This window comes from Nocardioides sp. NPDC006303 (assembly GCF_040613175.1).
Lineage (GTDB): Bacteria > Actinomycetota > Actinomycetes > Propionibacteriales > Nocardioidaceae > Nocardioides.
The window spans coordinates 56,638-111,285 of the sequence record NZ_JBEXRR010000015.1 but is presented as its reverse complement, the minus strand read 5'-3'; the positions used below and the strand labels follow the sequence as shown (position 1 = coordinate 111,285).

The 54,648-nt window shown below is 69.7% G+C and carries 58 protein-coding genes and 1 pseudogene (2 of these 59 cut by a window edge); 23 read left to right on the top strand and 36 right to left on the bottom strand.

Translation table 11 applies throughout. From position 1 onward, the window contains the following. The 3 genes in view from ABZY89_RS14000 to ABZY89_RS13990 are tightly spaced (each overlapping or abutting the next) and all read left to right on the top strand, a layout consistent with a single transcriptional unit that may run on beyond the window. Window positions 1-316: the 3' portion of an ABC transporter ATP-binding protein gene (locus ABZY89_RS14000; RefSeq protein ID WP_355228020.1), read on the top strand. Its footprint begins 518 nt before the window's first position; 316 of the gene's 834 nt are visible here — the last part of the coding sequence; the start codon falls outside the window, past its left edge; its stop codon occupies window positions 314-316. Further along, window positions 316-1,335, top strand: a complete 1,020-nt coding sequence (locus ABZY89_RS13995) for a metal ABC transporter permease (RefSeq protein WP_355018169.1) — start codon at window positions 316-318, stop codon at window positions 1,333-1,335. Before ABZY89_RS14000 ends, ABZY89_RS13995 begins: the two co-directional genes overlap by 1 nt. Then, the gene (locus ABZY89_RS13990) at window positions 1,322-1,744 is read left to right on the top strand and encodes a Fur family transcriptional regulator (RefSeq protein ID WP_355228018.1); all 423 of its coding nucleotides are present in this window, start codon (window positions 1,322-1,324) and stop codon (window positions 1,742-1,744) included. The genes ABZY89_RS13995 and ABZY89_RS13990 overlap by 14 nt, the downstream gene beginning before the upstream one ends. Here ABZY89_RS13990 and ABZY89_RS13985 read toward each other — a convergent pair. The 3 genes and pseudogenes from ABZY89_RS13985 to recO form a co-directional block, all read right to left on the bottom strand. Further along, complete coding sequence (locus ABZY89_RS13985) at window positions 1,741-2,535, bottom strand: isoprenyl transferase (protein WP_355228016.1); 795 nt, start codon at window positions 2,533-2,535, stop codon at window positions 1,741-1,743. The genes ABZY89_RS13990 and ABZY89_RS13985 overlap by 4 nt on opposite strands. 139 nt (window positions 2,536-2,674) lie before the next feature. Next, window positions 2,675-3,484 (bottom strand): annotated as a pseudogene (locus ABZY89_RS13980) (YibE/F family protein); the annotation flags it as partial. Window positions 3,485-3,826: 342 nt separating this feature from the next. Next, window positions 3,827-4,555, bottom strand: a complete 729-nt coding sequence (recO, locus tag ABZY89_RS13975) for a DNA repair protein RecO (RefSeq protein ID WP_355018167.1) — start codon at window positions 4,553-4,555, stop codon at window positions 3,827-3,829. Window positions 4,556-4,678: 123 nt separating this feature from the next. Here recO and ABZY89_RS13970 point away from each other — a divergent pair, with 123 nt between their 5' ends. Together ABZY89_RS13970 and ABZY89_RS13965 are read left to right on the top strand one after the other, a co-directional pair. Then, a complete protein-coding gene (locus tag ABZY89_RS13970; RefSeq protein WP_355228014.1) occupies window positions 4,679-5,503 on the top strand; it encodes an ion transporter in 825 nt (274 codons plus the stop codon). 78 nt (window positions 5,504-5,581) lie between these two features. Continuing rightward, window positions 5,582-7,297, top strand: a complete 1,716-nt coding sequence (locus ABZY89_RS13965) for a protein kinase (protein ID WP_355228012.1) — start codon at window positions 5,582-5,584, stop codon at window positions 7,295-7,297. A 6-nt stretch (window positions 7,298-7,303) separates the two neighbouring features. Here ABZY89_RS13965 and ABZY89_RS13960 read toward each other — a convergent pair whose 3' ends face one another. Further along, window positions 7,304-8,680, bottom strand: a complete 1,377-nt coding sequence (locus tag ABZY89_RS13960; RefSeq protein ID WP_355228008.1) for a PLP-dependent aminotransferase family protein — start codon at window positions 8,678-8,680, stop codon at window positions 7,304-7,306. A gap of 67 nt (window positions 8,681-8,747) precedes the next feature. On the opposite strand from ABZY89_RS13960, the gene ABZY89_RS13955 reads away from it, so the two are divergent. Further along, window positions 8,748-9,710, top strand: coding sequence for a DMT family transporter (locus tag ABZY89_RS13955; RefSeq protein WP_355228006.1), 963 nt, complete (start codon window positions 8,748-8,750; stop codon window positions 9,708-9,710). On the opposite strand, the gene leuA is transcribed toward ABZY89_RS13955, so the two are convergent. After that, on the bottom strand, window positions 9,691-11,451 hold the full coding sequence (gene leuA, locus ABZY89_RS13950; RefSeq protein ID WP_355228004.1) for a 2-isopropylmalate synthase: 1,761 nt from the start codon (window positions 11,449-11,451) through the stop codon (window positions 9,691-9,693). The two genes, ABZY89_RS13955 and leuA, sit on opposite strands and share 20 nt — an antisense overlap. A 212-nt stretch (window positions 11,452-11,663) precedes the next feature. On the opposite strand from leuA, the gene ABZY89_RS13945 reads away from it, so the two are divergent. Genes ABZY89_RS13945 through ABZY89_RS13930 form a run of 4 tightly spaced genes read left to right on the top strand, consistent with a single transcriptional unit; the run spans window position 11,664 to window position 14,290 of the window. Next, window positions 11,664-12,062 (top strand): pyridoxamine 5'-phosphate oxidase family protein, encoded by a 399-nt coding sequence (locus ABZY89_RS13945; protein ID WP_355018161.1) that lies wholly within the window; start codon window positions 11,664-11,666, stop codon window positions 12,060-12,062. Then, window positions 12,062-12,562 carry a flavodoxin family protein gene (locus ABZY89_RS13940; RefSeq protein WP_355228002.1) on the top strand — a complete coding sequence of 167 codons (501 nt, stop codon included), beginning with the start codon at window positions 12,062-12,064 and terminating at the stop codon, window positions 12,560-12,562. The genes ABZY89_RS13945 and ABZY89_RS13940 overlap by 1 nt, the downstream gene beginning before the upstream one ends. 46 nt (window positions 12,563-12,608) lie before the next feature. Then, window positions 12,609-13,442 carry a septum formation family protein gene (locus ABZY89_RS13935; RefSeq protein ID WP_355228000.1) on the top strand — a complete coding sequence of 278 codons (834 nt, stop codon included), beginning with the start codon at window positions 12,609-12,611 and terminating at the stop codon, window positions 13,440-13,442. Window positions 13,443-13,444: 2 nt separating this feature from the next. Next, window positions 13,445-14,290 carry a septum formation family protein gene (locus ABZY89_RS13930; RefSeq protein WP_355227998.1) on the top strand — a complete coding sequence of 282 codons (846 nt, stop codon included), beginning with the start codon at window positions 13,445-13,447 and terminating at the stop codon, window positions 14,288-14,290. A gap of 109 nt (window positions 14,291-14,399) precedes the next feature. Here the strand turns inward: ABZY89_RS13930 and era are convergent, their stop codons facing one another. The 3 genes from era to ABZY89_RS13915 are packed head-to-tail and all read right to left on the bottom strand — an operon-like array spanning window position 14,400 to window position 16,953. Then, window positions 14,400-15,326 carry a GTPase Era gene (era, locus tag ABZY89_RS13925; RefSeq protein ID WP_355227996.1) on the bottom strand — a complete coding sequence of 309 codons (927 nt, stop codon included), beginning with the start codon at window positions 15,324-15,326 and terminating at the stop codon, window positions 14,400-14,402. Further along, window positions 15,323-16,102, bottom strand: coding sequence for a siderophore-interacting protein (locus ABZY89_RS13920; protein WP_355227994.1), 780 nt, complete (start codon window positions 16,100-16,102; stop codon window positions 15,323-15,325). Before ABZY89_RS13920 ends, era begins: the two co-directional genes overlap by 4 nt. A gap of 50 nt (window positions 16,103-16,152) precedes the next feature. After that, complete coding sequence (locus ABZY89_RS13915; protein WP_355227992.1) at window positions 16,153-16,953, bottom strand: helix-turn-helix transcriptional regulator; 801 nt, start codon at window positions 16,951-16,953, stop codon at window positions 16,153-16,155. A gap of 86 nt (window positions 16,954-17,039) precedes the next feature. On the opposite strand from ABZY89_RS13915, the gene ABZY89_RS13910 reads away from it, so the two are divergent. Continuing rightward, entirely contained in the window at window positions 17,040-17,447 is a 408-nt protein-coding gene (locus ABZY89_RS13910) for a nuclear transport factor 2 family protein (RefSeq protein WP_355227990.1), read from the top strand. A 1-nt stretch (window position 17,448) separates the two neighbouring features. Next, window positions 17,449-18,069 (top strand): hypothetical protein, encoded by a 621-nt coding sequence (locus ABZY89_RS13905; RefSeq protein WP_355227988.1) that lies wholly within the window; start codon window positions 17,449-17,451, stop codon window positions 18,067-18,069. Here the strand turns inward: ABZY89_RS13905 and ABZY89_RS13900 are convergent, their stop codons facing one another. The 4 genes from ABZY89_RS13900 to ABZY89_RS13885 all read right to left on the bottom strand — a co-directional run bounded on the left by ABZY89_RS13900 (window position 18,070) and on the right by ABZY89_RS13885 (window position 21,710). After that, the gene (locus tag ABZY89_RS13900; protein WP_355227987.1) at window positions 18,070-18,408 is read right to left on the bottom strand and encodes a VOC family protein; all 339 of its coding nucleotides are present in this window, start codon (window positions 18,406-18,408) and stop codon (window positions 18,070-18,072) included. Between the two features lies 1 nt (window position 18,409). Next, complete coding sequence (locus ABZY89_RS13895) at window positions 18,410-18,946, bottom strand: pyridoxamine 5'-phosphate oxidase family protein (protein WP_355227985.1); 537 nt, start codon at window positions 18,944-18,946, stop codon at window positions 18,410-18,412. 86 nt (window positions 18,947-19,032) lie between these two features. After that, the gene (locus ABZY89_RS13890) at window positions 19,033-20,337 is read right to left on the bottom strand and encodes a class I SAM-dependent methyltransferase (protein ID WP_355227983.1); all 1,305 of its coding nucleotides are present in this window, start codon (window positions 20,335-20,337) and stop codon (window positions 19,033-19,035) included. Next, on the bottom strand, window positions 20,334-21,710 hold the full coding sequence (locus tag ABZY89_RS13885) for an FAD-binding oxidoreductase (RefSeq protein ID WP_355227981.1): 1,377 nt from the start codon (window positions 21,708-21,710) through the stop codon (window positions 20,334-20,336). The genes ABZY89_RS13890 and ABZY89_RS13885 overlap by 4 nt, the downstream gene beginning before the upstream one ends. Before the next feature lie 149 nt (window positions 21,711-21,859). On the opposite strand from ABZY89_RS13885, the gene ABZY89_RS13880 reads away from it, so the two are divergent. Next, window positions 21,860-22,132, top strand: coding sequence for a hypothetical protein (locus ABZY89_RS13880; protein WP_355227979.1), 273 nt, complete (start codon window positions 21,860-21,862; stop codon window positions 22,130-22,132). Between the two features lie 15 nt (window positions 22,133-22,147). On the opposite strand, the gene ABZY89_RS13875 is transcribed toward ABZY89_RS13880, so the two are convergent. From ABZY89_RS13875 to hrcA, 9 genes are all read right to left on the bottom strand, one after another. Further along, complete coding sequence (locus ABZY89_RS13875; protein ID WP_355227977.1) at window positions 22,148-22,483, bottom strand: cytidine deaminase; 336 nt, start codon at window positions 22,481-22,483, stop codon at window positions 22,148-22,150. Beyond that, a complete protein-coding gene (locus ABZY89_RS13870; protein ID WP_355227976.1) occupies window positions 22,467-23,810 on the bottom strand; it encodes a hemolysin family protein in 1,344 nt (447 codons plus the stop codon). The genes ABZY89_RS13875 and ABZY89_RS13870 overlap by 17 nt, the downstream gene beginning before the upstream one ends. A 17-nt stretch (window positions 23,811-23,827) precedes the next feature. Further along, entirely contained in the window at window positions 23,828-24,292 is a 465-nt protein-coding gene (gene ybeY / locus ABZY89_RS13865; protein WP_355227974.1) for an rRNA maturation RNase YbeY, read from the bottom strand. Continuing rightward, window positions 24,289-25,230: a PhoH family protein gene (locus ABZY89_RS13860; RefSeq protein ID WP_355228050.1), complete on the bottom strand. Its 942-nt coding sequence runs from the start codon at window positions 25,228-25,230 to the stop codon at window positions 24,289-24,291. The genes ybeY and ABZY89_RS13860 overlap by 4 nt, the downstream gene beginning before the upstream one ends. Window positions 25,231-25,420: 190 nt before the next feature. Next, complete coding sequence (locus ABZY89_RS13855; protein WP_355227973.1) at window positions 25,421-26,473, bottom strand: winged helix DNA-binding domain-containing protein; 1,053 nt, start codon at window positions 26,471-26,473, stop codon at window positions 25,421-25,423. Between the two features lie 15 nt (window positions 26,474-26,488). Next, complete coding sequence (locus tag ABZY89_RS13850; RefSeq protein ID WP_355227971.1) at window positions 26,489-26,968, bottom strand: Gmad2 immunoglobulin-like domain-containing protein; 480 nt, start codon at window positions 26,966-26,968, stop codon at window positions 26,489-26,491. 203 nt (window positions 26,969-27,171) lie between these two features. Next, a complete protein-coding gene (locus ABZY89_RS13845; RefSeq protein WP_355227969.1) occupies window positions 27,172-27,915 on the bottom strand; it encodes a 16S rRNA (uracil(1498)-N(3))-methyltransferase in 744 nt (247 codons plus the stop codon). A gap of 15 nt (window positions 27,916-27,930) precedes the next feature. Next, window positions 27,931-29,124: a molecular chaperone DnaJ gene (gene dnaJ, locus ABZY89_RS13840; RefSeq protein ID WP_355227967.1), complete on the bottom strand. Its 1,194-nt coding sequence runs from the start codon at window positions 29,122-29,124 to the stop codon at window positions 27,931-27,933. 37 nt (window positions 29,125-29,161) lie between these two features. Then, window positions 29,162-30,211, bottom strand: coding sequence for a heat-inducible transcriptional repressor HrcA (gene hrcA, locus ABZY89_RS13835; protein ID WP_355227966.1), 1,050 nt, complete (start codon window positions 30,209-30,211; stop codon window positions 29,162-29,164). A 211-nt stretch (window positions 30,212-30,422) separates the two neighbouring features. Here hrcA and ABZY89_RS13830 point away from each other — a divergent pair, with 211 nt between their 5' ends. Then, complete coding sequence (locus ABZY89_RS13830) at window positions 30,423-30,695, top strand: hypothetical protein (RefSeq protein ID WP_350712901.1); 273 nt, start codon at window positions 30,423-30,425, stop codon at window positions 30,693-30,695. 19 nt (window positions 30,696-30,714) lie between these two features. After that, window positions 30,715-31,563: a DUF3097 domain-containing protein gene (locus tag ABZY89_RS13825; protein WP_355227965.1), complete on the top strand. Its 849-nt coding sequence runs from the start codon at window positions 30,715-30,717 to the stop codon at window positions 31,561-31,563. Window positions 31,564-31,570: 7 nt separating this feature from the next. Here ABZY89_RS13825 and ABZY89_RS13820 read toward each other — a convergent pair whose 3' ends face one another. Continuing rightward, window positions 31,571-31,765 carry a PspC domain-containing protein gene (locus tag ABZY89_RS13820; protein WP_355018139.1) on the bottom strand — a complete coding sequence of 65 codons (195 nt, stop codon included), beginning with the start codon at window positions 31,763-31,765 and terminating at the stop codon, window positions 31,571-31,573. Between the two features lie 89 nt (window positions 31,766-31,854). Continuing rightward, window positions 31,855-33,066: a radical SAM family heme chaperone HemW gene (hemW, locus tag ABZY89_RS13815; protein WP_355227963.1), complete on the bottom strand. Its 1,212-nt coding sequence runs from the start codon at window positions 33,064-33,066 to the stop codon at window positions 31,855-31,857. A gap of 95 nt (window positions 33,067-33,161) precedes the next feature. Between hemW and ABZY89_RS13810 the strand changes: the two genes are divergently transcribed. Next, window positions 33,162-34,373, top strand: coding sequence for an MFS transporter (locus ABZY89_RS13810; protein WP_355227961.1), 1,212 nt, complete (start codon window positions 33,162-33,164; stop codon window positions 34,371-34,373). A 92-nt stretch (window positions 34,374-34,465) separates the two neighbouring features. Further along, window positions 34,466-35,173, top strand: a complete 708-nt coding sequence (locus ABZY89_RS13805; protein ID WP_355227959.1) for a GNAT family N-acetyltransferase — start codon at window positions 34,466-34,468, stop codon at window positions 35,171-35,173. A gap of 140 nt (window positions 35,174-35,313) precedes the next feature. Here ABZY89_RS13805 and ABZY89_RS13800 read toward each other — a convergent pair whose 3' ends face one another. The 6 genes from ABZY89_RS13800 to ABZY89_RS13775 form a co-directional block, all read right to left on the bottom strand. After that, window positions 35,314-38,733, bottom strand: a complete 3,420-nt coding sequence (locus tag ABZY89_RS13800) for an error-prone DNA polymerase (protein WP_355227957.1) — start codon at window positions 38,731-38,733, stop codon at window positions 35,314-35,316. Window positions 38,734-38,745: 12 nt separating this feature from the next. Then, window positions 38,746-40,263, bottom strand: a complete 1,518-nt coding sequence (locus ABZY89_RS13795) for a DNA polymerase Y family protein (protein ID WP_355227956.1) — start codon at window positions 40,261-40,263, stop codon at window positions 38,746-38,748. After that, entirely contained in the window at window positions 40,260-40,949 is a 690-nt protein-coding gene (locus ABZY89_RS13790; protein WP_355227954.1) for a hypothetical protein, read from the bottom strand. Before ABZY89_RS13790 ends, ABZY89_RS13795 begins: the two co-directional genes overlap by 4 nt. Before the next feature lie 173 nt (window positions 40,950-41,122). Next, a complete protein-coding gene (locus ABZY89_RS13785) occupies window positions 41,123-42,886 on the bottom strand; it encodes a serine hydrolase domain-containing protein (RefSeq protein ID WP_355227952.1) in 1,764 nt (587 codons plus the stop codon). Beyond that, complete coding sequence (locus ABZY89_RS13780; RefSeq protein ID WP_355227950.1) at window positions 42,883-44,127, bottom strand: MFS transporter; 1,245 nt, start codon at window positions 44,125-44,127, stop codon at window positions 42,883-42,885. Before ABZY89_RS13780 ends, ABZY89_RS13785 begins: the two co-directional genes overlap by 4 nt. Beyond that, the gene (locus tag ABZY89_RS13775; protein WP_355227948.1) at window positions 44,124-44,636 is read right to left on the bottom strand and encodes a helix-turn-helix domain-containing protein; all 513 of its coding nucleotides are present in this window, start codon (window positions 44,634-44,636) and stop codon (window positions 44,124-44,126) included. Before ABZY89_RS13775 ends, ABZY89_RS13780 begins: the two co-directional genes overlap by 4 nt. Before the next feature lie 112 nt (window positions 44,637-44,748). Between ABZY89_RS13775 and ABZY89_RS13770 the strand changes: the two genes are divergently transcribed. Both ABZY89_RS13770 and ABZY89_RS13765 read left to right on the top strand, forming a co-directional pair. Continuing rightward, window positions 44,749-45,237, top strand: coding sequence for a sigma-70 family RNA polymerase sigma factor (locus tag ABZY89_RS13770; RefSeq protein ID WP_355227946.1), 489 nt, complete (start codon window positions 44,749-44,751; stop codon window positions 45,235-45,237). Then, on the top strand, window positions 45,234-46,325 hold the full coding sequence (locus ABZY89_RS13765; RefSeq protein ID WP_355227944.1) for a hypothetical protein: 1,092 nt from the start codon (window positions 45,234-45,236) through the stop codon (window positions 46,323-46,325). The genes ABZY89_RS13770 and ABZY89_RS13765 overlap by 4 nt, the downstream gene beginning before the upstream one ends. Here the strand turns inward: ABZY89_RS13765 and ABZY89_RS13760 are convergent. Beyond that, a complete protein-coding gene (locus tag ABZY89_RS13760; RefSeq protein ID WP_355227942.1) occupies window positions 46,322-46,969 on the bottom strand; it encodes an MOSC domain-containing protein in 648 nt (215 codons plus the stop codon). The genes ABZY89_RS13765 and ABZY89_RS13760 overlap by 4 nt on opposite strands. Window positions 46,970-47,072: 103 nt before the next feature. Here ABZY89_RS13760 and ABZY89_RS13755 point away from each other — a divergent pair, with 103 nt between their 5' ends. After that, the gene (locus tag ABZY89_RS13755; protein ID WP_355227940.1) at window positions 47,073-47,549 is read left to right on the top strand and encodes a SigE family RNA polymerase sigma factor; all 477 of its coding nucleotides are present in this window, start codon (window positions 47,073-47,075) and stop codon (window positions 47,547-47,549) included. After that, window positions 47,546-48,421, top strand: a complete 876-nt coding sequence (locus ABZY89_RS13750; protein WP_355227938.1) for a hypothetical protein — start codon at window positions 47,546-47,548, stop codon at window positions 48,419-48,421. Before ABZY89_RS13755 ends, ABZY89_RS13750 begins: the two co-directional genes overlap by 4 nt. Before the next feature lie 6 nt (window positions 48,422-48,427). On the opposite strand, the gene ABZY89_RS13745 is transcribed toward ABZY89_RS13750, so the two are convergent. Continuing rightward, entirely contained in the window at window positions 48,428-49,333 is a 906-nt protein-coding gene (locus tag ABZY89_RS13745) for an aminoglycoside phosphotransferase family protein (RefSeq protein ID WP_355227936.1), read from the bottom strand. A gap of 54 nt (window positions 49,334-49,387) precedes the next feature. Here ABZY89_RS13745 and ABZY89_RS13740 point away from each other — a divergent pair, with 54 nt between their 5' ends. Then, on the top strand, window positions 49,388-49,912 hold the full coding sequence (locus ABZY89_RS13740) for a cupin domain-containing protein (protein WP_355018123.1): 525 nt from the start codon (window positions 49,388-49,390) through the stop codon (window positions 49,910-49,912). Here the strand turns inward: ABZY89_RS13740 and ABZY89_RS13735 are convergent. Both ABZY89_RS13735 and ABZY89_RS13730 read right to left on the bottom strand, forming a co-directional pair. Continuing rightward, window positions 49,897-50,349 carry an NUDIX hydrolase gene (locus tag ABZY89_RS13735; protein WP_355227934.1) on the bottom strand — a complete coding sequence of 151 codons (453 nt, stop codon included), beginning with the start codon at window positions 50,347-50,349 and terminating at the stop codon, window positions 49,897-49,899. The genes ABZY89_RS13740 and ABZY89_RS13735 overlap by 16 nt on opposite strands. A 31-nt stretch (window positions 50,350-50,380) precedes the next feature. Then, window positions 50,381-50,857, bottom strand: coding sequence for a pyridoxamine 5'-phosphate oxidase family protein (locus ABZY89_RS13730; RefSeq protein ID WP_355227932.1), 477 nt, complete (start codon window positions 50,855-50,857; stop codon window positions 50,381-50,383). Window positions 50,858-50,937: 80 nt separating this feature from the next. Between ABZY89_RS13730 and ABZY89_RS13725 the strand changes: the two genes are divergently transcribed. After that, window positions 50,938-51,519, top strand: a complete 582-nt coding sequence (locus ABZY89_RS13725) for a hypothetical protein (RefSeq protein ID WP_355227930.1) — start codon at window positions 50,938-50,940, stop codon at window positions 51,517-51,519. Here the strand turns inward: ABZY89_RS13725 and ABZY89_RS13720 are convergent. From ABZY89_RS13720 to lepA, 3 genes are all read right to left on the bottom strand, one after another. After that, the gene (locus tag ABZY89_RS13720) at window positions 51,509-51,856 is read right to left on the bottom strand and encodes a hypothetical protein (protein ID WP_355227928.1); all 348 of its coding nucleotides are present in this window, start codon (window positions 51,854-51,856) and stop codon (window positions 51,509-51,511) included. The two genes, ABZY89_RS13725 and ABZY89_RS13720, sit on opposite strands and share 11 nt — an antisense overlap. Before the next feature lie 69 nt (window positions 51,857-51,925). Continuing rightward, window positions 51,926-53,227 (bottom strand): DUF222 domain-containing protein, encoded by a 1,302-nt coding sequence (locus ABZY89_RS13715; RefSeq protein WP_355227927.1) that lies wholly within the window; start codon window positions 53,225-53,227, stop codon window positions 51,926-51,928. A gap of 378 nt (window positions 53,228-53,605) precedes the next feature. Next, on the bottom strand, window positions 53,606-54,648 hold the 3' portion of the coding sequence (gene lepA, locus ABZY89_RS13710) for a translation elongation factor 4 (RefSeq protein ID WP_355227925.1). It continues 838 nt past the right edge of the window; 1,043 of the gene's 1,881 nt are visible here — the last part of the coding sequence; its start codon lies off the right edge, out of view; it ends in the stop codon at window positions 53,606-53,608.

Below are 54,648 nucleotides of genomic sequence, written 5' to 3'. Positions count from 1 at the left end.
GCTGCTCGACGAGCCCACCGCCGGCGTCGACCTGCCCAACCAGCACGCGCTGGCCGGGGCCCTCGGCCGGCTCAAGGAAGACGGCGCCACGATCGTGCTGGTCGCCCACGAGCTCGGGCCGCTGGCTCCGCTGGTCGACCGCGCCGTCGTCATGCGCGACGGGCGCAAGGCCTACGACGGCCCGCCCCTCTCCGACGCCGACGTCCACGCCCAGGGCTTCGACGCCGGTCACGTCCACTGCGACACTGGGCTCGATTCAGCTGGCTCGACCGCCGCGCCCAACGCCGCCGTCCCGACCCCACTCAAGGAGCTCTGATGACTCTTCTCGAGCTCTTCTCGGTGCCGTTCATGCAGCGGGCCCTGATCGCGGCGTTCCTCGTCGGGATCGCGGCGCCGGCGGTCGGCACCTACATCGTCCAACGGCGCCTGGCGCTGATGGGTGACGGCATCGGTCACGTCGCCGTAACCGGCGTCGCGATCGGCCTGTGGACCCAGACCTCGCCGACCTGGGCCGCGGTGGTCGTGGCCATCGCCGGCGCCGTGGTCATCGAGATCGTGCGCGAGCGCGGCCATGCCGAAGGCGACGTCGCCCTGGCGATGCTCTTCTACGGCGGGCTCGCCGGCGGCGTCTTCGTCACCGGGCTAGCCGGCACCGGCGCCTCCCGGCTCCAGGAGTTCCTCTTCGGCTCGATCCTGACGATCTCGGTCGACGACCTGCTGGTGACGATGGCCCTCGCGGTCGTGCTGATCGTGATCTGCGTCGGCCTCTCGCCGCAGCTGTTCGCGGTCTCCCAGGACGCCGACTACGCCAAGGTCGCCGGGCTGCCGGTGCGGTTCTACTCGATCCTCGTCGCCGTGCTCGCCGCCCTGAGCGTGGTGATCGCGATGCGTACCGTCGGGCTGCTGCTCGTCTCCGCCCTCATGGTCGTGCCGGTCGCGATCGTGCAGCAGCTGACCCGTTCGTTCCGGATGACGCTGCTCGGCGCGATGGGCGCCGGCCTGGTCGCCTCGGTCGGCGGCCTCGGGCTGGCGGCCGCGCTCTCCCGCACCGGCGCGAACGTCCAGCCCGGCCCCAGCATCGTGCTGGTCGCGCTGGCCGGGTTCTTCCTGGTCTGGCCGATCGGCGCCTGGCTACGCCGCCGGCGGGCCCTCGTGGCCCCGTTCCCGGAGACCGCGCCCGTGGAGAAGCCGGTCGACGAGGAACACCCGCACCACCACGGGGAGAAGTGCGGTCACGTAGCGGTCGAGCACGGCGACCACGTCGACTACATCCACGACGGCCACCGGCACGCGGCGCACGTCGGCGCGGAAGGAGAGCACTATGACGAACACTGATCCTTTGGCGACTGACCCTTTGGCGACTGAACCCTCCGGAGCCCTACGACCCACCAAGCAGCGACTCGCCGTGGCCGAGGCGCTACGGACGTACGACGGCTTCCACTCCGCCCAGGAGATCCACTCCCGCCTCGACGGCGCCGTCGGCCTGGCCACGGTCTACCGCACGCTGACCGCGCTGGCCGAGGCCGGCGCGGTCGACGCGATGCGCTCCGAGGACGGCGAGACGATCTACCGCCGCTGCTCCGACACCCACCACCATCACCTGGTCTGCCGTCAGTGCGGCCGCACCGTCGAGGTCGAGGGCCCTGCCGTCGAGCGCTGGACCAAGACCATGGCCGAGGACAACGGCTTCACCGACGTCTCCCACACCCTGGAGATCTTCGGCACCTGTACCGACTGCCGTTAGAGCTGGATCGGGTTCGGAAGCGCGCCGCCGTAGCGGCGGTCCCGGGAGGCGTACGTCTCGATGGCATGCCACAGGTGGCGGCGGTCGACGTCGGGCCACAGCACGTCGGTGAAGACGAACTCGGAGTAGGCCGCCTGCCAGAGCATGTAGTTGGACAGCCGCTGCTCACCGGAGGTGCGCCAGATGAGGTCGGCGTCCGGGAGGTCGGGGACGTAGAGGTAGCGCTCGAAGGTCTTCTCGGTGATCTTCTCCGGACGCAGCTTCCCGGCGCGTACGTCCTCCCCCATCCGCCGCACGGCGTCGGTGAGCTCGGCGCGACCGCCGTAGTTGACGCACATCGTCAGCGTGCAGACGGTGTTGTTCTTCGTCATCTCCTCGGCGATCTTGAGCTCGTTGATGACGGACTTCCACAGCCGCGGGGCGCGACCGGCCCAGCGGACCCGGACCCCGAGCTCGTTCATCTCGTCGCGCCGGCGGCGGATGACGTCGCGGTTGAAGCCCATCAGGAACTTCACCTCGTCGGGCGAGCGCGACCAATTCTCGGTGGAGAACGCGTAGGCCGAGATGGCCTTCACGCCGATCTCGATGGCTCCTTCGACGACGTCGAAGAGCGAGGACTCACCCTCTTCGTGGCCCTTGGTCCGGGGGAGGCCACGCTCCTTGGCCCATCGGCCGTTGCCGTCCATGATGATCGCCACGTGGTGCGGGACGAGGTCCTTGGGGACCGGGGGCGGGGTAGCCCCGGACGGGTGGGGTGTTGGGGTACGGACCGGCTTGCTCACGAGGTGCAACCCTAGTCGGGCGATAGCCAGGAGGCGGCTGCGGCCCGGGAGGCTGCGGCCTGGGCGGGACCATCGGGCGCCGGGGCGCGTCGTACTCCATCTCCTCGGGTCCCCTGGCCGGACCGGGGACGGTCAGCGCGCCGATGATCGTGGTGATCGGCATCGCCAGGACGACCCCGATGCCCGCGGCCATGGTGGCGACGATCTCGCCGGCCATCTGCTCGGTCGTCAGCAGCGAGAGGAAGGTGCGGTCGTAGAGCTGGATCACCAGCAGCAGGGTGAGCGCGCTGCCGACGTAGGCGAACACGATCGTGTAGATCGTCGAGGCGACGTGGTCGCGGCCGATCCGCATCGCGCCGCGGAAGACGTCCCAGCGTGAGGTGTCCGGGCCGGCGGCACGCAGCTCCCACACCGCGGAGGCCTGGGTGATGGTGACGTCGTTGAGCGCGCCGAGGCCGGCGATGATCACGGCGGCGACCAGCAGGGTCTGCAGGTCGAGCGCGGCGTCGAGCGAGGAGAGCGTCTGGCCGCTCTCCGAGCCCAGCCCGCTGAGCCGGCTCGCGCCGATCGCGAAGGTGCCGATCAGCGCGGTCACCGCGACCCCGGCCAGGGTGCCGGCGAGCGCCACCGACGTACGCACCGAGAACCCGTGGGTCGTGTAGAGCACCACGTAGAGGATCAGCACCGAGGAGACCAGCGCGACCCACGCCGCGGGCTCGCCGGAGAGCAGCGCGGGCAGCAGGAACAGCCACACCACAGCCCCCGCGAAGCCCAGGCCGAGCACTGCCATCAGCCCGCGCAGCCGCGCGACGGCGACGACACAGACCACGAAGAGGCCGACCAGCAGAAGCAGCGGCGGCCCGCGCTTGACGTCGAAGAAGGCGTACGTCGCCTCCCCCTCCTTCTCGGTGCGGGACAGCTCCACCTCGTCGCCGGTCTCCAGCCCTGAGCGGGCCATCGGGGTCGAGATCTCGACCGCGACCTCGGTGCCGGTGTCGGGTCCGCTGGTGAGCGTCGCGGCGGCGGTGTTGCAGCCCTTCGGCGTGCCGTCGGCACTGCACGGGTCGGCGACCGAGGTGACCTCGGCCGTCTCGAAGACCACGCCGTCGGCGACGAACTCCTGCGACCCCTGGAGCTTCTCGACGGCGGCGCGGTCTGGCCACCACAGGGCCACGCCGACCACGGTGATCACGGCTACGAGCACGAGCGAGACGGTCAGCACCAGCCGCGGCAGGGCCTCGACCTCCACCTCGGCGTCGTGCCCACCGTGGGAGTGGCCGTGGGAGTGGGCCATCTTTTCTCAGCTCTCGACGTATTCCAGCGAGCGCAGGTTGCGGTCCAGATGCCAGGAGAGGTACGCGGCGACCAACCCGCTCGCCTGCCTGCTGGTCCGGTCCTCGGCGCCGCCGACGGTATCCCAGTCACCTGAGAGCAGCGCACCGAGGTGACCGAGTGTCTCGGGCGAGGGCGTCGCTGAACCCGGCACCCGGCAGGTCGTGCACAGCGCGCCGCCCATGGACACGTTGAACCACCGGTGCGGACCCTCCAGCCCGCAGCGCGCGCAGGCCTCGAAGCTCGGCGCGTAGCCGGCGACGGCCAGCGAGCGGAGCAGGTAGGAGTCGAGGACGTGGCGGGGAAGCCGGTCGCCCTGGGCGAGCACCCGCAGCCCGCCGACGAGCAGCAGATACTGCTGCGGCGCCGGCTCGCCCTCCTCGTGGACCAGCCGGTCGGCGGTCTCGAGCATCGCGGTGCCGGCGGTGTAGCGGTCGTAGTCCAGTCCGATCCCGGCATGGAACAGGGTGAGCGTCTCGGCCTGGGTGATCGTGTCGAGGTTGCGCCCCTCGGCGAACTGCAGGTCGACGTGGGTGAACGGCTCCAGCCGCGAACCCCACCGCGAGGTGGTGCGCCGCACGCCCTTCGCCACCGCACGCACCCGTCCGTGGTGGCGGGTGAGCATGGTGATGATGCGATCGGCCTCACCCAGCTTGTGGGTGCGAAGCACGATGGCCTCGTCGCGGTAGAGGGGCACGACCCCATTCTGCCGTGCGGCACCGACAACCGCGGCAGCGACAGACCGACTGATGGCCCACATGACGGCAACGAGGCGTGTGGGTCGTCGCCTTTGGTGGATGCGTCTCCTATCGTGCCGGTCATGAGCTCAACAGGCATCGCGACCGTGCCGACCCGCCCCGCGCGCGACGACCGCGAGCCCGGCACCGCCGCCGGACCGCCGGTCACCGTCGTCGACTGGCTGATGCTGGTGCTTGCCATCTTCTCGGTCGCGGCGGCCGTGTGGGTGACGTTCTGGGACGTGTCGCAAGTCTGGTACGACCGGGTCGTCACCGCCGACTACGTCGTGTGCGCCATCTTCGCCATCGAGTTCGCATGGCGCTGGCGCCGCTCAGGGCTCGGCTGGAAGTTCCCGCTGATGTACTGGTACGAGCTGCTCGGCATGATCCCGCTCGGCATCGCTGCCAGCCCCGCCTTCCGCAGCCTCCGGCTGCTGCGGATCGTGCTCATTCTGCTCAGGCTGATGCGCGCCGCCGACCGTGCCTTCGGCGACCGGGTCTCGGCGTACGTCGTGGGGAGGTTCTCCGGCGCAATCGTCAACGCGATCCGCAAGCCGATCACGGTCGCGGTGCTCGACGAGGTGATCGCGGTGATCCAGACCGGCAACTACACCCGGCACATCTCCAGCGCGATCGAGGAGAACCGTGCCGAGATCGACACCCTCATCATCGACCTCATCCGTCAGGACCAGGCGGCCGGGAAGCTGAGGTACCTCCCCTTCCACGACGACGTCGTCCGGCTCGTGGCCGACACGGTGCTGCGCCTGGTCGATCAGGGTCTGGCCGACCCGCGGGTCCACGAGATCATCTCCGATGCCATCCGTGAGTCCGCCAAGGAGCTGCGGGAGAACATCGGCTCGGACCACCACTCCGCGGTCAAGCGGGATCAGGAGCGGTTCGGCAAGTAGGTCTCGATTTCTTTGCGAAACCCGCTGAAGTAGGTGTCACCGCAGTCCGCCGGGCCGGATTCAGGGCATGATTCCGCCATGAGCGCGACCTTCCCGACCAGTCTCGGGCGGCTACAACAGGTCCGCCACATCGGCGCCGGCGCTTTCGCCTCCGTGTGGCTCTACTACGACCCCGATCTCGACTCCCACGTCGCGGTCAAGGCGCTCTCCCCCGGCTGGGTGTCGAACTCGGAGATCCACAAGCGCTTCCTCCAGGAAGCGCGCCTGCTCCGCTCGGTCGACTCGCCCCATGTCGTCCGTGTCTACGACATCGGTCAGACGAGCACCGGCATCCCCTTCTTCGTGATGTCGTACGCCGACGGCGGCTCGGTCGCCGACCTGCTCAAGCGCTCTCCCGGCGGCCTGGACGTGCACGAGGTCGCCGACATCGTCGCGCAGGCCGCGGACGGACTCATGGCGTTGAAGGCTCGCGGGGTGATCCACCGCGACATCAAGCCCGCCAACCTGCTGCTCACCTCCGAGACCTCCGGCGGCACCGCCGGTGCTCGCCGGGTGATGATCGCCGACCTCGGCGTGGCCCGCTCGCTCGACTCGCTCAACGAGGTCACCCGCGACATCGGCACCCCGTCCTACATGGCGCCCGAGCAGCTCGACCCGTCACTGCCGATCGACCACCGCGCCGACGTACGGGCCCTGGGCGCGGTCGCCTGGGCCCTGCTCGCCGGCCGCTCCCCCGCCCCCGCTCTCGGGCTCACCTCCCGAGTGCCCGAGGCAGGTTCCGTACGTCCCCTCCCGGCCCCGATCAGCCAGGCCATCGCCCGGGCGCTGGAGCCCCGGGCCGAGGACCGCTGGCCGGACGCGCGCTCGTTCGCCGACGGGCTCCGCGCCGCGGTCAAGGGCACCCGCGTCACCCCCGGACCACAGCCTCGCTCCGCGACCCAGCCGCCCCCGCCCACCTCGCCGTGGCAGAAGTCGGCAGCCCCGCCCAGCGGGCCACCGAGCGGTCCACCCAGCGGCCCGCCGACCGGGTCGCCCTTCGAGCAGCCCACGACGGTGCCGACCAGCATCGCGACGCAGCACCCGCCGAAGCGGAAGCGCACCGGGCTCCTGGTCGGTGGCCTGGCCGCGGTGGTGGTCGTCGGGCTCGTCGCCGGGCTGATCTTCTTCGTGACCAACGGGGGAAGTGACGTACCCGAGGCCGGTGAGTGCCGCAATCTCGACTATGCCGCGGCCACCGAGTTCGTCGACGAGACGGAGCCGGTGGACTGCGCCGAGCCGCACACGCTCTACACCTTCCACGTCGCCACCGACGTGAAGACCTACAACGACAACGAGGCCGCCGGGGCCGCCTGCTTCACCCGCCTGGAGACCGGCCTCGGACTGCACCCGGAGACGCTGGCCCGCACCGCCTACATCGTGAGCTGGTACTGGCCCTCGGAGGCCACCTGGAACGACGGCGACCGTTACGTCCGGTGCGATGTCGGGGTGACGGTCCAGGGGGCACCGATGATCGACCTGCCCGAGGACCCGGTGCCCGACCCGTTCCCGACCGACCTGCGGGCCTGCATCGACAGCAAGATCGACAAGGTCGTCCGCTGCGGGACCACCCACGACTACATCGTCGTCGACACCTTCGAGATGACCGGCGACACCTACCCCGAGCAGAGCGAGACCAACGTCCAGGGGCTGGGCGGCTGTCCGACGGACGCGACGATGTTCAAGGCGCCGTTCAGGACCGCCTGGATGGCCGGCAGCCGCCTGGGCCTCTGCGCGAAGTACGACGTCGAGTCCTAGGAGTTCCTAGGAGATCAGTGGCGCCAGCCGCCTGACCGCCTCCCGGAGGCGGTCCGGAGTCGTCGCCGCGTAGCCGATCACCAGGCCCGGCGGACCCTCACCCTCGCGGTGCCGGCTCAGTGGGTGGACGGCGATGCCCGCCTCGAGCGCGGCCGTGGCGAGAGCCGCGTCGTCGACTCCTGCGGGCAGCGTCGCCAGGACGTGCAAGCCGGCCGCGACGCCTCCGACCCGAACGGCCGGCAGGTGCTCGGCGAGCGCCTCGAGCAGGGCGTCGCGGCGAGCCTTGTGTCGCTGCCGGACCAGTCTCAGGTGCCGCTCGAAGGCACCCGAGGTGAGCATCCGCGCCAAGGTGATCTGGGGTAGCGCCGGGCTGGCCAGGTCGAGCCAGTAGCGCGCCTCGACCAACTCCTCCTGCATGCCGGACGGGGCGACCAGCCAGCCGATCCGCATCGCGGGCGCGAGCGTCTTGGAGACGCTGCCGAGGTGGACGATCCGGTCGGGTGCGAGCACCTTCACGGCCGCGACCGGCGGTCGGTCGTAGCGGTGCTCGGCGTCGTAGTCGTCCTCGATCACCAGCCGGTGCGGCACCGCCCGGACCCACTCGACCAGCTCCCGGCGCCGCTGCGGGGACAGCACGACCCCGGTCGGGAACTGGTGCGCGGGCGTGACCACGACGGCATCGACACCGCTGGCCTCGAGCGCCGCGACGTCCAGGCCGTCGCCGTCCACCGGCACCGGGACCGTCGTCATCCCCCATCGCTGCAGGTGCACGCGGCCGCCGTACGATCCCGGCTCCTCGAATCCGACTCTGGTCCGGCCGCGCTCCTCCAGCCAGCGGGCCAGGAGCACGAGCCCCTGGGCGACGCCGTTGATCACCAGGATCTCGTCGGGCGAGACCGTGAGGCCGCGGGTGCGGCCGAGCCAGACCGCGAGCGCCTCCCGCAGCGCCGGCACGCCGCGCGGGTCACCGTAGCCGAGGTCGGCGCTGCCGATCTCGGCGAGCACCTCCCGCGACGCCTTCGCCCACGCGGCCCGCGGAAAGGCCGAGAGGTCGGGCACTCCCGGGGAGAGGTCCAGGTCGGGAGTCGGCAGCCGGGTGGCGGCACCGAGGCGGCGTACGGCTCCGGGGACCGCGCTCACCCGCGTGCCGCCGCCGCTACGCGCCGAGAGCAGGCCCTCGTCGGTGAGCCGCTGGTACGCCTCGACCACCACCCCGCGCGAGACGCCGAGCTGGGTGGCGAGGGGGCGCGATGCCGGCACCCGGGCCCCGACCGCGAGCCGGCCGTCGGCGACCGCGTCGCGCAGCGCACCGGTGAGCCAGGCTGCCAGCCCTCCTGGCGGCACTCCGGTCGGATCGAGCTGGAGGAAGTCCGCACCCGTCATTTGGTCCACTCTGCCACCTCTGGTTTGGATCTGTCTGCCAGACCAAGTTCGGGCGAACCTCGTAGACATGACCACCGAAGCCCTCCCACACCCCGATACCGCCGGCGGAGCAGCACCGAACCGCGGCACCCTGCTCGGCATCGTCTTCGCCGCGGCCGGGATGGCCTGCGTCGGCAGCAGCGTCGCCGTCTCGGCCGCGATCACCGACGCCCCGCTCTTCACCCTGCAGAGCGTCCGGTACGCCCTCGCCGCCCTCCTCCTGCTCGCCGTCGCGCGGGTCACCGGCTGGCGGGTGCCGCGGCCGCGCGGTCGCGAGTGGCTCTGGCTGGCCGGGGTGGCGACCGCCGGCCTGGTGCTCTTCAACGTCGGTGTCGTCCGGGGTGTCGCCCATGCCGAGCCGGCGGTGATCGGCGTCGCCGTCGCCGCCGTCCCGATGCTGCTGGCGGTCGTCCCGGCGGTCGCGACCCGCACCCTCCCGGCTCGCACGGTGATCATCGGGGCCATGGTCGTGACCGCGGGCGCCGTCGTGGTCGAGGGCTTCGGGCGGACCGATGCTGCGGGCGTCGGCTACGCGCTCTTGGTGCTGGTCTGCGAGGCGGGCTTCACGCTCCTGGCGGTGCCCGTCCTCCCCCGCCTGGGCGCCTTCGGGGTCTCGTTCCACTCGGTGTGGATGGCCACCGCCGGCATGGCCGTCATCGGTGTCGCCACCGAGGGACCGACCGCCGTCACCACGCTCGACACCGGCGATCTGCTCGCCGCGCTCCACCTGGCCGCGGTCGTCACCACGCTCGCGTTCCTGCTCTGGTTCACGGCCGTCAAGCGCCTCGGCTCCGGCCGCGCCGGCCTGCTGACCGGCGTCGTGCCCGTGTCCGCGGCCGCCCTCGGCGTACCGCTCAACGGAATCGTGCCCGGCCCGATGGTGTGGGTGGGCACAGCGGTGGTCGCACTGGGCCTGGTGATCGGGCTGCGCGGCACGCCGCTGCGGGGTCGCCCCCGCAGCGGCGCCGAGGTCAGCCGCGCGGGATCGTGACCGCCTGGGCGCGGTTGGCCGCGCAGACGACGGCCCGCAGGGAGGCGGTGACGATGTTCTCGTGGATGCCGATGCCCCACACGATCTCGCCGGCGATCTCACACTCGACGTACGCAGCCGCAGCCGCGTCGCCACCGGCGGAGAGTGCGTGCTCGGCGTAGTCGAGGACGCGGATCTCGGCGCCGGCCTCCTTCAGCGCGTCGACGAACGCGGCCACCGGGCCGTTGCCGACGCCCTTGTAGGTGCGCTCCTCGCCGCGTACCCGCAGGTCGACGACCTGCTCGTCGCCGCCCTCGGCGTCGGTCACCGAGGACCAGCTCTCCAGGGCGTACGGCTCCTCGCGCTCGAGGTACTCGGCGGAGAAGATCGACCAGATCTCCTCGGGGCTGACCTCGCCACCCTCGGAGTCGGTGTGCTGCTGGACCACGCGGCTGAACTCGATCTGCGCACGACGCGGCAGGTCCAGGGAGTGCTCGGTCTTGAGCAGGTAGGCCACGCCGCCCTTGCCGGACTGGCTGTTGACCCGGATGACGGCCTCGTAGGTGCGGCCGACGTCCTTGGGGTCGATGGGCAGGTAGGGCGCCTCCCACGGGATCTCGCTGGTCGGCTTGCCGGCCTCGGCGGCGATCCGGTCGAGGTCCTCCAGGCCCTTCTTGATGGCGTCCTGGTGGGAGCCGGAGAAGGCGGTGTAGACCAGGTCGCCCGCGTAGGGGTGGCGCGGGTGGACGTTGATGTTGGTGACGTACTCGACCGTACGGCGGATCTCGTCGATGCCGCCGCCGACGGTGAAGTCGATCTGCGGGTCGATGCCCTGGGAGAAGAGGTTCATGCCCAGGGTGACCAGGTCGACGTTGCCGGTGCGCTCACCGTGGCCGAACAGGCAGCCCTCGACGCGGTCGGCGCCGGCCATCAGGCCGAGCTCGGTGGCCGCGACGGCGGTGCCGCGGTCGTTGTGCGGGTGGAGGCTGATGGCGGAGTGCTCGCGGCGGGTCAGGCCCCGGCCGAAGTACTCGATCTGGTCGGCGTAGGTGTTCGGGGTCGACATCTCCACGGTGGCGGGCAGGTTGAGGATGATCTCCCGGCCGGCCTCCGGCTGCCACACGTCCGAGACCCGCTCACAGACCTCGAGTGCGTAGTCGGTGTCGGTCTGGGTGAAGATCTCCGGGCTGTACTGGTAGCCGAAGTCCTCGGTGCCGATCAGCTCGGGGACGTGCTCCTCGGCGTACTTCATCACCATCTCGGTGCCGCGCACCGCGATCCCGATGCACTCGGCCGGGGTCACGTTGAACACGACCCGGCGGAACAGCTCGGCGGTGGCGTTGTAGAGGTGGATCGTGGCGCGCGGGGCGCCGGCGATCGACTCGGCGGTGCGCGAGATGAGGTCCTCGCGGGCCTGGGTCAGAACCGAGATCTGTACGTCATCGGGGATCCGGTCGTCCTCGATCAGCTTGCGCACGAAGTCGAAGTCGGTCTGCGAGGCCGACGGGAAGCCGACCTCGATCTCCTTGTAGCCCATCGCGACCAGCAGCTCGAACATCCGCAGCTTGCGGGCCGGCGTCATCGGGTCGATCAGGGCCTGGTTGCCGTCACGCAGATCGGTGGAGAGCCAGCGCGGAGCCTTGGTGATCTTATTGGCCGGCCAGGTGCGGTCCGGTACGTCGACGGGCACGAACGCGCGATAGCGCTGGTGCGGCATCCCCGACGGCTTCTGCTGGTTGCTGGAGTTGCTCAGGTTGGTCATGCGGAATCCTCAACAGATGGAAGCGAGTGCCGGCGCACGTCGAACCTCCGCAGCGAGGGAGTCCGGCTTTCTCAGACCCCGCTGCGGCAGCTAAGGAGGAGGCTGCGCATCATGACTCGGTAACAATAACAGAACAGAACTGGCAGACTGGCCGGGCAGTCGATTGATCCTCAACACTGAGACAGAAGTGACGACGAAGGGGAGGAACGGGCGTGGCCCAACTGGCAGAGCTCACGGTCGAGGAGTCCTGGCGGCTTGCGGCGGACATCCAGGTGTCCCGGATCGGCTGGAACGGCCCGCGCGGCCCGGTGGTGCTACCGGTCAACCACGTCGTGCACGAGGAGGCGCTCTGGATCCGCACCTCGGCCCATTCCTCGATGGCCGAGCAGATCGACGAGAGCGCCGTCGCGCTGCTGGTCGACGACCTCGACCCCGACACCCATGTGGGCTGGTCGGCGCTGTTCAAGGGACGCGCGGAGATCCTCTACCGCGAGGACCAGATCCCCGACCTCGTCAAGAACCTCCACCCCTGGCCGGCCGGCCCTCGTCCGTTGTGGGTGCGGCTGCGCCCCAAGGAGGTCACCGGCCGCCGTCTGGGCGCTGACGGCTGATGCCTCGCCTGCTCGTCGTCCATCACTCCCCCACCCGGTCGCTGCAGCGCCTGACCGATGCGGTCGTCTCCGGCGCCAACGACCCCGAGATCGAGGGCGTCGAGGTCGTCGTACGTCCCGCTCTGGAGGCGACCGCCGAGGATGTCCTGGCCGCCGACGGCTACGTGCTCGGCACGAGCGCCAACTTCGGCTACATGTCGGGCGCCCTGAAGCACTTCTTCGACTCGATCTTCCTGGACGTGGGCGGCGCGCTCGACCCCTCCGGCGGAGCCGGGCCAGGAGACGGATCAGCGGCCGGTGCCACCGCCAAACGCCCCTATGGCTTCTATGTCCACGGCCGCTACGACACCACCGGCGCGATCCGCTCGGTGCAGTCCATCGTCGGCGCGCTCGGGTGGGCCCAGTCCTACGACATCCTCGACGTCCTGGGAGACGTCGAGGACACGCATGTCGAGGCGGCGTACGAGCTGGGAGCCACGCTGGCCGCGGTCCTCGACTGATTGTCCTTTCGGCCTGCTCATGGATTCGCAAGTAGAGTCGATCCCCGTGATCGGCCATACCCCCAGACGTACGACATCTCTGTCGCTCCTGATCGTGGTGCTCGCCGTCCTCGCGCTCAGCGGGTGCGGCGGTGATCGGGCTGCTGCCAAGGGCGAGGACCCGAAGCAGGTGGACTCGACCGCGCTGCCCGAGGTCGGCAAGTGCCGCAACCTCACCCACGAGGACGTCGCCGAGGCCTACAACTTCGACAAATACGTCGCCTGCGACGAGCCGCACAACGCCGAGACCTTCGGCGCCGGACCGCTCCCGGACGAGTTCAAGGACGCGGAGTACGGCGACGAGAAGGTCAACGAGTGGGCCTTCAGCCAGTGCCGCAAGCTGCTCGAGAAGTATGTCGGCACCAACCAGAGCCTGCTGATGCGCTCGATGCTCTCCCACGTCTACTTCGGCCCCTCGGAGAAGGCCTGGGACGAGGGCGCACGCTGGATCCGCTGCGACGTGGTCGGCGGCGGCCAGCAGGGCGCCGAGTACGTCGACCTGCCGACCACCACCCGCAACCTCCTCAAGGTCAAGAACATCGAGGACATCGAGGACCGTTGGATGGTGTGCGCGCAGGGCAAGGCGGTCACCTCCGCGAAGGTGCCCTGCTCCGAGCCGCACCAGATGCGGGCGGTGACGACCATCAAGCTGGGCGAGGACAAGACCAAGTTCCTCGGTGTCGCGGAGTCGAAGAAGAAGGCCTCGCAGTACTGCAAGGGCTCGGTCCAGGCCTGGTTGGGTTACCCGGAAAGCTTCGACTACGGGTACACATGGTTTGGAGAGAAGGAGTGGAACGCCGGCAACCGCTGGGCGGTCTGCTGGGCGGTGACCGAGGAGTGAGCATGCGAGACACGCTGAAGCGGAGCCCGAAGCGATCGGCGCCGCTGTGGGGGGCTCTCGTCGTCGTGGGGGCCATGGCCCTCGCCGGTTGCGGTGGCGGCGAGCCGAAGTCGGCTCCGTCGCCCTCGTCGGCGCCTCCCTCCGCCTCCGCATCCGCGGCGCCGTCCCCGAAGGAGGGGGCCTGCTACAACCTCACCTACGACGAGGCGCTGGCCCCGACCGCCGGCGGCACCGCGGTCACCTGCAAGGGCAAGCACACCACCCAGACGTACGCCGTCGGCCGGCTGAGGAACGTCGTCGACGGCCATCTCGTCGCCGTCGACTCGGAGCAGGTCGCGGCCCAGGTCGCCGAGGCGTGCCCCAACAAGGTCACCAAGTATCTCGGTGGCGACGCCGACGACCTGCGCCTCTCGATGCTGCGCCCGGTCTGGTTCACGCCGACGATCAAGGAGTCCGAGGCCGGCGCCAACTGGTTTCGCTGCGACGTCATCGGCATCGCCGGCCCCAAGGCCCTGATGACCCTCAAGGGCAACATGAAGGGCGTCCTGGGCGACTCCAAGACCGCCGAGCCGTTCCGGATGTGCGGCACGGCGTCGCCGAAGTCCGAATCCTTCAAGCGCGTCCCCTGCTCCCTCAAGCACAGCTGGCGGGCCCTGTCGGTCATCGACCTCGGCTCCGGGAAGTACCCCGGCGAGGCGAAGGTCAACAGCGCCGGCGCCGAGGACTGCAAGGCCGCTGCCGCCGAGGTCGCCGACGACCCGCTCAAGTACGAGTGGTCCTGGGAGTTCCCCAGCGCCGATCAGTGGCAGGGCGGGCAGACGTACGGGATCTGCTGGGCGCCGAGCTAGGGGCGGTTGGAATACCCGGTTAACCGGGTATTCCTGCACTTCTCGGGCATTGCAACACCTGAGAAGTGCAGGAAACACCGGAGCGCTGTGACCGGTGAGACGCCTGGGACTAGAACCCGAGCTTGCGCAGCTGCCGAGGGTCCCGCTGCCAGTCCTTGGCGATCTTGACGTGCAGGTCGAGGTAGACCGGCATGCCGAGCAGCTCCTTGATCTGCAGGCGCGCGCGCTGACCGACGTCCTTGAGCCGTGAGCCCTTGTGGCCGATCACGATGCCCTTCTGGGAGTCGCGCTCGACGTACAGGAAGGCGTGGATGTCCATCAGCGGCTTGTCCTCCGGGCGGTCCTCACGCAGCCGCATCTCCTCGACGACGACGGCGATGGAGTGCGGGAGCTCGTCGCGTACGCCTTCCAGGGCTGCCTCGCGGATGAGCTCGGCGATGATGATCTCCTCGGGAGAGTCGGTGAGCTCGCCGTCGGGGTAGAGCGGCGGCCCCTCGGGGAGGAGCTTGATCAGCAGGTCACCGAGGAGGTCGACCTGGTCGCCGCCGACGCTGGAGACCGGGACGATCTCGGCCCACTCGATGCCGAGCTCGACCCCGAGGGTCTGGATCGACATCAGGTGCTCGCCGATCTGCTCGGGGGTGGCGAGGTCGGTCTTGGTGGCGATCGCGACCCGCTTGATGCCCTTCTTGAGCTTGTTGGCGTTCTCCGCGATCCGGCGGTCACCGGGGCCGATCTTCTCGTTGCACGGGAAGCAGATCGCGACCACGTCGACCTCGGTCCAGGTGGCCTCGACCAGGTCGTTGAGCCGCTCGCCGAGGAGCGTACGAGGCCGGTGGATGCCCGGGGTGTCGACCAGGATCAGCTGGCCGTCGGGCCGGTGGACGATGCCCTTGACCACGGTGCGGGTGGTCTGCGGCTTGTCGGAGGTGATCGCCACCTTGGTGCCGACCAGCGCGTTGGTCAGGGTGGACTTGCCCGCGTTGGGGCGTCCGACGAACGACACGAAGCCGCTCCGGAAAGCTGGCTCGGTCACTGTTGCTCCTGTTGCTCGTCGTATCGCTGCCAGATCTGCTCATCGGTGAGCCCCTGGGCCTTGCCCTCACGCCACACCGGTCCGGGATCGACCGAGCGCGGCTGCCGCTTCTGGCCGCCACCGCGCCAGTAGCCCATCACGTCGTAGGCGTGGGAGTCGAGCTTCCGCTCGTGCATCAGATGCTTGCGGATCGCCCGCATCTGGCTCGACTCGCCGGCCATCCAGAAGTAGCCGTCGCCTTCGGGCCACTCGATCTTCTCCACAGCCGCAGCCAGGTCGGAGGCGGTCTCCGACGGCGGCGTTGACCAGGTGATCTCGGCGGTCTCAGGGAGATATCCGGGCAGGTCGTCGGGGGTCTCGGCCCAGATCCGCGTCGGCAACGCGGTGGTCTCGGCGATCCGTGCCATGGCCGGCATCGCGGTCAGGTCGCCGACCAGCAGCAGCCACTTCGCGCCCTCGGGCGCGGCGTAGGAGCCCTTGGGCTCGGTGATCGTGACCGTCTGCCCCACGGGATCGGTGCGCGTGGCCCACTCGGTCACCAGACCGACGTCGTGGACGACGACGTCGAGGGTCAGCTCACCGCCCCGCCAGGAACGCACGGTGTAGTAGCGCGACTGGAACTGCCCCGGGACGATCAGCCCGACCCATTCGTCGGGGATTCCGGTGGACTCGAACCCGGCCAGGCCGGGACCGCCGAGCACCAGACGTACGAGGTGGGGCGTGATCTGCTCGCGCCGAAGCACCTCCGCGGCGTACTGCTGGGCCTTGACACTCATCGCCTCAAGGTTATCCGCGCAGACGCGGCCCGCCCGCATCAGCGCCGCACTCACTCGTGGCTGATGGCGAGCAGAGCCTCTCGAGTCGCGTCGTCGGCCGGGAACATCGCCTCCACCGCGATCTCGTCGACCGTCACGTCGCGAGGTGCGCCGATCACGGAGAGGACGTAGAGGAAAGAGAGATCGCCGAAGCTCGTACGCAGCAACAGCGGCAGCACCGGCAAGGCACCGTCCCTCGCCGTGACCGCCGGCGCCTCCACGTCGGCCCCGGGCGGCGCCGGATAGCCCTCCACGTCTTCGAGGAGCTCGACCAGCCCGTCGGCCGCGGTCCGGTCGAGCTGCCGGCGGATGCGGCCGACGACGTGGGCCCGCCACTGCGGATAGTTGCGCACCTGCGCCGCCAGGCCGTCGGGATGCAACGTCGCGCGCAGCATGTTGAGCCGCGGCTGCCGCAGCGCGTCCGGCAGCGGAGCCAGGAAGAGCTCCATGGGCCGGTTGGTCGCCACCATGTCCCAGCGGATGTCGACCGCGCAGGCCGGGTAGGGCTCGTGGGCGGTGAGCACCGCCTCGACGGCGGACCTGGCGACCCCGAGATCGTCGAGCGGCCGCTCCTGGTAGACGGGCGCGAACCCCGCCGCGAGATAGAGCCGGTTGCGCTCACGCAGCGGCACCTCCAGCTCCTCGCAGAGCCGCTCGATCATCGTCCGGCTCGGCCCCGACCGTCCGGTCTCGATGAAGCTGAGGTGGCGGGCCGACACGTCGGCCGCGATCGCCACCTCGAGCTGCGAGCGTCGGCGCCGCTCGCGCCAGTCCCGAAGCAGCTCCCCGACGCTCAGCTGGGCCGTTGTCATGCACCCAGGCTGCCGGGCGGAGCGCGGCGCGGCAACTACCCGAGAGGTAATCGACAGGGCTCACCCGAAGGCGGATCGTCTTGGCCATGACCACTGAAACCACACCCCGCTCACCTGCCGCCACCGCCGAGGCGTACGTCTCGTTCTGGAACCTCTCCGCCGAGGAGCAGCGCACGCTCGGCGCCACCCTGTTCGCCGACGACGTCGCTCGCTCCACCCCGATCGGCGAGTCCACCGGCCTCGAGGCGCTGATCGACTTCACCCGCCAGTTCACCGAGGGCGTCGGTGACTACACGTTCGTGGCCCGTGCCGAGCCCGATGCACACCACAAGCATGTTCGGGTGCGCTGGGAGATCCGCAAGGAGGAGGGATCGTTCGCCGAGGGCACCGACGTCCTCGACCTGGACGGGTCCGGACGGATCGCCGCGATCACCGCGTTCATCGATCGCGCCCCCGACGGCTTCGATCCCGACGCCCACCACGAGGAGGCCTGACGTGTTCCTGATCGAGATCGCCTCTCCGGCCGGAGCACTCACCGACGGCGACCGTGCGACGCTGACGAAGGCGGTGACCTCGCTCCTCAACGAGGGCGTCAGCGCGCCGGAGGAGACGATGGCTCGCGGCCGGGCGGTGACCCACATCGCCTTCCGGGAGCTCGCCGGATGGACGACAGGCGACGGGGCGTGGGCACCGCCGGCCCCGCCGCCGCTGGTCATCACGGCCACCGTTCCCGAGGCGTGGCGGGAGGAGATGTCTCGCCCCCTGTCCGGCGCCATCCGGGCCGGCGTACGCCGACTCGACCGCGACCACGGCTGGACCAGGCCGGGCGGGCACCTCTGGATCAACCTCGTCGGGATCGCGGACGGCAGCATCGGGCTCAACGGCAGCCCCGCGACGGCAGACGACCTGACGAGCTGGATGACCGAGGAGTTCCGTGCGCGCCACAGCGCGGGCGAGGTCGACCTCCCCGAGGGCGTCGTCATCGATCCGATGTGCGGCATGCAGGTCACCCTCGGCCGCGGGGCGATCACCTTGGAGCACGACGGCGAGACCATCGGCTTCTGCGCCGCGTCCTGCCGACGTGCCTACGCCAAGGAGCACGGCGTCCCGGCCTGATCAGGCGGGGCCACCGCCCAGCCCGATCTCGTTGCCGTCGGGGTCGCGGAAGATGGTCTTGCGGACCCCGTTGCCGTACGTCTCCTGCGACTCCGGCCGCAGGCCGCGGTCGGCGATCGCGGCGAGGCGGGCGTCCAGGTCGTCGACGAAGAGGGTCACGAAGCCACGGCCCGCGAGCTCCGGCCTCACCTCGATGTAGACGTAGCCGTGCTCGACCACCTCGAAGACGGCCTCGGCGTCGTTGGGGTAGAAGGCCGGCGGGCCACCGAGCAGCGCCTCGTACCAGCGGGCTGCTCGGGCCAGGTCCGCGACCGGAAGTCCGGCGAACAGGTCGGTCATCTCAGAACCTCCAGCGGGTCGCACCGTAGGGCTCGACGGTCGCGACCGCGTGGGCCGAGGTCGCGTCGATGCGGAAGACGTGCCAGGGCGCCGGGCCCGCGCTCTGCGCGTTGAACGGGGCCGTGACGGCCTCGCCCGACTCGTCGACCTCGGCCGGCCAGCCCTCGTCGTCGTGGTAGTGCTTGGCCACGCGCTCGAGCTCGTCGCCGAGGACCCGCGTCACGCGGCCCTCCACGACCAGGTCGAACTCACGGACCGAGAGCGACAGCGCGCAGCGGGGGTCGCGGGCGTGGTTGCGGCCACGCCGCGTCCCAGGCCCCGTGACCAGGTAGAAGCTGCCGTCGAGCCAGATCGCGCCGACGGCGTTCACGTGCGGACCGCCGTCGGCGTTGATCGTGCTCACCCAGGTCGTGTAGCGCCCGGGCTCGCCCTCCTGCGACCCGGGCCCCTGGTTGAAGCCCTGGTCCAGTCGAGCGGTCACCTCCGCCCAGGACATCGGCGGGGCGTCGTACATCTCGGCGAGGTTGTGGGTCTCCATGGCGGTGTCTCCTTCGGCTGGTTCAGGACTCTTCACCTGTTCCACGAAGGAGTCACCGCCATTTCGACAACTGTCACGAACTCGATCTAGAAGGTGTGCCGCAGCGGGTAGCCCGAGAACCCGTCCACCGTCTTGGTGGCGAGCACGTGGTGGAGCTGGATGTTGTTGCGCTCGAAGCCGATCCGGGAACCGGCCATGTAGATGCCCCAGACCTTCGCGGTGCCGAGGCCGACCTCGTTGACGCAGGCGTCCCAGTTGTCGCGGAGGTTGTCGTTCCACGCCGTGAGGGTCTTGGCGTAGTGGACCCGGATGTTCTCGTGGTGCTGCACCTCGAGGTCGGTGTTCTCGATCGCGGACACGATGGTGCCCGAGCCGATCAGCTCGCCGTCGGGGAAGACGTAGCGGTCGATGAACGCCCCCGCGTTCGCCTTCGAGATGTTGTCGGGACGGGTGATGCAGTGGTTGAGCAGCCGGCCCCCATCGCGCAGCTTGCTCTTGATGAAGCCGAAGTAGGCCGGGTAGTTGGCCACGCCGATGTGCTCGGTGAGCCCGATGGAGCTGACCGCGTCGAAGTCCCCCTCGACCACGTCGCGGTAGTCGGAGAAGCGCACCTCGGCGACGTCGTCGAGGCGATCGGCCTTGATCGCCTTCTGGGCCCAGTTTGCCTGTTCGCGCGAGAGCGTGACACCGAGCGCCTTGACGCCGTAGTGCTTGGCCGCGTGGCGCACCATCCCGCCCCAGCCACAGCCGATGTCGAGCAGCCGCATGCCGGGCTCGAGCCCGAGCTTGCGGCAGATCAGGTCGTACTTGGCCGCCTGCGCCTCCTCGAGCGTGGCGTCATCGGTCGGGTAGAGCGCGCAGGTGTAGGTCATCGACGGACCGAGGACGTACTCATAGAAGGTGTTGGAGACGTCGTAGTGGTGGTGGATCGCATCGGCGTCGCGCTCGGGCGAGTGCCGCGTCCACGGCAGCGCGCTGATCGCGCGGCCGGAGAGGTGGCGTACGTTCTCGGCCCGCTGCCGCCACGCCGGCAGGTGCTCCTGCGGGGGTGGCTTGGGCGGGACGAAGTTCTTCACCCCGAGCGCGCGCACCATGTCGACCGTCTCCCGAGGGCTGGGCCGTTTGAAGTCGGTCTTGTCCAGGATCAGGTCCAGGAGCGGGTAGGGGTCGCCCGGATGGATGCCGTGCAGGGCCATGTCACCGCTGACGTAGGCACGTGCCAGACCGAGATCGCCCGGCGCGGTCAGCAGGAACGCGAGCCCGCGCGGGTTGAGGATCTCCATCCCGAAAGGAGAGTCCTTGTCGCCGGCGACACTGCCGTCGTACGCGGTGAGCTTGATTGGCAGCCCACCGTCGAAGAGTTCGTTGATGGTCTCTGCAATGTGGTTCACAGTCTCTTCACCGCCTTGCTGTACAGATCGGTCAACCGGTTGCCGGGGTCATACCTCGCCTTCACGGCAGCGAGGTTGTCCCCGTCATAGAGAGCGTCGAAGACATCCTTGTCGTAGAACGCCTCGGAGTAGAGCGATTTATGCCCGCCGAGCTCGTGGACCTGTTCCTCGATCGCACGGTTCTTGGGGGCGTTGACGGCTCCGGGGCCGACGTGGACCGTGCCCCAGAAACCGACGTTGACGTACGTCCGGCCCGCCTCGAGCGGGTAGGTCGGCCATTTCCCTCCTGTGTTCGTCCCTTGCGACACCAGCGGGCACAGCCACACCGGCCGCATCCCGATCTCGGCGTCGAACCACTCCAGGAATGCGGGGAGGTTCTCGACCGGGACCTCGATGTCCTGGATCACCCGTTCCCTCAGGAGCCGTCCGGCACGCGCGTCGAGCTTGTCGGCGATGCCGAACTTCCGGTCCAGGCCGACCAGCTTCATGTAGACGTCCGAGCGTCGCAGCCGGCGCGGCCACACCCGGCGGAGGTACTTGTTCTGCGCGCCGAAGGCGCCCGAGCACCAGAACCAGTCGGTGTCCCAGCGCCACAGGTAGTCGTAGGTCGTCAGCACATCAGTGTCACGCTCTTGGATCGAGCGGTAGTAGATCTGCTGGCCGCCGTAGTCGCTGGGGGTCTGCGTGGCCTTGTCGGTCCAGGTCGCGAGGGTCAGGTAGTACTCCCCCGGCTCGAACGCGACACCGTCGAGCCCGTCGACCCGCTCCCCCTCGTACGTCTTGGTCTCGGTGATCTGCGCGATCGTCTTGGTGAGCAGGCCGAGGTCGTCGAAGCGTACGTGGCGCAGCGCGACGTAGCCCGGCACCTTCTCCAGCTTGATCTTGAGCCGGGTGGCGTAGCCGAGGGAGCCGTAGGAGTTGGGGAAGGTGTCGAAGAGGTCGTCCCCGGGTCGAGTCGTGACGATCTCGCCCGCGCCGGTCAGGATGTCCATCTCCAGCACCGACTCGTGCGGCATCCCGTTGCGGAACGAGGTGGCCTCGATGCCCATCCCGGTCACCGCGCCACCGAGCGTGATCGTGCGCAGCTGCGGGACGACGTACGGGATCATCCCGTGCGCCAAGGTGGCATCGACGAGGTCCTCGTAGGTGCACATCCCCTGTACGTCGGCGGTGCCCGCCTCGGCATCGACCTCGATCACGCCGCCCAGACCGGAGACGTCGAGACCGGGGGCGTCGGTCGCCGCCCGGGCCCGGAAGAGGTTGGTGGTGCGTTTGGCCAGTCTGACGGGAGCGCCGTCAGGGATCCGCTTGTAGGAGGCCGTCAGCCGCTCGACGGCCTCGGTGTGTCGTTGCCAACCAGTCTCACCCGTCACTCCACGCACTTTACTCGCGCCCTGGGATCTCGGGTTTCGATTTTCACGTTCGTTCGCTTACAGTCACAAGCGCCGACTGCTCCCGTCGAGCGCCCCCATCTCGTGCACCCTGGAGGGTCCCCATGTCCAGTGCTGCCCATCGTGACGCTGTGTCAACGCTCGCCGAGAAGGCAACCCCCTACTTCACCGAGAACCAGGTCAAGTGGCGCAACAAGTCCGTCTCCCAGGCCCGGCTGGCGCTGGCGATCGACCAGATCGTCGTGCACATGCGTGAGAAGGGCGTCGACATGGCGACCATGAACGGCCTCACGGCCTACCGGGACGAGGACGGGATCCACGTCACGATCGAGCTGGGCACCCTTCCGCTCCTCGCCGAGTCCGGCGGGGCCGGCGGCACCGGCGGCCACCGAGCCGCTCGCTGAGCAGCCCGGAGGCGCTCAGCGGAGGTTGCCGCGCGGGTCGCCGGCGAGGACAGGGACGTCCTCGCCCGCGAACTCCTTGACGATCGAGAGGTCGTCAGCGGAGGCCTCCTCGGCCTCGCCGAGCACGACGACGGCCTCGAGGCCCTTGGAGCCGGAGGCCACGGCCATCGCCACGCAGACGCCGATCGCGGAGACCTGGAGCGAGGGCAGGTCCACGGTGGCGGCGGCGTAGGTGCGGCCGTCGAGGTCGCGTACGGCTGCTCCTTCGGCCGCGCCGGTGCGGGCACGCGTCGCGCGGGCCAGGGTCACCAGCTTGCGGTCCTCCGCGGTGAGCTCACTCTGCTCGGGCATGGGCCTCTTTCTTCCTGTCCGTCTTCTCGCGCTGCTCGTCCTCGTCATCGGCCTCGGACTCGGCCGGGACGACGACGCTGATGTGTACGGTACCGATCTTGTTCCGACGGCCGGCAGCCTCCTCGGCCACGAAGCGGAGCCCGTGGGCCTCGACCTCGGTCCCCGGGATCGGCACGAGGCCGAGATGCTTGGCCATCAGACCGCGTACGGAGTCGACGTCGTCCTCCTCGACAGGGAGGCCGATGAGCTCCTCGAGGTCGCTGACCAGGAAGCGGGAGGGCACCCGCCAGGAGCCGTCGCCGAGGTGGAGGGGCTCGCGGTCCTCGATGTCGTACTCGTCGGTGATCTCGCCGACGATCTCCTCGAGGATGTCCTCGATGGTGATCAGGCCGGCGGTGCCGCCGTACTCGTCGACGACGACCGCGATGTGCTGGCGGTGCTGCTGCATCTCGGCGAGCAGCTCGTCGACCGGCTTGGAGTCGGGGACCCAGGTCGGCTTGCGCATCAGCGACTCGACCCGCTGGGTGGTCTCGACCTCCGGCGCCTCGAAGTCCCGCGCGACGACGTCCTTGAGGTAGACCATCCCGATGATGTCGTCGAGGCTGTCGTCGATCACCGGAATCCGGGAGTAGCCCGAGCGCAGGAACAGCGACAGCGCCTGGCGCAGGGTCTTGCGGCGCTCCAGGAAGACGATGTCGCCGCGGGGCACCATCACCTCGCGAGCACGGGTGTCGCCGAGCTCGAAGACCGAGTGGATCATCCGGCGCTCGTCGGCCTCGATCAGGTCGGAGGCCTCGGCGATGTCGACCAGCTCTCGCAGCTCGGTCTCCGTGGAGAACGGGCCCTTGCGGAAGCCCTTGCCGGGGGTGAGCGCGTTACCGAGGATGATCAGCAGGCTCGGGATCGGGCCGAGGATGGCGGTGATCGCGCCGATCGGACCGGCGACCGCGAGGGCGATGCCCTCGTGGTGCTGACGCCCCAGCGTGCGAGGACCGACGCCGATGACCACGAAGGAGACCACGGTCATCGTCCCGGTCGTGGTGAGCACCGTCGGCCACCAGCGCCCCTGATAGAGGTCGTACGCCCACAGCGCGACCAGCACGGTCGCGCCGATCTCGCACAGCATCCTGAGCAGCAGCACCGTGTTGACATAGCGGGCGGGGTCGCCGACCACCGCCACCAGGCGTTTGGCGCCGGCACGGCCCTCGGAGACCAGCTCCGCGGCTCGGGCGCGGGAGAAGGCGCTGAGCGCCGCGTCGGCGGCGGAGAAGATGCCGGCGATCAGGACCAGAACTGCGGCTGCGATCAGCAGCCTCGCATCGTCCATGGGTGGTGGTGGTGCTCCTACTCGGGTGCGGTGGCCGATGAGCCCCAGGCTTTGAGCAGCTTGGCCTGCAGCCCGAACATCTCGGCGTGCTCGTCGGGGTCCACGTGGTCGAAGCCGAGCAGATGGAGGATGCCGTGGGTGGTCAGGAGCTCGATCTCCGCCACGGTGCCGTGACCGGCTGCCTCGCCCTGCTTGGCCGCGATCGTCGGGGCGATGATGATATCGCCCAGGTCGCCCTCCTCCGGCTCCTCGTCGAGGCGGCCGGGGAGCAGCTCGTCACCGGGGAACGACAGCACGTCGGTCGGGCCCTCGGTGTCGAAGTAGCGCTCGTTGAGCTCGGTGATCGTGGCCTCGTCGCCGAACTTGATCCGGAGGTCGGCCTGCGGGTGCACGCGCAGCTGCTCGAGCAGGAAACGAGCGAGCTTGGCGACGTGCTCGACGTCGATCTCCTGCTCGGACTCGTTGATGATCTCCGTGCTCATCGCACCTCTCCGGAGGCCCGGCCCTGGCTCTGCACGTCGTGCTGCTCGTAGGCGGCGACGATCTTGGCGACCAGTCGGTGGCGTACGACGTCGTGGCTGGTCAGGTTGTTGAAGCTGATGTCCTTGACGTCGTCGAGGATGCCCTCCACGACCCGGAGCCCGGACTTCTGGCCGTTGGGGAGATCGGTCTGGGTCACGTCACCGGTGACCACGATCTTCGACCCGAAGCCGAGGCGGGTCAGGAACATCTTCATCTGCTCGGGCGTGGTGTTCTGCGCCTCGTCGAGGATGATGAAGGAGTCGTTGAGGCTCCGCCCGCGGAGGAACGCGAGCGGGGCGACCTCGATGGTCCCCGACGCCATCAGCTTGGGGATCAGCTCCGGGTCCATCATGTCGTGCAGCGCGTCGTAGAGCGGACGCAGGTAGGGGTCGATCTTCTCGGTCAGGGTGCCGGGCAGGAAGCCGAGCTTCTCGCCGGCCTCGACCGCCGGACGGCTCAGGATGATCCGGGTGACCTGCTTGGTCTGCAGCGCCTGGACCGCCTTGGCGACCGCCAGGTAGGTCTTGCCGGTGCCGGCCGGGCCGATGCCGAAGGTGATCGTGTGCTTGTCGATCGCGTCGACGTAGCGCTTCTGGTTGAGCGTCTTGGGCCGGATGCTGCGGCCGCGGTTGGAGAGGATGTTGAGGCTCAGCACGTCGGCCGGCTTCTCCGTCGTGTCGGCCTGGAGCATGCCGATCACCCGCTCGACCGTCTCGCCGCTGACGCCCTGGCCGGTGCGGATGATCTGGACCAGCTCCTCCAGGACCCGCTCGATCATCGCGATCTCGCTGGGGGCGCCGTGGAGGGTGATCCGGTTGCCGCGCACGTGCACGTCTGCGTCGAAGTGGGCCTCGATGATCCCGAGGTGCTCATCGGCCGGACCGAGGACGGTCACCATGTCGACGCTGTTCGGAACGACCACGGTGTGCTTGGTGGTCGCGGTGACCCCCTGGTCGGAGGTGTCGGTCGGAAGCGGACTTGGGTGTCGATCGGTCATGGATGCCCGGAGCGGGCCCTTTCTCGTCACGAGGCTGATGCGTCCATGGTACGCGGGCTCTCGGCCCCTCTCCTACTGGATAGTTCCGGGGTCAGCTCGCCAGCAGCGATTCGACGCGTACGGTCTCCTCGGCGAGCTCGTCGCACTCGTCCGGGGTGAGGTCGCGGAGCAGCTTGACGACCTCGACCTTGCCGTCGACCGGCTTCCAGAGGCCGATGAGGTGGCCGCCGCCGATGATGACCGCACCGCCGCCACCGATGCCCCACTCCTTCCGGGTCCCCTGGGCGGTGATCCGCTCCCGGTTGGCGTGCGAGAGCCAGACGTTGTCGAACCTCCCCAGCAGTCGCACCGGGGCGTGCTCCTCGCCGGTGGCGAGCGGTGCGTCCGGGACGTCGTAGAGGGTCTTGCCGGCCTCGTCGCGGTAGGTCACCAGCCCCTCGATCTGCTTGATCACCGGGCCCAGGCGGGTCAGGGACGACCAGGTGGTGATGTCGGCGGCGGTCGCCGGCCCGAAGGCGCGCAGGTAGCGACGTACGATCTCCGGCGCCAGCGTCGGGACGACATCGTCCACGGCCACCGGCGGCACGCCCGTCCAGCGCAGGAGCAGGTCGTAGACGAGCCCGCCCGAGCCCTTCCACAGGCCTCGCGGCGGCAGCTGGACCAGCGGCAGCTCGTTGCGCGCCCGCAGGCCGAGCGCCTTGGCCGGGACGTCGGGGAAGTGCTCGACCAGGCCGGCCTCGAGGGCCGCGTTGGGCAGCGCCCCGAGAGCGAGTACGTCCTCGGCCGCCTCCACGAAGCCCTCCAGCTGCGCCGCCGGGCGGACGATCTCGACCCGCTGGGTGTAGAAGTCGTGGACCGGCTGCGTCCAGGCCCTGATCAGCGCGGCATCGGCGGCGGTGTGCATGTGGATCGTCGATCGCAGCGAGGAGAGCCGGACCAGCGCGCTCGACTCGAGCTGCGCGCTGAGCGCGTAGGGGTCGAACGAATCCAGCCGGGCGGCCAGCGCGAAGAACGGCGGCAGCGACTCCTGCGCCTGCAGGCCGACCAGATGCTCGATCATCTCGGCCGGGGTGAGCGAGGCCCTCGACAGCAGGTGCTGGCGGAGCAGAAGGGTCCGGTTGAGCTGCCGTTCGGTGAGGATCACGGTAGCGATGATCTCCTACTCGACGGTGATCCGGGCGCCAACCTCCTCAGAAGGCTTCCCCTCGCCGTCAGAGGTGTCGTCGGTGCGCGCGATGAAGACGTACGTCCCGGGCTCGAGCTCGGAGACGTCGACCGTGGTCTTCCACGGGTAGAGCTTGTCCACCCAGCCCTCGGCCGTCGCAGCCCCCTCGAGCACCGTCTCGCCAGTGGTGTCGCGGACCTCCCACGGCACGTTCGCCTCGTTCGAGTTGGCCTTGCCCGAGGCCTCGAAGCTGTCCGACACCGTCGCGCCCTCGGCCGGTGCCGCCAGCGTGATCAGGCCGGAGGTACGTGGCAGCGCGGATGGCTCCTCCGACGGCTGGGTCGAGACCTCCGGATCCTCGGCCACGGCATCGCCGCTCCCGCAGCCACCGGCCACACCCCCCATCCCGCACAGCACACCGGACAGCGCGATCGCGGCGGCATGTCGGCCCAGGAACGTACGTGTGCTCCTCATGTCTCCATCGTCACCCGCGACCCCCCAACGCCAAACCCCCCACGCCGAACAGTCACTTTCTGATCGCGAGAGGTCGAGATCTGACGCCGAGAGGTCGAAAATTGAGCGCGACACGTCAGTTTCTGCGCATGCGTCTTCAGAAGCTGACGTGTCGGCGTCAAGAACTGACGTGTCGGCGTCAGAAACTGACCTCTCGCGGAGGGTCAGTCCCAGCGGCGGGTGCGGGCCAGCAGGGCGGCGCTTGCAGCTACGCCTGCTGTCGAGGTGCGGAGGACCTCGCCGCCTAGGCGGATCGTGGTGGCGCCGGCCTTCTCGAACAAGGAGATCTCCTCGTCCGTCAGGCCGCCCTCGGGGCCGACCACGACCAGGATGGTGCCCTCGTCGATGACGGGGACCGCGCCGAGCGGGAGGGTGCCCTCCTCGTGGAGCACGACGGCGACGTCGGCCGCCTCGATCTTGGCCACGATTGCATCGGTGGTGGCCAGCGGCTCGACCTCGGGGTGCCACAGCCGGCGCGACTGCTTGGCGGCCTCCCGGGCGGTGGCCCGCCAGCGGGCCAGCGACTTGACCGCGCGCTCGCCCTTCCAGACGGCGACCGAGCGGGTCGCCGCCCACGGGACGATGCTGGCGGCGCCGATCTCGGTGAGCATCTCGACGGCGAGCTCGCCGCGGTCGCCCTTGGGCAGCGCCTGGACGACCGTCAGCGCGGGCTCGGGCGGAGCGTCGCCGAGGATGATGTCGTCGACGCGTACGGTCATCGACTTCTTGGTGGTCTGCGTGATCGTGCCGGTGACGCCCTCGCCGGCGCCGTCGGTGAGCACGACCTCCTCGCCGACCCGGAGGCGGCGTACGACGACCGCGTGGCGGCCCTCGTCACCGCTCACCTCGATGTCGTCGCCGACACGGGTGCCGACGAGCGACTCGACGAGGTGAACGGGAAGGGTCATGTCAGCTCCGCTTGCTCAGTGCCCGTTGAGGGTGTCCTTGAACCAGGAGAAGACGCCGCCCTTGTGGGCCGCCTTGAGCTGGCCCTGGACGGACTCCTCACCGCGCATCTCGGCGAGCTGGCGCAGCAGCGCCTCCTGCTCGAGGTCGAGCTTGGTGGGGGTCTCCACGTTGATGGTCACGATCAGGTCGCCGCGACCGCCCCGCAGACCGGGCACACCGCGGCCACGCAGGACGTGGTCGGTGCCGGACTGGGTGCCGGGCTTGAGGTCGATCTGGATCGAGGCGTCCTCGGGGTCGATCTGGTCGGCGCCCTCACCGACGAGGTCGGCCTCGAGCGTCGGCAGGTTGAGCGTGGTGCCGAGCGCGGCCGCGGTCATCGGCACCTTCGCGGTGCAGTGCAGGTCGTTGCCTCTGCGGGTGAAGGTGGCGTGCTTGGCGACGTGGATCTCGACGTAGAGGTCGCCGGCGGGGCCGCCGCCGGGGCCGATCTCGCCCTGCTCGGCGAGCTGCACCCGGGTGCCGTCGTCGACGCCCGGCGGGATCTTGACGGTCAGGGTGCGGTGAGAGCGCACCCGGCCCTCGCCGCTGCAGTCGCGGCACGGGTCGGGGATGACGGTGCCGAAGCCGTTGCAGGCCGAGCACGGGCGCAGCGTGCGGATCTCGCCCAGGAAGGAGCGCTGCACGACCGCGACCTCACCCTGGCCGTGGCAGGTCTCGCACGGGACCGGGTGGGAGCCTTCCGCGGCGCCCTCGCCACCACAGGTGTCACAGACGACCGCAGTGTCGACCTTGAGGTCGCGGGTGACGCCGAAGGCGGCCTCGGCCAGGTCGATGTCGAGACGGATGAGGGCGTCCTGCCCGCGGCGTACCCGCGGACGGGGGCCACGCCCAGCGCCTCCGGTGCCGGCACCGGCGCCACCGAAGAAGGCGTCCATGATGTCGGTGAACGAGAAGCCCGCGCCCTGCGCGCCGAAGCCGCCCGCGAACGGGTCGCCACCGCGGTCGTACGCAGCCCGCTTCTGCGGGTCGCTCAGCACCTCGTAGGCGTGGGAGATCTCCTTGAACTTCTCCTGCGACTCGGCGTCAGGGTTGACGTCAGGGTGGTACTGGCGCGCCAGCTTCCGGTACGCCTTCTTGATCGTTGCGTCGTCGGCGTCCTTGTCGACACCGAGGAGCTCATAGGGGTCCAACGTCGGTCTTCCTGCCATCGAAGTTCGCTGATCTTCCTTGAATCGAGTCTGCTGCTCAAGCCTCGTCGAGGATCCGGGAGAGGTAACGCGCCACCGCGCGCACCGCCGCCATGGATCCGGGGTAGTCCATCCGGGTGGGGCCGACCACGCCGAGCGTGGCCAGCGCCTCGTCGCCAGGTCCGTAGCCGGTCGCGACCACGCTGGTCTGGGAGAGCTCCTGGTAGGGGCCCTCGGCGCCGATCCGCACCGTGACCAGTCCGCCCGCAGTCGCCTCGCCCATCAGCTTGAGCAGGACGACGTGCTCCTCGAGGGCCTCCAGGAGCGGGCGTACGGCAGTGTCGAAGCTGTCGCCGAAGCGGGCCAGGTTGCTGGTGCCGCCGATGGAGATGCGCTCGTCGGAGCGGTGGTCGTTCATCGCCTCGATCAGGGCCTCGGCCACGGCGGAGGCGAGCCCATCCTTCAATGTATCCGTCTGCGGGGCGTCGGCGGGCGCGTCGGCCGGCTGGGCGATCGTGCGCAGCGCCTCGCCGGCCTCGGCGATGACGGCGCCAGCGACCGCGGTGTTGATCTGCGCTCGCAGCGTGGCCAGGGTCTCCTCGGAGACCTCCTCGGTCACCTCGAGCAGCCGCTGCTCGACGCGGCCGGTGCTGAGGATGAGCACGAGGAGGAGCCTGGTCGGGGCCAGCGAGACCAGCTCGACGTGACGGACGGTCGAGCGGCTCAGGGTCGGGTATTGCACCACCGCGACCTGGCGGGTCAGCTGCGAGAGCAGCCGGGTCGAGCGGGTGACCACGTCGTCGAGGTCGACCGCGCCCTCGAGGAAGCCGGCGATCGCCCGCTTCTCGGCCGCGGTCATCGGCTTGACCGTGGTCAGCCGGTCGACGAAGAGCCGGTAGCCCTTGTCGGTGGGCACTCGGCCGGCGCTGGTGTGGGGGGCGGTGATGTATCCCTCCTCCTCCAGCGCGGCCATGTCGTTGCGTACCGTCGCCGGGGAGACGCCGAGACCGTGACGCTCCACGAGCGCCTTGGAGCCGACCGGCTCCTCGGTCTTCACATAGTCCTCGACGATCGCCCTGAGGACGGAGAGCCTGCGTTCGTTCTGCATCTGCCCTCCTATCGTCCTGGCTGCCTGGCACTCATTCCGTGCGAGTGCCAATCCTACCGGTTCGCGTCACAGGCACCAGTTTCCGGTGGCCGCTCCGCTCTGTGGAACGGGACCCAGGGGAGAAAGCACAGTTCTCGCCATCGAGATAGCCTTAGGTTAGGCTGACCTTAGAGCCACTCGCTGTACTGCTTCCGCCCCACTGGAGAGTCCTATGATCGCCGACGATCTGCTGGTCCGCATCACGGCCCACGCCAACGACGAGCACCAGGCGGACCTGTGCCGCTCGCTCTCGGCACGGCTCGGGCTGCGACCGCGTCACATCGTGGGCGTACGCCTCTCCAACCTCACCGCCGAGAGCGTCGACGTCTCCTGGATCACCCTCGACGGCGGCCACCACGTGACCTTCCGGTTCCCGGAGACCGCAGCCACGCCGGACGACGTTCTCGAGCAGCTCGGGCGCGTGCTCACCGGTTCTCGCTGCTGACTCCACTACCGTTCTCCGGATGAGCGATCGCTACGGCTCCGACGTACTGGCCGGCGACTGGCGCAAGCCCAAGAACGGGCGTGCCGTCGAGACTCCCGCAGAGCTGGGCGCTGTGGTCGAGGAGGTCGAGACCGACTTCGTCGGCGAGATCGTGCGGATCGACCGCGACCTGCACACGCTGACGCTGGAGGACCGGAAGGGCAAGCGGCGTACGTTCCCGCTCGGGCCGGGCTTCTGGCTCGAGGGCAAGCCGGTCATCCTCACTCCCCCGGTGACCCGCACGGCGCCCGCGAAGCCGACCCGCACCGCGTCGGGCTCGGTGGCCGTGGACAACGTCAAGGCCCGGGTCGCGCGCGAGTCGCGGATCTTCGTCGAGGGGCGTCACGACGCCGAGCTGGTCGAGAAGATCTGGGGTGACGACCTGCGGATCGAGGGTGTCGTCGTCGAGTATCTGGGCGGTGTCGACGACCTCGCCGACCACCTGGTCTCGTTCAAGCCCGGACCGCAGCGGCGGGTCGGGGTGCTCGTCGACCACCTGGTCAAAGGCTCCAAGGAGGCCCGGATCGCGGAGTCGATCCGGCGCTCCGCGGTCGGTCAGCACGTGCTGATCGTCGGTCACCCGTTCATCGACGTGTGGCAGGCGGTCAAGCCGGGCCGGCTCGGGCTCGAAGCCTGGCCGAACGTGCCGCGCTCGATCGAGTGGAAGAAGGGCATCTGCCAGCACATGGGCTGGCCCCACCGCGATCAGGCCGACATCGCCCGGGCCTGGAAGCACATCCTGGGCCGGGTGAACTCGTTCGGCGACCTGGAGCCCGCCCTGCTCGGGCGGGTCGAGGAGCTGATCGACTTCGTGACCGAGCCCGTCTGAGCCTCGGTCAGTAGGACGACTTCTTCGGCATGATGATCCACAGCACGATGTAGACGATGAACTGCGGTCCGGGGAGCAGGCAGGAGATCACGAAGGCCAACCGGATCAGGTTCGAGTTGATGCCGAAACGGTCGCCGAGGCCGCCGCAGACGCCGGCGATCCATTTGTCGTTGCTGGGACGGGAAAGAGTTGTGGTTGCCATAGCTCCACTCTCCCCTGTCGGGCCCCCTTTACCAATCAGGATCACCCCTGATCCTTCGATCAGGACCAAGGTCCCGGACTCAGGGATACTCAGGGGAGCAGGTCTCGGACTACCGCGTCGGCGAGAAGCCTGCCGGTCTCGGTGAGGAAGATCGTGTCGTCGGCGACGGTGACCAGACCGCGGCGTACCTGCTCCGGAACAGCGGAACGGCCCTCGTCGTCGAGGGCGTCTGCCGGGAGGCCGTCGGCGAGTCTCAGCTCGAGGAGGACGCGCTCGACCCGCCGGTCCTCCTCGACGAGGATCTCGCGGGCGTGGGCGGGGCTCTGCTCGGCGCCGATGCGGTCGGCGTACGCCTTGGGGTGCTTGACGTTCCACCACCGGGTGCCGCCGACGTGGCTGTGGGCGCCGGGGCCGACGCCCCACCAGTCGCCGCCCTGCCAGTAGAGCATGTTGTGGCGGCAGCGCTGGGACTCGTCGGTGGCCCAGTTGGAGACCTCGTACCAGGTCAGGCCGTGCTTTCGGAGGGTGGCGTCGGCCAGCTCGTACTTGTCGGCGAGGTCGTCCTCGTCGGGCATCTCGATCTCGCCTCTTCTGACCCTTCGGGCCAGGGCGGTGCCGTCCTCGACGATGAGGGAGTAGGCCGAGATGTGGTCGGGGTTGCTGGCCAAGGCGGTGTCGAGGCTGGTGCGCCAGTCGTCGATCGACTCGCCCGGGGTGCCGTAGATGAGGTCGAGGGAGACCTGCTCGAAGCCCGCCTCGCGGGCCCATTCCACGACCAGCGGGACCCGTTCGGGGTCGTGGGTGCGGTCGAGGGTCTTCAGTACGTGGGGGACGGCCGACTGCATGCCGAAGCTGAGCCGGGTGAAGCCGCCCTCGCGCAGCGTGCGCAGGTAGTCCAGGTCGACGGAGTCGGGGTTGGCCTCGGTCGTCACCTCGACGTCGCCGGCGAGGCCGAACTCGTCCCTGATCGCACCGAGCATGCCGGTCAGGTCGCTCGCCGGCAGGAGCGTCGGGGTGCCGCCGCCGAAGAAGACGGTGTCCACCTGCTTGTCACTGTCGGCCAGCACCCGGCGCGCCAGCCGGACCTCTTCGATCGCCTGGTCGGCGTACGTCTGCCGGCTCACGCCGGGCCCCAGCTCGATCGCGGTGTAGGTGTTGAAGTCGCAGTAGCCGCACCTGACCGTGCAGAACGGGACATGGACGTAGAAGCCCAGCCCCTTCTCCCCCAGCGTGCTCAGCGATTCGGCCGGCAGTGACCCGTCGGTGGGGGCGGGGTCGCCGGGAGGCAGAGCGGAAGGCACCCCTCCATTCTCAACCCCAGCGCCGAGTAGTCAGAAATGGCGGTCGAGTGGGCAGTTCTGGCGGCGAGGCGGTGCTGGGCCCCTAGGATCGCCGGGTGACCGTCCCGGGGTTCCGTACGTACTGGACCGCGGCGACGATCAGCGCGTTCGGCAGCTCGGTCACCGTGATCGCGATCCAGGTGCTGATCGTCTCGGTCCTCGACGCGAGCGCCACCGAGGTCGGGTTGATCAGAGCGGTGCAGTTGCTGCCGTACCTGCTGCTGGGGTTGGTCGTCGGGGCGCTGGTGGACCGGATGCGTCGCAAGCCGGTGCTGGTGTGGTCGAACGTCCTTCTTGCCGCGACGTTGCTGGTCATCCCTGCACTGTGGGCACTGGACAGGCTCTCGCTGTGGGCCGTCGCTGTCGTGCTGTTCTTGTTCGGGACGCTCAATGTCATCGAGTTCGCAGCGCTCCAGTCGTTCCTGCCACGGCTGGTGCCGAGGTCCGAGCTGCTGGCCGCCAACGCGCGGCTCGACCAGAGCGAGACGGTGGCGCAGACGACCGGCCCTGTCGTCGGTGGTGGACTGGTATCGCTGCTCGGTGCGCCCTGGGCGGTCCTCGTGGACGCGGTCAGCTATCTGGCCAGCGCCGTTCTGATCGCACGGGTCCCGATCGACGAACCGCCTCCACGACCGACCACCACCCGGCTGCGGCAGGAGATCTCCGAAGGGATCCGTTGGATCTACCGACACCCGACTCTCGCACCGCTGGCCTGGTCGACGCATGTCTGGTTCCTCGGCAACAGCATGGCCGCCACGGTGCTCGTGCCGTTCGCGCTCCGACCGCTGGGGCTGAGCCCGCTGACGTACGGCATCGCCCTCGCCTTCGCCGGAGTCGGGGGCCTGATCGGAGCGCTGCTGGCCACGCGGCTCGGACATGCGTTCGGGGCCGGACTGGTCGTTCTTGTGGGACGTTTCCTCACCATGGTCGCGTGGGCGGTCGTGGCGCTCGCACCTTCCGCATCATCGGGAACGGGGCTCCCGCTCCTCGTCGTCGCAACCGGGCAGCTGATCCTCGGACTAGGGATGGGCCTGGAGAACGCCAACGAGATGGGCTACTGGCAGGCGAACACACCGGACGAAGTGCAGGGGCGGGTGAACGCGACCAGGCGCTCGGCCAACCGAACCATTGCCGTCGCGGGTGCGGTGGCCGGTGGTCTGCTGGCCGATCTGCTGGGCTTCCGGCCCACGTTGTGGCTGGCTGTCGCGGTGTTCGCGGTCGCATCGGCGATCCTCGCCCTGTCGCCGTTCCGGTCGGCGCGGCACTGACCTTTCTCGCGCAGAGCGGGAGGCACCCGTCCATCGATCCACCTGTCGAAAAGGATTAACCGTGGCTGGGGCGGTGGTGGGAAAATTCTGGCGTGTCCGTCTCGCAGCCTGATCTTCTTCTCGACGATGTTCTCGACAACCCGGTCTGGCACTCGCTGACCGGTGCGCACGCCTCGCTCGCCGAGGGCTCGGGGCTCGCCCGTCGCTACCGTCCCGACGTCTCGCCCTTCGCCGCCGTCTCGGACCCGCGCGAGCCGCAGGCGTGGCGCGACCTGGCCGCGGCCGTCGGACCCGGCGGCACCGCACTGATCACCGGCGCGGCCGGTGTCTGCGGGGAAGGATGGTCGGTCGTCGGCGGTGGCGAAGGGGTTCAGCTCGTCGAGACGTCACGGGTCGTCGCCGCGCCCGACCCCGAGGCGGTCGTGCTCGGGGACGCCGACGTACCCGAGATGCTCGACCTGGTCGCCCGCACCGAGCCGGGACCGTTCGAGAAGGCGACCCACACGATGGGTACGTATCTGGGACTGCGCCACGAGGGCCGCCTCGTCGCGATGGCCGGCCAGCGGATGCACCCGGGCGGTTGGATCGAGATCAGCGCCGTCTGCACCGCGCCCGAGGCACGCGGCCGCGGCCTCGCCAGCCGCCTCGTCCTCGCGGTCACCGCCGACATCCACGCCCGCGGCTCTCGCGCGCTGATGCACGCCTCGGTCGCCAACACCGGCGCCATCTCGGTCTACCTCGGGCTTGGGTTCGAGGAGCGGCGGCGTACGACCTTCGAGCTCTTCCGCGCGGCCGGCTAGCGCCGAGGCGTCACCCCCGTCGGCCGAGGCGTCACTCGCGTCGGCCGAGAGGTCGCGTACGTCGCGCGAGAGGGCACCGGCTGCCGTCTCGGCCGACCTAGCCGACGCCTCGGCCGACGTAGCTGACGCCTCGGCAGTGGTCAGTGGAAGTCGCGGGAGCGGTGGCGGGAGGCGATGGCCTTGGCGGCCTCGGGGTGGATCTCCTCGAGCGGGGCGAGGCGGTCGGCGACCAGGTTGGTGACTCCGTCGTTGCGCTCGAGGATGCCGCGGATGAGCATGACGGAGGTGGAGACGGCGATCTTGCGGTGCTTCCTCCACAGGCCGGCGGAGCAGACGACGTTGAGCATGCCGGTCTCGTCCTCGAGGTTGATGAAGGTGACGCCGCCTGCGGTCCCGGGGCGCTGACGGTGGGTGACCAGACCGGCGACGGTGATGCGTCGGCCGGGCTCCGAGGTGGGGAGGTCGCTGATCTTCGGGAGTCCGGCCGCGGTCAGGCCGGCCCGGAGATGGGCGAAGGGATGGCTGCCGGGGGTCACTCCGGTCGCCCACAGGTCGGCGAGGGTCTCCTCGACCGGGTCGAGGCCGGGCAGCGCGGGGGCCTCGGCGGTGAACCGCACCCCTTCGAGCTGGTCCTCGGTCTCGGTCCAGCCCGCCTGCCACAGCGCCTGGCGACGGCTCGATGTGAACACCTCCAAACATCCAGCGGTCGCCAGCGCCTCGAGCTGGGCGCGTTCCAGCCCGGCGCGACGGGAGAGGTCGAGGGAGTCCTTGAACGGTGCCTCCTCGCGGGCCTTCACGATCCGCTTGGCGACGTCCTTGCCGATGCCGCGTACGGAGTCCAGGCCCAGCCGCACCGCGAAGTTGCCGTCACGCCGGTGCTCCGGGGTCGGGTCGGGGGTGCCGGGGACCCATGGGGTCTTCTCCCCGTCCAGCCGGCAGTCCTCCTTCCCGGTCGGCGACACGACGTCGACATCGAGCGGCTCCATGTCGGCGGCGGCCTGGCTGAGGACGAGGTCGGGGCGGCGTACCTCCACTCCGTGGCGGCGGGCGTCCTGGGTCAGCGACTGCGGCGAGTAGAAGCCCATCGGCTGGGCGCGGAGCAGGCCGGCCAGGAACGCGGCAGGGTAGTGGAGCTTGAACCACGACGAGGCGTAGACGAGCTTGGCGAAGCTCAGCGCGTGGGACTCGGCGAAGCCGAAGTTCGCGAAGGAGAGGATCTGGGTGTAGACCGCCTCGGCCGTCTCCTCGGTCATCCCCTTGGCTCGCATGCCCTCATAGAGCTGCTCCTTGAGCGAGTCGATCCGCTCGAGACCACGTTTCGACCCCATCGCCCGGCGCAGCAGATCGGCGTCGTCGTGGTTGAAGTCGCCCAGGACGCGGCCCATCTCCATGAGCTGCTCCTGGAACAGTGGCACCCCGAGAGTGCGCTTCAGCACCGGCTTCAACAGCGGATGCGCGTAGCTGACCTCCTCGCGCCCGGTGGCCCGGCGTACGTAGGGATGGACCGCTCCGCCCTGCACCGGCCCCGGCCGGATGAGCGCGATCTCGATGGCCAGGTCGTAGAAGCAGCGCGGCTGCAGGCGCGGCAGGGTGCCGATCTGCGCGCGCGACTCGACCTGGAAGACCCCGATCGAGTCGGCCCGGCAGAGCATGTCGTAGACCGCCGGCTCCTCCTTGGGGATGGTCGCCAGCGTCCAGCCCTCCCCCAGGTGCTCGAGAGCCAGATGCATCATGTGGTCTAGCGCCGCCAGCATCCCGAGCCCGAGCAGGTCGAACTTCACCAGCCCCATGTATTCGGCGGCGTCCTTGTCCCACTGGATCACGGTGCGCTTCTCCATGCGGGCACGCTCGATGGGTACGACCTCGCCGATCGGCTCCTCGGTCAGCACCATGCCGCCGGAGTGGATGCCGAGATGGCGCGGGGCTCCGTGGATCTCCTCGGCCAACGCGAGGACCGGAGCGGGGATGCCGACGTCGTCCGGTGCCTCGACGCGGGAGTAGCCGAGATGCTTGGACCAGGCGTCCTGCTGGCCGGGGCTGTGACCGAGCGCCTTGGCCGCGTCCCTGACCGCCATCTTCGGCCGGTAGCCGACGATGTTCGCGACCTGCGCGGCGTTGCGCCGGCCGTAGGTGTCGTAGACCCACTGGATCACCGTCTCGCGCTTGTCGGAGTCGAAGTCGACGTCGATGTCCGGCTCCTCCTCCCGGTGCTCGGAGATGAACCGCTCGAACGGCAGCTTGTAGAAGACCGGGTCGATCGCGGTGATCCCCAGGGCGTAGCAGACCGCGCTCGCCGCCGCGCTCCCCCGCCCCTGGCAGAGAATCTCCTTCTCCCGCGCGAACGCCACGATGTCGTGCACGATCACGAAATAGCCCGGGAAGTCCTTGCGCTCGATGACGTCGAGCTCGTGCTCCACCCGCTTGCGGGCCTTCTCGACGAACTCCGGGTCGGTGGCGTACGCCTTCGCATAGCGCTCCGCGAAACCCTCCTCGGTCAGGTGGCGCAGCCGGCTCGCGGCGGTCTCGCCCTCGGGGATCCCGCGCTTGGGCAGCTTCGGGGTGGCCTTGCGCAGGTCGAAGGCGCACTCCTCGGCGATCTCGACGCTACGTGCCACCGCGCCCGGGTAGCGCCGGAAGAGCTGGTCCATCTCCTCCCCCGACCTGACGTACGCCACCGGGCCGGCCGGGAGCCAGCCGGCGATGTCGCTCAGGGTGCGGCGCGCGCGGACCGCCGCGAGCGCGTCGGCCACCCGGTGCCGGTCGGGCGTGGCGTAGTGGACGTTGTTGGTGGCGACCGTGGGCAGGCCGGCCTCGCGGGCGATGCCGGCGAGCAGGTCGTTGTCGTAGGAGTCGGTCGGATGGCCGCGGTCGGTCAGCTCGACGACGATGTTGTCGTGGCCGAACCTGTCGGTGAGGTCGCGCAGCGCCCGGGCTGCGGCGATCGGGCCGGTGCCGGTGAGGGCCTGACGTACGGCACCCTTGCGGCACCCCGTCAGGATCAGCCAATTGCCGGTGCGAGCCCGGTCGGCGAGCTCGTCGAGGTCGTAGGCCGGCCGGCCCTTCTCGTCTCCGCGCAGCTGCGCCTCGGTGATCGCGCCGGCCAGCTGCCGGTAGCCCTCGACGCCTCGGGCGAGCACCAGGAGGTGGCTGCCCTCGGGGTCGGCGATCCCGTTCTGCGGCTTGGTCAGATCCAGGGACAGCTCGGCGCCGTAGACGGTCAGCAGCCGTGCCGGTCCCGTCAGCTTCCGTGCCGCCTCCGCTAGGGCAGGTGCCCCGTAGAACCCGTCGTGGTCGGTGATCGCGATCCCGTGCAGTCCCTGCCGGATCGCCTCGCTGACCAGCGCCGACGGGGAGCTCGCTCCGTCGAGGAAGGAGAAGTCGGAGTGGGCATGGAGCTCGGCGTACGGCACCACCGGGCCCTCCGGGCCGTGCACCTCCTCATCGGTCAGCCGCTTCTTGCGCCGGGAGATCGGCGCGTCGCCGTAGGGATCTTTCGGCGGACGGCCGGACAGCCGCCGCTCCAGCTCCTTCCACGGGATCTCGGGGTTGTTCCAGCCCATCAGCCGAGCCCATCAGTCGTAGCTGGCTTCGGTGAGCCAGTGGTCGGTGTCGAAAGTGGCCAGCCAGGCGCGGCCGTCGACCCCGACGAGCTGGAAGCGGGCGACCCGCCGCCCGCCGCCGGGCTCCCACCACGCCTCGGTGACCGGCCACGGACCGGCCCAGGAGGCGACCCGCTGCCAGGGCTGGCCGGCCGAGGGCCGGTAGCGGGCGGGGTCGGCGGAGACACCGCCGCGCGGGAGCACCAGCACCTGCCGCCCGGCCTGGTCGCAGACCTCCGCCGGCCACGGCTCGGCCAGGACCCGGGCAGGCGCCGGCGGCGGAATGCTCCCCGGCCACGGCAGCGCGCGGTCGCGGAGGGTGCTGGGGCGGTCGCCCCAGGGGACGTACGCCTGGCGGTCGCGTGGGGTCCGGCCGCCCTGGAGCACCGGGGCGACGACGGCCTCGTGGCCGAGCAGGCCCTGCACCCGGGCGATGCCGCGATCGACGCGCTCATTCGTGCCGCCCCAGAGACCGTCGGCGTGGACCGCCTCGGAGACGGCGACCTCGGGAACGAAGCGGACCTCGGTCACCGCCCCGCCCGCAACGACCCCGGCCAGCTGCCAGTGCAGCCGGTCGATGAGATCGACGGAGGAGAACCACCGCGGATGCGCCCAGGTGCGTACCGAGTCCGTGACGTCCTCCATGGCGACCTCGATCCGCACCTCGGTGCAGACCTCCTGGCGCGTCGCGAGGCCTTTGACGAACCCCTCCGCCGCCTGCCGGGCCGAGAAGCAGACCGCCTCGGCGGAGTCGAGCGGCGGCTCGAAGGCCACCTCGGTGGTGAGCTCGGGCGGTGGCGTACGCCCCGTCACCGGCCGCGCTCCCTCGCCGTGGATCACCTGGCGGACCCAGGCGGCCTGCGCGCCGAAGCGTGCCTTGACGTCGGCGCCGGGCAGGTCGGCGAGGCCGCCGAGCGTGGTCAGACCGAGCCGCTGCAGCAGGCTGACCGCGTTCGCGTCCTCGAGGACATGGACCGGCAGGGCGCGCAGGAACGCGGTGGAGCCTCCATCTGATGGGACGGCGTACGTCTCCTGCAGCCCGGCGCTCCGCGCGGCCTGCTCGGCGGTGAAGAGCTCATCGGCGATGCCGATCCGTACGTCCCAGATCCCGAGCCCGACCACGCACTCGGCGATCGCCGCACCGGCCTCGGCCTCGCCGCCGTAGAAGCGTGCCGGTGAGCGCAGCGCGACCAGCCCGGGACGCAGCGGCATGACGCCGGGGCGCAGCTCCTCCAGGCGCACCAGCACCTCCTCGAACACCCGCGCGTCACGGGCCTCGTCGGCGGCGAGCACCTGAATCTCCGGGCAGCGCGACTGCGCGTCCCGGCGCCGCATCCCGCGCTTGATCCCGAACTCCCGCGCCGCCTGGTTGTAGGCCTGGACCCGGTTCTGCGCGAAGACCGCGGCGGGCAGGTGCCTCGGCAAGCCGGCCTCGCCCAGCGCCGCGGCGACCGGCCAGTCGGCGCACCAGACCACCAGCGTACGACTCATGCCGACTCCTGTTTCCGCAGGTCAGCGAGGTCAGCGACGGGTTCGAGGACGCGCCGCAGACCGCCGTCCTCGGCCGGGAACCAGAGCGCCGTACGCCGCGGCGGAGCCGTCCCGCGCACCGCCTCGACCACCATCCTTCTCGCCCGGAGATGGCCGTCGCCGTTGCCCAGTCCAACCCAGCGCGGCTCGGTCGCCCGCAGACGTACGTCTGCTCTCGGCCACTCCCCCAGCGCGACCAGCGCGGCGCCGCGGGTGCGCAGCCGGGCACCGATCTTCTCGGCGACACCCGGGGTCACCCGACCGGTCGGCCGGACCAACACCAGCGTGGTCACATCGACCAGCGCCGCGGTCGCCTCCAGCCAGGAGTCCTTGGGCCGTGGCACCAGGATGGTCCGTTCCAGGTCGACCCCGGCCTCGGCCGCCGCCTCGACGCCGAAGTCCTCCACCCCGACGACGGCGGTCCACTCCCCCGCCGCCGACGGCCCCGCGAGCAGCAGCATGGCCAGCGACAGCGAGTCGGCCGCGTACGTCCCTCCGGCCCGGAGCTGCACCACCCCACCGAGCGCCTCGTGCGTCGCCAGCTCCGCGCCGATGCCCGGCTTCTGCTCCAGCCGTCGCACCTTCGACCGAAGCTGCTCGATCTGAGCCAGCTTCTGGTGTCGCTCAATCCCCGCTACCACTCCCACTCAATGAGTATCGAACATTTGTTCGAACACATCAAGGTCGAGTCCTCACTTCTGGCGTGCCGAATCCTCACTTACGGCGGGCGAGTCCGTAGTTGTGACGAACGAGACTGTCGACTCGTCACCCACAACTACAGATTCGGCCGCCAGAACTACAGATTCGGCCCGAAGGACCCTCAGCCGCGAAGCGCGGAGGCGAGGTAGGTGAGGCGGGGGTAGTCGGAGGTGGGGAGGGCGGTGACGGTGGTCGTCTTGGCCACCGCGATCTTCCAGTAGGTCGCGCCGGCGACGACCAGGAAGTCGGCCTTCGACGATCCATCGCCGGACAGGGGCGTCGTGATCAGCTCGGGCACGCCGAAGGCCCGGAGGGCGGCGATGACCGGGGAGCTCTCCTCGAGGGCGGCGCGGGCGGCGGCGACGAGGCCACCGTGGGCGTCGGGGACGGCGTTGACGCGCAGGGTCTGGATGCGTGGCTCGGCCTCCGGGGAGAGCATGACCTCGATGTCGTAGCGGCCCTTCTCGGCCGGCACCACGGCCAGCGCGACACCCATCGCGCGGGAGAAGTAGCCGTAGGGCGCGCCGCCCAGCGGCAGCCCGACCTTCGCGCGCGCCTGGGTGATCTGGACGCGCCGCCCGGCGTCGGGGGCGTCGAGCTCGACGTTGTCGGCGAACAGCGACGGCAGCGCGAACACCTCAGCACCCGCAGGATCGAAGGTACGCAGCCGCTCGACCGCGGCCTCCAGCGCCGAGTCGAGCCGCGGCCGCAGGCCCTTGACCACCGTCGAGAACCGGTGCGGGCCACCACCGGCGAGCTCGTCGGAGACCAGCGAGCGCAGCGCGGTCATCGCGGTCGGGTAGCCCCCGGCGTACGTGCTGTTGGACAGCGTGATCACGCCCAAGCCCGTCTCGGGGTGCCAGACCATCCGCGAGCCGAAGCCGGGGTAGCCGCCGGAGTGGTGGACGAGCTGCCCGAGCCGGCTGTCGTGGTCGACCATCAGGCCGAAGCCGTAGCCGGCGGCGACCGCCCCGACACCTGCCTCCGGACCGGAGAACCCCAGCGAGGCTGACACCGAGCCGAACCGGTGGAGCTGCTGCATCTCCCGCCGCGACGCCTTCGACAGCGGATGCCCGTCGGCGGCGGAGGAGAAGGCGCCCAGGAAGCCGCCGACCCAGCGGGCCAGGTCGGCGACCGAGGAGTGCAGGCCACCCATCGCGGCGAACGACCCGGACCGCACCGGCGCGGTCGGGGCCCACGTCGGCGGGCCCTCGAGCCGGTCGCCGGCCCAAGCGGGATGCAGCGGCGGTACATGACCCGGCACCCGGTTCGGCACCGCGTCGGGCGAGTACGCCGAGGACGTCATCCCCAGCGGCGCCAGCAGCTCGTGCTCGACGAAGTCGCGGTTGGCCCCCTCGGGGGACGAACCACCGACGACGTTCTCGATCGCGCGCCCGAGCAGCGCATAGCCGAGGTTGGAGTACTCGAACCCGACCCCCGGCTCCCGCCCGGTCGAGAAGCCTCCGTCGAGGAACGTCCCGAAGTCGTCATAGGACAGCGACTCCTGCCGGTCGCCCCACGGGTCGTCGGTCGGCAGCCCGGCCGACATCGAGAGCAGCAGCCGCAGCGTCACGGCCGGGGAGTCGGCGGAGTAGGGCGCCTGGTCGACGAGCTCGGGCACGTACTGCGCGATCGCCTCGTCCAGGTCGACCAGCCCGCGGTCGCGCAGCAGCAGCACCGCGGCCGCCGTGAACGACTTCGACATCGACGCGATCCGGAAGACGCTCTCGGCCGTGGGCGCCGGACCACCCTCGGTCGTCGCCCCGAACGCGCCGGAGTGGAGCAGCTCGGAGCCGCGTACGACCCCATAGGCCAGGCCCGGAGTCAGGTTCTCCTCGAAGCGCTGCTGGAAGAGCTCGTCGACGACGGAGGTGTTCAGGCTCATACAGGCGTTCCTTCGCTGGCAGATTGCTCGACGCGTTGCAGCCTAGCCACGGAAGGCACCGCAACCGTGGCAAGACAGATCACGACACAGACAACACCGCTCGCCAGGAACACCGGTCGTGTCCCGAAAGACTCCCCCAGCGGCCCGTACATCAGCTGTCCGATCGGCATCGCGATGTAGGACCCGAGCATGTCGTACGACCACGCCCGCGACTGCATCTCCTCGGGCACGTTCTCCATCATCGCGAGGTTCCAGCCGAGACTGAAGATCTCGATCCCGGCGCCGGCGACGGCCATCGCGATGACGAACGGCACGGTCTCCGGCCACAGACCGAGCGCGATGAACGGCAGCCCCATCAGCGTGACGCCGAGCATCCCGGCACGCAGCGGATACCGGAGGGTCAGCCGCATCAGCACGAACGTCATGACCAGGATCCCGATGGCCTGGGCCGAGTTGCCCAGCCCCCAGCCCTGGACCCCCAGCGAAGAGGATTTGGCGTACGCCGGCCCCAGCACCTGCATCCCGCCCGACCACATCGTGTTGATCACCATGAAGGCGAGCACGACGACCCACAGCCAGGTGGTGGAACGGACGTACGTCCATCCCTCGACCAGGTCGGCGAAGGCCGACGTCTTCGGGCCCGTCTTGTCGCGGCGCGGGATCCGGACCGGAAGCAGGAAGATCGCGGCGAGGAGCCAGGTCAGCGCATCGATCGCCAGCGCCCAGCCGGCACCGACCCCGACGACCAGGACGGCCGCGGTCGACGGCCCGAGGATCGTCAGCGCGCCTCGCGACATCGACAGCAGCAGGTTGGCCGGCTGCAGGTCCTTCTTCGCGACCAGCTGCGGCACCATGCCCTGCATCGCCGGGTACGCCATCGCCGACATGGTGCCGTTGACCGCTTCGAGGACGATCAGCATCCAGATCTCGGCGCTGCCGGTGATGATCAGCCCGGCGGCCACAGCCTGGGTGAGCGCCGAGGACAGGTTCGAGATCTGCAGGACCAGCCGCCGCGGGAACCGGTCGGCGATCACGCCTCCGACCAGCAGGAAGATGACCATCGGGATGGTGTGTGCCGCCACGACGGCACCCAGCGCCGACGCCGAGTCGGTGACCTCCAGCACCGCGAAGGCCAGCGCGATGTGCGACATCGAGGTGCCGGCCATGTTCACGAACCGCGACGCGAAGAACCACCCGAAGTCGCGGTCCTTGAGGACGAAGAGGCTCTCCTTGATGCTCACTGGCCCTCACCCATCACGAAGGCGGAAGCGGTCAGATTCACGTGGACCGTGCCCTCCGTACGCGGCGGACGAGCGTTGTCGTGAAGCAGACCGCTCGCCTCCCGGACGAGGTCGTGGACCCGCTGCCAGACATCGGGGTCGACCCACATCTCCGCGTCCGAGACGATCGCCGGTCCGTCGGCGCGCAAGCGGCGGCGGCGTACGAGCTCCTCGGCGATCGCGCGGGTGTGGACCTCGTCGTCCTCCTTGGACGGTGGCCCCTGGGCGGCGTCGCGGCGCCAGACGTACCGATACCGCTTCGCGACCCCACCGCGGATCCGCTCCTCGCTCGCGACCTCGATCAGCCCGGCGTTCTCGAGCAGCCGGAGATGGTAGGAGGCGTTGGCATGCGTGAGGTCGAGCTCGCGCGCCACCTCTGCCGCCGACAGCTCCGCACCCGTCAGCAGTGACAGCATCCGGAGCCGCAGCGGGTGCCCGGCCGCCCGCAGCCGCGAGATCTCCTCGTCCACCCGAACCTCCCAAGAGTTGTTTGGGAGTGAGTCTGGTGAGGCCGGGCAGAACCGTCAATGAGTTATTTGGGCCGCGCCTAAACCGATAATGGCTGCTGTGCGTCATCCAGGCGTGAGCCGAGAAGAATTCACCGACTTCTACGTCGGCGCCAAAGACCGCTGTCTGCGTGCGGCGATCGCGACCGGCATGGATCCCGGCCGGGCCGAGGAAGCGACCGCCGAAGCCTTCGCGCGCGCCTGGTCGCGCTGGCCGACGGTCAGACTGGCCAACTCCCCGGCGGCATGGGTCGTTCGCACCGCGGTCAACGTCGACATCTCCTGGTGGCGCAAGCGCCGTCGCGAGCTGACCGTTCCCGAGACCCCCGAAGAGCTCCCCCGCCACGGCTCCGACGGCGACACCGACCACGACCTGTTGGAGGCCGTACGCCGGCTGCCACCGCGTCAACGCGAGGTGGTCGCGCTGCGCTACTTCCTCGACCTCGATGCCGAGACGACCGCCCACGAGCTCGGCATCGCTCGCGGCACCGTCTCCGCAGCGCTTCACCACGCGCTCAAGACTCTGCGGCTGCAGCTGACCAACCCCGAAGGGATGCTGTCATGAACGACATCGAGACCTTGCTGCGCAACAGCAGTCACCAGACCCTGGACCTTCCTGCCAACGAGATCCTGCGCCGGGGTGACCGGATGCGTCGTCTCCGTCGCGGCTCGAAGGCAGTCGCCGCGGTCGCCGCCTTCTCGCTCGCCGGGGTCATGGCGTACGTCGCGATCCCCGATCGGCTGATCGACTCGAACATCGCCACCCCGGAACCGTCGACGTCGGACGCACCCCAGCAGAAGACTCCGGTCGACTGGTCGGGCAACCCGACCAACCTCACGTCCGAGGAGCTCGACACGCTGAGCAAGCGGTGCCTGGAGACGGCCTGGGCTGACGTGAAGCTCCGGTACGGCTACGGCTCCGAGGCGAACAATGTCATCGACCCCGGTGAGGTCGAAGAGATCCCGGCGGGCACCTGGCCATTCCTCGCCGAGAAGCGTGGATCGACGGCCATGGCGATCTTCGACGGCTCCGACTATAAGGTGACCTGCTCGACACCGCAGATCCCCGGGCGGGACGCCGCCAGCGGCCCCTACCTCGAGGGGGCCTTTGGCCAGCCCCAGGTCTGGGGCGCCTTCGCGGAGACCGGGCCATGGGAGGACTTCTCTCGTGGAAGCGTCGGCGACGGCACGGAGTTCCTGCTCCCCCTCCCCGAGAAGATGAACGTCACCGAGGTGGTCTTCACCTCGAGCGGCGAGGACTTCCCGGCGACCGTCGTCAACGGCGTAGCGGTCGCCTGGACCGACCACAAGGTCGACGCCCCGTCGGCAACGTTCCGCGCCTACGACGCCGACGGCAGTCTGGTCCATCCCGAGCCGGGTGACGTGGTGCGGGAACCGCCGACCACCGAGTGGACCGAGACCGCAGAAGGGATCCGGGTGACGCGATCACTCGGCAACGAGACGATCGAGTCCGCCTGGTTCTGGGTCGGCAAGCAGCGGTTCGACGCGACCATCACCGAGGGCAACATGGCGGTCGCGGTGATCCCGACCGGAACGCTCACCACGGATCAGCTGAACAGCCTTCAGATCCAGGGCGTCTCCCCCGAGGGTCTCTACCTGCGCGGATGCACCGGAAAGCCCTGCGGCCCTTAGCGCTGGGCTGCGACGTACTTCTCCGCCGCCGCCCGCGGCTTGTCCCCGAGCCCGTCGATGCCGATGAGGCTCGGGAGCAGGCTGCGATCGGTGCTGAGCGCCTTGAAGAGCGTCGAGACGGTGATGCCGTGGTCGGGGCGGTGGACGACGACGATCTCGTCACCGGCCTGCAGCTGCCCCTCCTCGAGGACGCGGAGGTAGGGCCCCGGGCGCGCCTCGGCGGCGAACTTCTTGACCCACTGGGCGTTGTCGTAGCCCGAGACGCCCATCCAGTTCTTGAAGTCGTTGCAGGGCGTACGCACGCTGCAGATCTGCAGCAGCACCGTCCCGATCCGCCACTGCTCCCCCACCAGGGCCGCGTTGATGTCGATCCCCTCGGTGGTGAGGTTCTCGGCGAACTGCCCGTCCCGAAGCGTCACGCCCAACCGGGCGCCCCACTGGTCGAGGTCCTCGCGGGCGAAGGCGTAGACCGCCTGCTCCTCGCCGCCGTGGTGGCGCCGATCGGTCTGCGTGTCGGTCACGATGCCCTCCCTGCCGACCGTCACCGGCTCGGGCGTGGCGAGCTTCTCGATCGAGGTGGCGCCCACCTCCGCCCATTCCGCGGGCTTGGACTGACCGATGTTGACGCTTCGCACGATGGGCATGGCCGCGATTCTCCCGTGGCTCACGAATACGGTCGAACGGGTTTCCGGCGAGAATTGTCGATGGCCGCCTAAAGGGATCCGAGGGCTGCTGCGTCAAGAGGCTGTGAACTTCGACGAGTTCGGTGCGTTCTACGCCACCCACAAGGACCGCTGCCTGCGAGCCACCATCGCGAGCGGGGTCGATCCGGCGCGCGCCGAGGACGCGGTGGCCGAAGCCTTCGCCCGTGCCTGGGCGCGGTGGCGCACCGTACGCAACGCCCGATCGCCTGCTGCCTGGGTCGTACGCACCGCGGTCAACGCCGACATCTCCTCGTGGCGGAAGCGACGCCGCGAGGTCGGCCCTCCTCAGGACGTACGCAGCGACCAACCCGACCTCGACGGGCGCCGCGACCTCATCGCCGCCGTGCGCCGTTTGCCCAAGCGGCAGCGCGAGGTGGTGGCGCTGCGCTACATCCTCGATCTCGACACGACGACCACGGCTGCCGCCCTCGACATCTCCGCCGGAACCGTCTCGGCCCACCTGCACCAAGCGCTTGCCAAGTTGCGAGCCGACCTCGCCACCGAAGGAGCTCGCTCATGAGCATCGACCTCGAAGACGAGCTGCGCACCAGCAGCGACCTCACCCTCGACCGCCCGCTCGCCGACATCCGGGTCCGCGGGGACCGGCTCCGCCGGCGGCGTACGTCACTGCTGACCGCCGCTGCTGCCGGTATGTGTCTCGTCGTGACCGGGATCGTCCTCGCCGGTCTCGGACGTAGCCCGCTGGCGATCGATCTCGCGCCCGCGGACCAGAGCACCTCGCCGTCCCGTCCGGAGCAGGTGCTCACCTGGAGCGGTGAACCCACGAATGTCTCCGACAAGGAGCTGGCGACGCTCGAACGCAGCTGCCTGCGCAGTGCCAATCAAGACGCCTACGACGAGGCCAACGGGTGGCGCATGATCCCAGGCGGCCGCCCCGAAAGTCCGCCGTTGCCGGACACGATCGATCCCGCACGCCTCTACCCGATCTTCGCCGAGCGGCGCACCGATGTCGGGCCCGAGCATCACAACGTCCTGCGCGCGATGTTCCTGACCGACGACTACCTGGTGCACTGCGAGGCCTTCACGACCGACTCCAGCCAGCCAAGGGCCGAGGACGCCGCGGGCTCAGCAAGCCGCATCAGACCCTTCCCCAACACGGACCACCGGGAACAGTTCACCAGCGGCTGGGACACCAACACGATCAACTTCATGCTGCCCGTGCCGGCCGAGGTCACGTCGGTGAAGTTCTTCATCGGAGACGGATACGTCGACGGCACCCTCAACGGCGGGATCGCCGTCGCCTGGTTGAGCACCGAAGGCTTACCGAACCTGGACGACGACACCACCACCGGCTTCGCGGCCTACGACACCGACGGGGAGCGGGTCGGTGGCAGCAAGCCGGTGCCGCCAAAGGCCTGGCCGGTCGACTGAGGGCCCTCAGTGGACCGCCTTCGCGACCGAGATCATCGCGGTGATCCACTCTTTATCAGGTCCAGCCTTGTCGGGCGCCTGGTTGTCCTCGACCTCGTCCTTGACGTTGACAACCAGCCGCAGCACCGCCCAGGCCCGAGCGCGGTCCTCGTCGAGCTCGGCGGCGTCGACGAGGGCGAAGAATCGATCGCGTACGCCGTCGCGGATCCGCCCCGCATACTCCTCGAAGCGGTTCCACAGCATCGGCGCGAGCTCGTAGTGCGGGTCGCCGGAGAGCGGCTTCGGGTCGATCACCAGCCACTCCTCGCGGTCGGCTCGCAGGACGTTGTCGAAGTGCAGGTCGGTGTGGATCAGCTTCCCGTCGGTGGCCTCGTCGGCGGCGAAGTCGCGGGCGATCGCGCGGGCCTGCTCGACCATCCGCGGCGGCACCGGAAGCCGCCGCTCCGACTCCCCCAGCTCGCTCGCCCAGCGTGCGGCCTGCGCCGACAACGTACGCAGCTGCGGCGGAGCCGGAACGTGCAACCGCCGGTAGAAGCCGCCCACGATCTCGCACGCCTGCACATCCCAGAGCTCCGAGAGGTCCTCGGCGTGCAGCCGTTCCAGCAGCAGCGCGAAGCGCTTCGGGTCGGCCCGGAGAAGGCGTACGGCACCCCGGCCGCCCCAGGTCTGCAGCGCCAGCGCCTCGTGCTCGGCCTCCCAGTGGGGCCAGCCGACCTTCAGCACCGCGGCCTCGCCCTCGGTGGTCCGCACGGGAACCACGACCGCGGTGCTGCCGTGCGTCGCCTCGCCGTCCGGTGTCAGCGACCACTCCTCGAGCAGATCTCGCACCAGCCCGGGGAGGCGGTCGAGCCACGCTGCCCAGTCGGGACCGTTCGCCGCGAGTGCCACGAAGGAGTCTGGCAGCGGCGTCACGCGAGCCACCTTAATCCGCTTCCCAACCCCGGAAGGATCGGGCAGGTTGTGCCCATGTCACTTCCAGAGTCGATGGGGACCAAAGGTGTTCCCTACCCGCCCGAGCGCTACGACGGCGAGGCCGGTGAGGTCTCGGCGTTCTACCGCCCCGACACCACCCCGCCCGACCTGTCCTACCCCAACGGCGTGAAGGTCGACTATCTCGCCACCGGCGCGACGACGGCAGGCGACTACGGCCTCTACCGCTGGCACTTCGGTCCCAACGAGACCGGCCCCGGGCCCCACTTCCACCGTGCCGTGGCCGAGTCGTTCTACGTGCTGACCGGGACCGTGCGGATCTACAACGGCGAGGAGTGGATCCCGGCCGGCGCCGGCGACTTCGTGCACGTGCCGGTCGGCGGCCTGCACGGGTTCCGCAACACCACCGACGAGCCCGCCTCGATGCTGCTCCACTTCACTCCGGGCGCCCCGCGGGAGGGTTACTTCGAGGGGCTGCGCGAGCTGGCCGAGGGCACCGAGCTCGGCCCGGACGAGATGGCCGAGTTCTACAAGCTCCACGACAACTACTGGGTCGACTGAGCGACCTTCAGGGCCGCGATCCCCATCCGGACGATCGGGCTGGTGGTGTCGGCTCCGATCGCGGGGTCGTCCAGCCCGATCCACGCGGCGTAGTCGGTGGTTCCGTCGACCTCCAGCGTGCCCAGCTCGCCCCCGACGATCCGTGCCTCGAAGACCACCCGGGTGGACTGATAGGGGCGGCGACCCGGGTCGAACGGCACCACGTACACGTCGGTCGTCAGCGGAGCCCCGACCTCGACGTCGTAGCCGGTCTCCTCCTTCACCTCGCGCACGACTGCGGCGGGCATCTGCTCGCCGTAGTCGACACCGCCACCCGGCAGCGTCCAGCCCGGGTCGTTGCGGTGGTTGCCGTTGAACCAGCTCAGCAGGATCCGCCCCGCGTCGTCGACGATGACGGCGTACGCCGCCACCCGAGTGTCGTAGTCGGTGAAGTGCATCCCTGCGAGACTAGCGCGGACCAGCCGGAAGTCAGTCGAAGACGAAGGCAGTCGCGTCCTTCGGGAACGAGGTCCAGGCCCGGATCCGCCGTGGATGCACCGCCGGCGCCCCTTCGATGTAGTGCTTCGCCTCGAAGACGTTCTCGCCGTACTCGGGATACTTCGCGTTGAGCAGCCCCGCGATCTCCTCAGCTGTCGCCGGGGCGAAGGTCGTTGTCCGCACCTCGCCCTCGATGACGACCAGCTTCCACGGATCCGGCAGGTTCACCGTCACCTTCGGATGCTCGGCCGCGAGCCGCCGGTGCAACGTCTCCGGGCTGCCGCCGTACACCAGCTTGTCCTCGAACCACATCCCGTCCAGCGGCGTCACGTGCGGACTCCGCCCCGGCCTCTCGAACGCGAACCAGAACTGCTTCGCCTCGACCAGCTGCTGACGTACGTCCTCCCAGGCCAGCAGCTCGCTCGGCGTGCCGTATCCCTCCGGAAACCGAATCTGTTCTGTACGCATGTGCCTCACTCAACCACCGCCCGCCCCCGGCCGACCCGACCGTTCTTGCGCATAACCGGTGCTGTGATGAACTAGCCGGCATGCATTTTCGGGCTGCACCCTTGATCGTCCTGATCGCTGCCACGTCGGCCTGCGGTGCCGGCTCGGGGCCGGTGACGACGGACGCACCGACGCCGTTCCCGGCGTCCTCGACCTCGACGCCGGAGGGGTTCACCGCCGCCGAGTGTCGGGGGGCCATCGGCGGGAAGCGGGTGATCTTGAGGCTGGACGTACCGAAGGAGTTCGAGCCGGAGTCCACCGGTCCGAGCGACCAGACCCCCGGCGGCCAGTGCACCTGGCGTACGTCCGAGGAGCGCTTCTTCAGCATCCGGGTCGGCGAGAAGGAGCCGCTCGCAGACAAGAACGACGAGCTGAAGGAGTTCGAGGACAGCGGCGGTGACGACGACGTCAAGGATGTCAGCTACGACGCCCCGACCGACACCTTCGGCGACCTGGAGGGCGAGCGGCTCAGCTGGTGGTCCTACTCCGACGGCACGCCCTTCGACTGCGTCTACGTGCAGGCCAACGGCATCCGCGTGTTCTGGCAGAACCCCGACGACATCGACCAGCGGCTCGACGACCTCGACGTCGTCCTCGACAGCATCGAGCTCATCAGCGCCTGACCGGCGCCGCCATGGCTCGGCTGCCGCTCACGACGATCAGCACCACGAGCATCACGGGCACGATCAGCGTCCACATGGTCGGGAGCAACCCCGCGACACAACCGATCGCCGTGAGTATGAACCCCGTCCGAGGCCTGCCGGGAAGCAGCAGCGTGCCGACCAAGACGAGCACGCCCCCACCGACGAGCGTGCCGAACCAGAAGGCAAGACCGCCGTCCCCGCTGCGTACGACCCGAACGGTCTCTGCCGCTCCCGCCGCGAGCAGCAGGCAGCCGAGGAACAGCCCGTACCACCACACCCAGCCGCGGGCGCCCGAGCGCTCCTCATCGGATCGCATTCGAATCCTCTCCCGTCTCGTCGCCCCCGGGAAAGGCTGTCTCTACCGTCGAGCGTAAGGCGTCGCGCCTCAGGCCGCGAGCGTGTGAGCGACGAGTACGTCGCGCAGCCTGAGTTCCGCAGGCGACAGTCCCGGTGGTGGATCCGGTGCCCAGGTGTCGGGTGGCGGGCTGATGTAGGTATGGCCCGTGGGTGTGGTGGTGATGATGCTGCCGTCGGGTCCCGGTCTGGCCCGCCACCCGAGCGCTTCCTTGGCCTGATTACATCGCTCACACAGACCCTGCAGGTTCTCGGCGCTGGTGGTGCCGCCGTCGGCGTGGCGCTCGACGTGGTCGATGTTGCGGATCGGGGCGTCACAGCCGTTGGTGCGGCAGATCCCGCCGTCACGGGTGGTGATGAACTCCGCGAGCCCGTCGGGTGCCTTGCGTGATCGGGATTCCATCGCGACCAGCCGCCCGGCGGGGTCGGTGAGCAGGCGCCGGACGAACACCTCGGCATCGTTGAGTGCTTCACGAGCCCAGGCGGCGGGGACGGGGCCGTAGCCCTCCACCATGGCCGGCTGATCGGCGTCGCCGGTGAGGGAGTCGGCCGTCATCACGATCTTGACCTCGATCCGCGGCTTCGCATCGGTGGTGCTGCGGCCGGTGATCCGGTCGACGAGGGTGTCGGCCATGACCTGACCCCGGGTCCGTTCATCGCCGGCAGCGTGGGCAGCCTTGGCCGCCTGATCGAGCGCTGCGAAGACGGCGACGCCGTCCTTGACTGGCAGCAGCGCGCCGAGCCAAGTCATCGTGTCCGGGGCCGGCCGGAGAGTGACTCGACGGTCTCGCGTCGCGTTCGCAGCCCTTGCGACGACGGACTCCTGGTCCAGGGTGATGGCGAGCTTCTTGGCGGCGTTCTCGAGCTGCCGTAGCCCCATCGACACCGCACGAGCGGGCTCGCCGTTCAAGCCGGGTGCGCAGAGGTCGTAGTCGATGACCCGGCGGTCCTCCAACGACAAGCATGCGGTCTCGCGGGCGAGGATGGTGGCCTGCCATTGCGAGAACAGCCCGGCCTTCATCAGGGCGAAGGTGTGCGGCATCTCCTCGATCAGGATCTTCGCCAGGCCGAGCAGCTTGGCGCCCTTCTCGGGCGAGACCCGCCGCGCCAGCGCGACCTGGGAGGCGGCCCCTTCGCCGAGCCTGCGGGCAGGCACCCCAGCCTCGGCCTGGCGGGTACGGACGGCTTCCTCGAGACGGACCCCCGCTTCGGCTTGGACCGCCTCGGCGGTGCACTTGACCGCTTCGAGACCAGCAATCCAGTCAACCAGCTCAGCCTCGGACGCGCCCGAAGGCGGCCCAGCGAGGAGGTGGCGGTCGATGGTCTCGTACATGCGCCTTATTATATGCGATCTAGCATCCCGCCGCGACCTATTTAAGCAGGTCAAACCCAAGTTACGCGGTCAGCGAACAAGACACCTGAGCACCGCGCCACTCTCTCGCCGCCGCCCCGATACAGGCGAAATCTTTCTCGATCGGGTGCCGGGTCAAGGACCGCGAAGCGGCCGGCGAAGCCGGCGCCCGAAGGGCGTCCTTGACGCGGTGCGCGATCGAGAAACACTCAAAGCAAGGGTCGGCGGCGAACCCTGAAACGAAAACACAGCCCGTAAGCGAGCCTTCTCGCGGAAGCGAACCGTGTTGGTCTCGACACGCCTCCGCCTAGCGGCTCCGGCGGCTCGACCAGCGAGCAAGGCGGCTCGACCAGCGGCAGGTCACTTCTTCCCGGCACCCTTGTCGGTGGAGGGCTGAGTGGTGGAGAGCGCGGCGACGAAGGCCTCCTGGGGGACCTCGACGCGGCCGACCATCTTCATCCGCTTCTTGCCCTCCTTCTGCTTCTCCAGCAGCTTGCGCTTACGCGAGATGTCGCCGCCGTAGCACTTGGCGAGGACGTCCTTGCGGATGGCGCGGATGGTCTCGCGGGCGATGACGCGGGCGCCGATGGCGGCCTGGATGGGCACCTCGAACTGCTGCCGCGGGATGAGCTCCTTGAGCTTGCCGGCCATCATCACGCCGTAGCCGTAGGCGGCCTCGCGGTGGACGATCGCGGAGAACGCGTCGACGGGCTCGCCCTGGAGCAGGATGTCGACCTTGACCAGGTCGGCGGCCTGGTCGCCGCTGAACTCGTAGTTCAGCGAGGCGTACCCCTTGGTCGAGGACTTGAGCTGGTCGAAGAAGTCGAAGGCGATCTCGCCCATGGGGAGGACGTAGCGCATCTCGACGCGGTCCTCGGAGAGGTAGTCCATGCCGCCGAGGGTGCCGCGCTTCTTCTGGCACAGCTCCATGATCGTGCCGATGTAGTCGGACGGCGAGAGGATCGTGGCCTTGACGACCGGCTCGCGGACCTCGCGGATCTTGCCCTCGGGGAACTCCGACGGGTTGGTGACGATGTGCTCGGAGCCGTCCTCCATGATCACGTCGTAGACCACGTTGGGAGCCGTCGAGATGAGGTCGAGGTTGAACTCCCGCTCGAGACGGTCGCGGGTGATCTCCATGTGCAGCAGGCCGAGGAACCCGACGCGGAAGCCGAAGCCGAGCGCGCCCGACGTCTCCGGCTCGTACGTGAGGGCCGCGTCGTTGAGCTGCAGCTTGTCGAGCGCCTCGCGCAGCACCGGGTACTGGTCGCCGTCGATCGGGTAGAGCCCCGCGAAGACCATCGGGTTGGGGTGGGAGTAGCCGCCGAGCATCTCCTCGGCCGGACGGTTGTTGCCGGTGACGGTGTCACCCACGCGCGACTGGCGCACGTCCTTCACGCCGG

Excerpts from the sequence above, each read along its gene's own strand:
- ABZY89_RS13995 (WP_355018169.1), top strand. The coding sequence starts at position 316 with ATGACTCTTCTCGAGCTCTTCTCGGTGCCGTTCATGCAGCGGGCCCTG.
- ABZY89_RS13990 (WP_355228018.1), top strand. The coding sequence starts at position 1,322 with ATGACGAACACTGATCCTTTGGCGACTGACCCTTTGGCGACTGAACCC.
- ABZY89_RS13970 (WP_355228014.1), top strand. The coding sequence starts at position 4,679 with ATGAGCTCAACAGGCATCGCGACCGTGCCGACCCGCCCCGCGCGCGAC.
- ABZY89_RS13965 (WP_355228012.1), top strand. The coding sequence starts at position 5,582 with ATGAGCGCGACCTTCCCGACCAGTCTCGGGCGGCTACAACAGGTCCGC.
- ABZY89_RS13960 (WP_355228008.1), bottom strand. The coding sequence starts at position 8,680 with ATGACGGGTGCGGACTTCCTCCAGCTCGATCCGACCGGAGTGCCGCCA.
- ABZY89_RS13955 (WP_355228006.1), top strand. The coding sequence starts at position 8,748 with ATGACCACCGAAGCCCTCCCACACCCCGATACCGCCGGCGGAGCAGCA.
- leuA (WP_355228004.1), bottom strand. The coding sequence starts at position 11,451 with ATGACCAACCTGAGCAACTCCAGCAACCAGCAGAAGCCGTCGGGGATG.
- ABZY89_RS13940 (WP_355228002.1), top strand. The coding sequence starts at position 12,062 with ATGCCTCGCCTGCTCGTCGTCCATCACTCCCCCACCCGGTCGCTGCAG.
- ABZY89_RS13930 (WP_355227998.1), top strand. The coding sequence starts at position 13,445 with ATGCGAGACACGCTGAAGCGGAGCCCGAAGCGATCGGCGCCGCTGTGG.
- ABZY89_RS13920 (WP_355227994.1), bottom strand. The coding sequence starts at position 16,102 with ATGAGTGTCAAGGCCCAGCAGTACGCCGCGGAGGTGCTTCGGCGCGAG.
- ABZY89_RS13915 (WP_355227992.1), bottom strand. The coding sequence starts at position 16,953 with ATGACAACGGCCCAGCTGAGCGTCGGGGAGCTGCTTCGGGACTGGCGC.
- ABZY89_RS13910 (WP_355227990.1), top strand. The coding sequence starts at position 17,040 with ATGACCACTGAAACCACACCCCGCTCACCTGCCGCCACCGCCGAGGCG.
- ABZY89_RS13900 (WP_355227987.1), bottom strand. The coding sequence starts at position 18,408 with ATGACCGACCTGTTCGCCGGACTTCCGGTCGCGGACCTGGCCCGAGCA.
- ABZY89_RS13895 (WP_355227985.1), bottom strand. The coding sequence starts at position 18,946 with ATGGAGACCCACAACCTCGCCGAGATGTACGACGCCCCGCCGATGTCC.
- ABZY89_RS13875 (WP_355227977.1), bottom strand. The coding sequence starts at position 22,483 with ATGCCCGAGCAGAGTGAGCTCACCGCGGAGGACCGCAAGCTGGTGACC.
- ABZY89_RS13870 (WP_355227976.1), bottom strand. The coding sequence starts at position 23,810 with ATGGACGATGCGAGGCTGCTGATCGCAGCCGCAGTTCTGGTCCTGATC.
- ybeY (WP_355227974.1), bottom strand. The coding sequence starts at position 24,292 with ATGAGCACGGAGATCATCAACGAGTCCGAGCAGGAGATCGACGTCGAG.
- ABZY89_RS13860 (WP_355228050.1), bottom strand. The coding sequence starts at position 25,230 with ATGGTGACCGTCCTCGGTCCGGCCGATGAGCACCTCGGGATCATCGAG.
- ABZY89_RS13850 (WP_355227971.1), bottom strand. The coding sequence starts at position 26,968 with ATGAGGAGCACACGTACGTTCCTGGGCCGACATGCCGCCGCGATCGCG.
- ABZY89_RS13845 (WP_355227969.1), bottom strand. The coding sequence starts at position 27,915 with ATGACCCTTCCCGTTCACCTCGTCGAGTCGCTCGTCGGCACCCGTGTC.
- dnaJ (WP_355227967.1), bottom strand. The coding sequence starts at position 29,124 with ATGGCAGGAAGACCGACGTTGGACCCCTATGAGCTCCTCGGTGTCGAC.
- hrcA (WP_355227966.1), bottom strand. The coding sequence starts at position 30,211 with ATGCAGAACGAACGCAGGCTCTCCGTCCTCAGGGCGATCGTCGAGGAC.
- ABZY89_RS13830 (WP_350712901.1), top strand. The coding sequence starts at position 30,423 with ATGATCGCCGACGATCTGCTGGTCCGCATCACGGCCCACGCCAACGAC.
- ABZY89_RS13825 (WP_355227965.1), top strand. The coding sequence starts at position 30,715 with ATGAGCGATCGCTACGGCTCCGACGTACTGGCCGGCGACTGGCGCAAG.
- ABZY89_RS13820 (WP_355018139.1), bottom strand. The coding sequence starts at position 31,765 with ATGGCAACCACAACTCTTTCCCGTCCCAGCAACGACAAATGGATCGCC.
- ABZY89_RS13800 (WP_355227957.1), bottom strand. The coding sequence starts at position 38,733 with ATGGGCTGGAACAACCCCGAGATCCCGTGGAAGGAGCTGGAGCGGCGG.
- ABZY89_RS13795 (WP_355227956.1), bottom strand. The coding sequence starts at position 40,263 with ATGAGTCGTACGCTGGTGGTCTGGTGCGCCGACTGGCCGGTCGCCGCG.
- ABZY89_RS13785 (WP_355227952.1), bottom strand. The coding sequence starts at position 42,886 with ATGAGCCTGAACACCTCCGTCGTCGACGAGCTCTTCCAGCAGCGCTTC.
- ABZY89_RS13765 (WP_355227944.1), top strand. The coding sequence starts at position 45,234 with ATGAACGACATCGAGACCTTGCTGCGCAACAGCAGTCACCAGACCCTG.
- ABZY89_RS13760 (WP_355227942.1), bottom strand. The coding sequence starts at position 46,969 with ATGCCCATCGTGCGAAGCGTCAACATCGGTCAGTCCAAGCCCGCGGAA.
- ABZY89_RS13750 (WP_355227938.1), top strand. The coding sequence starts at position 47,546 with ATGAGCATCGACCTCGAAGACGAGCTGCGCACCAGCAGCGACCTCACC.
- ABZY89_RS13740 (WP_355018123.1), top strand. The coding sequence starts at position 49,388 with ATGTCACTTCCAGAGTCGATGGGGACCAAAGGTGTTCCCTACCCGCCC.
- ABZY89_RS13735 (WP_355227934.1), bottom strand. The coding sequence starts at position 50,349 with ATGCACTTCACCGACTACGACACTCGGGTGGCGGCGTACGCCGTCATC.
- ABZY89_RS13730 (WP_355227932.1), bottom strand. The coding sequence starts at position 50,857 with ATGCGTACAGAACAGATTCGGTTTCCGGAGGGATACGGCACGCCGAGC.
- ABZY89_RS13725 (WP_355227930.1), top strand. The coding sequence starts at position 50,938 with ATGCATTTTCGGGCTGCACCCTTGATCGTCCTGATCGCTGCCACGTCG.
- ABZY89_RS13720 (WP_355227928.1), bottom strand. The coding sequence starts at position 51,856 with ATGCGATCCGATGAGGAGCGCTCGGGCGCCCGCGGCTGGGTGTGGTGG.
- ABZY89_RS13715 (WP_355227927.1), bottom strand. The coding sequence starts at position 53,227 with ATGTACGAGACCATCGACCGCCACCTCCTCGCTGGGCCGCCTTCGGGC.